General features: G+C 74.6%; 55 protein-coding genes and 1 other RNA gene (2 of these 56 running past the window's edge). 21 read left to right on the top strand and 35 right to left on the bottom strand.

Annotation, left to right across the window (positions count from 1 at the left end; all coding sequences use genetic code 11):
• Both SM573_RS20575 and SM573_RS20580 read right to left on the bottom strand, forming a co-directional pair.
• A protein-coding gene (locus tag SM573_RS20575; protein WP_474613063.1) for a bifunctional [glutamine synthetase] adenylyltransferase/[glutamine synthetase]-adenylyl-L-tyrosine phosphorylase crosses the window boundary here: on the bottom strand, positions 1–260 show its start. It extends 2,788 nt beyond the left edge of the window; 260 of the gene's 3,048 nt are visible here — the first part of the coding sequence; the start codon lies at positions 258–260; its stop codon lies off the left edge, out of view.
• Entirely contained in the window at positions 260–1,027 is a 768-nt protein-coding gene (locus SM573_RS20580; protein ID WP_474613062.1) for a type 1 glutamine amidotransferase, read from the bottom strand. The genes SM573_RS20575 and SM573_RS20580 overlap by 1 nt, the downstream gene beginning before the upstream one ends.
• 170 nt (positions 1,028–1,197) lie before the next feature.
• On the opposite strand from SM573_RS20580, the gene SM573_RS20585 reads away from it, so the two are divergent.
• Positions 1,198–2,073: a S66 peptidase family protein gene (locus tag SM573_RS20585; RefSeq protein WP_474613274.1), complete on the top strand. Its 876-nt coding sequence runs from the start codon at positions 1,198–1,200 to the stop codon at positions 2,071–2,073.
• Positions 2,074–2,079: 6 nt separating this feature from the next.
• Here the strand turns inward: SM573_RS20585 and SM573_RS20590 are convergent, their stop codons facing one another.
• Positions 2,080–2,967 (bottom strand): Vgb family protein, encoded by an 888-nt coding sequence (locus SM573_RS20590; RefSeq protein ID WP_474616825.1) that lies wholly within the window; start codon positions 2,965–2,967, stop codon positions 2,080–2,082.
• A gap of 217 nt (positions 2,968–3,184) precedes the next feature.
• Here SM573_RS20590 and SM573_RS20595 point away from each other — a divergent pair, with 217 nt between their 5' ends.
• Entirely contained in the window at positions 3,185–3,649 is a 465-nt protein-coding gene (locus SM573_RS20595; protein WP_474616826.1) for a hypothetical protein, read from the top strand.
• 68 nt (positions 3,650–3,717) lie between these two features.
• Here SM573_RS20595 and SM573_RS20600 read toward each other — a convergent pair whose 3' ends face one another.
• The 5 genes from SM573_RS20600 to glnA form a co-directional block, all read right to left on the bottom strand.
• Positions 3,718–4,095, bottom strand: a complete 378-nt coding sequence (locus SM573_RS20600) for a VOC family protein (protein WP_474613059.1) — start codon at positions 4,093–4,095, stop codon at positions 3,718–3,720.
• 46 nt (positions 4,096–4,141) lie between these two features.
• Entirely contained in the window at positions 4,142–7,492 is a 3,351-nt protein-coding gene (locus SM573_RS20605) for an NACHT domain-containing protein (RefSeq protein ID WP_474616827.1), read from the bottom strand.
• Between the two features lie 180 nt (positions 7,493–7,672).
• Positions 7,673–8,368 (bottom strand): helix-turn-helix transcriptional regulator, encoded by a 696-nt coding sequence (locus tag SM573_RS20610; protein WP_474613057.1) that lies wholly within the window; start codon positions 8,366–8,368, stop codon positions 7,673–7,675.
• A gap of 38 nt (positions 8,369–8,406) precedes the next feature.
• Entirely contained in the window at positions 8,407–8,832 is a 426-nt protein-coding gene (locus SM573_RS20615) for a DUF350 domain-containing protein (protein ID WP_474613273.1), read from the bottom strand.
• A 114-nt stretch (positions 8,833–8,946) separates the two neighbouring features.
• Positions 8,947–10,296 carry a type I glutamate--ammonia ligase gene (gene glnA / locus SM573_RS20620; RefSeq protein WP_474613056.1) on the bottom strand — a complete coding sequence of 450 codons (1,350 nt, stop codon included), beginning with the start codon at positions 10,294–10,296 and terminating at the stop codon, positions 8,947–8,949.
• A 201-nt stretch (positions 10,297–10,497) separates the two neighbouring features.
• Between glnA and SM573_RS20625 the strand changes: the two genes are divergently transcribed.
• Both SM573_RS20625 and panB read left to right on the top strand, forming a co-directional pair.
• On the top strand, positions 10,498–12,258 hold the full coding sequence (locus SM573_RS20625) for an NAD+ synthase (RefSeq protein ID WP_474613055.1): 1,761 nt from the start codon (positions 10,498–10,500) through the stop codon (positions 12,256–12,258).
• A 164-nt stretch (positions 12,259–12,422) separates the two neighbouring features.
• Positions 12,423–13,268, top strand: coding sequence for a 3-methyl-2-oxobutanoate hydroxymethyltransferase (gene panB / locus SM573_RS20630; RefSeq protein ID WP_474616828.1), 846 nt, complete (start codon positions 12,423–12,425; stop codon positions 13,266–13,268).
• A gap of 145 nt (positions 13,269–13,413) precedes the next feature.
• Here panB and npdG read toward each other — a convergent pair whose 3' ends face one another.
• From npdG to SM573_RS20650, 4 genes are all read right to left on the bottom strand, one after another.
• Positions 13,414–14,112, bottom strand: coding sequence for an NADPH-dependent F420 reductase (gene npdG, locus SM573_RS20635; RefSeq protein WP_474613053.1), 699 nt, complete (start codon positions 14,110–14,112; stop codon positions 13,414–13,416).
• A 79-nt stretch (positions 14,113–14,191) separates the two neighbouring features.
• Positions 14,192–15,622: an RNB domain-containing ribonuclease gene (locus SM573_RS20640; RefSeq protein WP_474616829.1), complete on the bottom strand. Its 1,431-nt coding sequence runs from the start codon at positions 15,620–15,622 to the stop codon at positions 14,192–14,194.
• A 350-nt stretch (positions 15,623–15,972) separates the two neighbouring features.
• Positions 15,973–16,746 carry a histone gene (locus SM573_RS20645; protein WP_474613051.1) on the bottom strand — a complete coding sequence of 258 codons (774 nt, stop codon included), beginning with the start codon at positions 16,744–16,746 and terminating at the stop codon, positions 15,973–15,975.
• A gap of 77 nt (positions 16,747–16,823) precedes the next feature.
• On the bottom strand, positions 16,824–17,027 hold the full coding sequence (locus SM573_RS20650; RefSeq protein ID WP_474613050.1) for a hypothetical protein: 204 nt from the start codon (positions 17,025–17,027) through the stop codon (positions 16,824–16,826).
• A gap of 217 nt (positions 17,028–17,244) precedes the next feature.
• Here SM573_RS20650 and SM573_RS20655 point away from each other — a divergent pair, with 217 nt between their 5' ends.
• On the top strand, positions 17,245–17,748 hold the full coding sequence (locus SM573_RS20655) for an NUDIX hydrolase (protein ID WP_474613049.1): 504 nt from the start codon (positions 17,245–17,247) through the stop codon (positions 17,746–17,748).
• Between the two features lie 73 nt (positions 17,749–17,821).
• Here SM573_RS20655 and SM573_RS20660 read toward each other — a convergent pair whose 3' ends face one another.
• The gene (locus tag SM573_RS20660) at positions 17,822–18,202 is read right to left on the bottom strand and encodes a VOC family protein (protein WP_474616830.1); all 381 of its coding nucleotides are present in this window, start codon (positions 18,200–18,202) and stop codon (positions 17,822–17,824) included.
• Positions 18,203–18,386: 184 nt separating this feature from the next.
• On the opposite strand from SM573_RS20660, the gene SM573_RS20665 reads away from it, so the two are divergent.
• Entirely contained in the window at positions 18,387–20,171 is a 1,785-nt protein-coding gene (locus SM573_RS20665; protein ID WP_474613047.1) for an alpha/beta hydrolase, read from the top strand.
• 114 nt (positions 20,172–20,285) lie between these two features.
• On the opposite strand, the gene SM573_RS20670 is transcribed toward SM573_RS20665, so the two are convergent.
• Entirely contained in the window at positions 20,286–20,795 is a 510-nt protein-coding gene (locus SM573_RS20670; RefSeq protein WP_474616831.1) for an FBP domain-containing protein, read from the bottom strand.
• Positions 20,796–20,853: 58 nt separating this feature from the next.
• On the opposite strand from SM573_RS20670, the gene SM573_RS20675 reads away from it, so the two are divergent.
• Positions 20,854–21,423 (top strand): TetR/AcrR family transcriptional regulator, encoded by a 570-nt coding sequence (locus SM573_RS20675; RefSeq protein ID WP_474616832.1) that lies wholly within the window; start codon positions 20,854–20,856, stop codon positions 21,421–21,423.
• Between the two features lie 35 nt (positions 21,424–21,458).
• Here the strand turns inward: SM573_RS20675 and SM573_RS20680 are convergent, their stop codons facing one another.
• Together SM573_RS20680 and rnpB are read right to left on the bottom strand one after the other, a co-directional pair.
• Complete coding sequence (locus SM573_RS20680) at positions 21,459–21,950, bottom strand: DUF1877 family protein (RefSeq protein WP_474613044.1); 492 nt, start codon at positions 21,948–21,950, stop codon at positions 21,459–21,461.
• 81 nt (positions 21,951–22,031) lie between these two features.
• Positions 22,032–22,442, bottom strand: an RNA gene (rnpB, locus tag SM573_RS20685) — RNase P RNA component class A.
• A 218-nt stretch (positions 22,443–22,660) separates the two neighbouring features.
• Here rnpB and SM573_RS20690 point away from each other — a divergent pair.
• Positions 22,661–23,422, top strand: a complete 762-nt coding sequence (locus tag SM573_RS20690) for a sulfite exporter TauE/SafE family protein (RefSeq protein WP_474616833.1) — start codon at positions 22,661–22,663, stop codon at positions 23,420–23,422.
• A gap of 6 nt (positions 23,423–23,428) precedes the next feature.
• Here SM573_RS20690 and SM573_RS20695 read toward each other — a convergent pair whose 3' ends face one another.
• Complete coding sequence (locus SM573_RS20695; RefSeq protein ID WP_474616834.1) at positions 23,429–24,067, bottom strand: TetR family transcriptional regulator; 639 nt, start codon at positions 24,065–24,067, stop codon at positions 23,429–23,431.
• A 144-nt stretch (positions 24,068–24,211) separates the two neighbouring features.
• Between SM573_RS20695 and SM573_RS20700 the strand changes: the two genes are divergently transcribed.
• Genes SM573_RS20700 through SM573_RS20720 form a run of 5 tightly spaced genes read left to right on the top strand, consistent with a single transcriptional unit; the run spans position 24,212 to position 28,517 of the window.
• A complete protein-coding gene (locus SM573_RS20700) occupies positions 24,212–24,835 on the top strand; it encodes a biotin transporter BioY (protein ID WP_474613041.1) in 624 nt (207 codons plus the stop codon).
• Entirely contained in the window at positions 24,832–26,085 is a 1,254-nt protein-coding gene (locus SM573_RS20705; RefSeq protein ID WP_474616835.1) for a class I adenylate-forming enzyme family protein, read from the top strand. Before SM573_RS20700 ends, SM573_RS20705 begins: the two co-directional genes overlap by 4 nt.
• Positions 26,078–27,241: a thiolase family protein gene (locus SM573_RS20710; RefSeq protein WP_474616836.1), complete on the top strand. Its 1,164-nt coding sequence runs from the start codon at positions 26,078–26,080 to the stop codon at positions 27,239–27,241. The genes SM573_RS20705 and SM573_RS20710 overlap by 8 nt, the downstream gene beginning before the upstream one ends.
• Positions 27,238–27,924: an energy-coupling factor ABC transporter ATP-binding protein gene (locus tag SM573_RS20715; protein ID WP_474613038.1), complete on the top strand. Its 687-nt coding sequence runs from the start codon at positions 27,238–27,240 to the stop codon at positions 27,922–27,924. Before SM573_RS20710 ends, SM573_RS20715 begins: the two co-directional genes overlap by 4 nt.
• 29 nt (positions 27,925–27,953) lie before the next feature.
• Entirely contained in the window at positions 27,954–28,517 is a 564-nt protein-coding gene (locus SM573_RS20720; RefSeq protein ID WP_474616907.1) for an energy-coupling factor transporter transmembrane component T family protein, read from the top strand.
• Between the two features lie 74 nt (positions 28,518–28,591).
• Here SM573_RS20720 and SM573_RS20725 read toward each other — a convergent pair whose 3' ends face one another.
• Positions 28,592–29,824: an MFS transporter gene (locus SM573_RS20725; protein WP_474616837.1), complete on the bottom strand. Its 1,233-nt coding sequence runs from the start codon at positions 29,822–29,824 to the stop codon at positions 28,592–28,594.
• A gap of 54 nt (positions 29,825–29,878) precedes the next feature.
• Between SM573_RS20725 and SM573_RS20730 the strand changes: the two genes are divergently transcribed.
• Positions 29,879–30,355: a MarR family winged helix-turn-helix transcriptional regulator gene (locus SM573_RS20730; RefSeq protein WP_474613036.1), complete on the top strand. Its 477-nt coding sequence runs from the start codon at positions 29,879–29,881 to the stop codon at positions 30,353–30,355.
• Positions 30,356–30,422: 67 nt separating this feature from the next.
• Here SM573_RS20730 and mctP read toward each other — a convergent pair whose 3' ends face one another.
• The 7 genes from mctP to SM573_RS20765 all read right to left on the bottom strand — a co-directional run bounded on the left by mctP (position 30,423) and on the right by SM573_RS20765 (position 37,303).
• Positions 30,423–32,072 (bottom strand): monocarboxylate uptake permease MctP, encoded by a 1,650-nt coding sequence (gene mctP, locus SM573_RS20735; protein WP_474616838.1) that lies wholly within the window; start codon positions 32,070–32,072, stop codon positions 30,423–30,425.
• Positions 32,072–32,314: a DUF3311 domain-containing protein gene (locus SM573_RS20740; RefSeq protein WP_474613034.1), complete on the bottom strand. Its 243-nt coding sequence runs from the start codon at positions 32,312–32,314 to the stop codon at positions 32,072–32,074. The genes mctP and SM573_RS20740 overlap by 1 nt, the downstream gene beginning before the upstream one ends.
• Before the next feature lie 209 nt (positions 32,315–32,523).
• Positions 32,524–33,744, bottom strand: coding sequence for a bifunctional RNase H/acid phosphatase (locus SM573_RS20745; protein WP_474616839.1), 1,221 nt, complete (start codon positions 33,742–33,744; stop codon positions 32,524–32,526).
• Positions 33,745–33,750: 6 nt separating this feature from the next.
• Positions 33,751–34,488: a zinc ribbon domain-containing protein gene (locus tag SM573_RS20750; RefSeq protein WP_474613032.1), complete on the bottom strand. Its 738-nt coding sequence runs from the start codon at positions 34,486–34,488 to the stop codon at positions 33,751–33,753.
• Entirely contained in the window at positions 34,485–35,351 is an 867-nt protein-coding gene (locus SM573_RS20755; RefSeq protein WP_474616840.1) for a Nif3-like dinuclear metal center hexameric protein, read from the bottom strand. The genes SM573_RS20750 and SM573_RS20755 overlap by 4 nt, the downstream gene beginning before the upstream one ends.
• Before the next feature lie 133 nt (positions 35,352–35,484).
• Complete coding sequence (locus SM573_RS20760) at positions 35,485–36,057, bottom strand: flavoprotein (RefSeq protein ID WP_474613030.1); 573 nt, start codon at positions 36,055–36,057, stop codon at positions 35,485–35,487.
• A 16-nt stretch (positions 36,058–36,073) separates the two neighbouring features.
• On the bottom strand, positions 36,074–37,303 hold the full coding sequence (locus SM573_RS20765) for a helix-turn-helix domain-containing protein (protein ID WP_474613029.1): 1,230 nt from the start codon (positions 37,301–37,303) through the stop codon (positions 36,074–36,076).
• Positions 37,304–37,546: 243 nt separating this feature from the next.
• Here SM573_RS20765 and SM573_RS20770 point away from each other — a divergent pair, with 243 nt between their 5' ends.
• Positions 37,547–38,218, top strand: a complete 672-nt coding sequence (locus SM573_RS20770; protein ID WP_474613271.1) for a bifunctional DNA primase/polymerase — start codon at positions 37,547–37,549, stop codon at positions 38,216–38,218.
• A gap of 420 nt (positions 38,219–38,638) precedes the next feature.
• Here the strand turns inward: SM573_RS20770 and SM573_RS20775 are convergent, their stop codons facing one another.
• The 5 genes from SM573_RS20775 to SM573_RS20795 are packed head-to-tail and all read right to left on the bottom strand — an operon-like array spanning position 38,639 to position 44,863.
• Entirely contained in the window at positions 38,639–39,361 is a 723-nt protein-coding gene (locus SM573_RS20775; RefSeq protein ID WP_474613270.1) for an FAD:protein FMN transferase, read from the bottom strand.
• Positions 39,362–39,405: 44 nt separating this feature from the next.
• Positions 39,406–39,984, bottom strand: a complete 579-nt coding sequence (locus tag SM573_RS20780) for an FMN-binding protein (protein WP_474613028.1) — start codon at positions 39,982–39,984, stop codon at positions 39,406–39,408.
• A 15-nt stretch (positions 39,985–39,999) separates the two neighbouring features.
• Complete coding sequence (locus SM573_RS20785) at positions 40,000–41,418, bottom strand: ferredoxin reductase family protein (protein ID WP_474613027.1); 1,419 nt, start codon at positions 41,416–41,418, stop codon at positions 40,000–40,002.
• Entirely contained in the window at positions 41,415–42,782 is a 1,368-nt protein-coding gene (locus SM573_RS20790) for a DUF1501 domain-containing protein (protein ID WP_474613026.1), read from the bottom strand. The genes SM573_RS20785 and SM573_RS20790 overlap by 4 nt, the downstream gene beginning before the upstream one ends.
• Before the next feature lie 20 nt (positions 42,783–42,802).
• Positions 42,803–44,863 carry a DUF1800 domain-containing protein gene (locus SM573_RS20795; RefSeq protein ID WP_474616841.1) on the bottom strand — a complete coding sequence of 687 codons (2,061 nt, stop codon included), beginning with the start codon at positions 44,861–44,863 and terminating at the stop codon, positions 42,803–42,805.
• A 545-nt stretch (positions 44,864–45,408) separates the two neighbouring features.
• Here SM573_RS20795 and SM573_RS20800 point away from each other — a divergent pair.
• Positions 45,409–45,666 (top strand): DUF3040 domain-containing protein, encoded by a 258-nt coding sequence (locus tag SM573_RS20800; RefSeq protein WP_120678484.1) that lies wholly within the window; start codon positions 45,409–45,411, stop codon positions 45,664–45,666.
• A 15-nt stretch (positions 45,667–45,681) separates the two neighbouring features.
• On the opposite strand, the gene SM573_RS20805 is transcribed toward SM573_RS20800, so the two are convergent.
• Together SM573_RS20805 and SM573_RS20810 are read right to left on the bottom strand one after the other, a co-directional pair.
• Positions 45,682–46,581 (bottom strand): SWIM zinc finger family protein, encoded by a 900-nt coding sequence (locus SM573_RS20805; protein WP_474613024.1) that lies wholly within the window; start codon positions 46,579–46,581, stop codon positions 45,682–45,684.
• Between the two features lie 52 nt (positions 46,582–46,633).
• On the bottom strand, positions 46,634–49,897 hold the full coding sequence (locus SM573_RS20810; protein WP_474616908.1) for an SNF2-related protein: 3,264 nt from the start codon (positions 49,895–49,897) through the stop codon (positions 46,634–46,636).
• 64 nt (positions 49,898–49,961) lie between these two features.
• Here SM573_RS20810 and SM573_RS20815 point away from each other — a divergent pair, with 64 nt between their 5' ends.
• Entirely contained in the window at positions 49,962–50,834 is an 873-nt protein-coding gene (locus SM573_RS20815; protein ID WP_474613023.1) for a carbohydrate kinase family protein, read from the top strand.
• Positions 50,835–50,850: 16 nt separating this feature from the next.
• Here SM573_RS20815 and SM573_RS20820 read toward each other — a convergent pair whose 3' ends face one another.
• The gene (locus tag SM573_RS20820) at positions 50,851–51,372 is read right to left on the bottom strand and encodes a DinB family protein (protein WP_474613022.1); all 522 of its coding nucleotides are present in this window, start codon (positions 51,370–51,372) and stop codon (positions 50,851–50,853) included.
• Between the two features lie 83 nt (positions 51,373–51,455).
• Between SM573_RS20820 and SM573_RS20825 the strand changes: the two genes are divergently transcribed.
• Positions 51,456–51,662: a hypothetical protein gene (locus tag SM573_RS20825; protein WP_474613021.1), complete on the top strand. Its 207-nt coding sequence runs from the start codon at positions 51,456–51,458 to the stop codon at positions 51,660–51,662.
• A 9-nt stretch (positions 51,663–51,671) separates the two neighbouring features.
• On the opposite strand, the gene SM573_RS20830 is transcribed toward SM573_RS20825, so the two are convergent.
• A complete protein-coding gene (locus SM573_RS20830) occupies positions 51,672–52,814 on the bottom strand; it encodes a polysaccharide pyruvyl transferase family protein (RefSeq protein WP_474613020.1) in 1,143 nt (380 codons plus the stop codon).
• A 198-nt stretch (positions 52,815–53,012) separates the two neighbouring features.
• Complete coding sequence (locus SM573_RS20835) at positions 53,013–53,693, bottom strand: TetR/AcrR family transcriptional regulator (RefSeq protein ID WP_474616842.1); 681 nt, start codon at positions 53,691–53,693, stop codon at positions 53,013–53,015.
• Between the two features lie 77 nt (positions 53,694–53,770).
• On the opposite strand from SM573_RS20835, the gene SM573_RS20840 reads away from it, so the two are divergent.
• The 3 genes from SM573_RS20840 to SM573_RS20850 form a co-directional block, all read left to right on the top strand.
• A complete protein-coding gene (locus tag SM573_RS20840; protein ID WP_474613018.1) occupies positions 53,771–54,352 on the top strand; it encodes a dihydrofolate reductase family protein in 582 nt (193 codons plus the stop codon).
• 79 nt (positions 54,353–54,431) lie between these two features.
• Positions 54,432–55,367, top strand: a complete 936-nt coding sequence (locus SM573_RS20845; protein WP_474616843.1) for a phosphotransferase — start codon at positions 54,432–54,434, stop codon at positions 55,365–55,367.
• Positions 55,368–55,495: 128 nt separating this feature from the next.
• Positions 55,496–55,756 carry the beginning of an SDR family oxidoreductase gene (locus SM573_RS20850; RefSeq protein WP_474616844.1) on the top strand. The gene runs 483 nt beyond the window's last position, so only the first 261 of its 744 coding nucleotides appear in the window; its start codon is at positions 55,496–55,498; its stop codon lies beyond the right edge, outside the window.

Genomic DNA, 55,756 nt, shown 5'->3' on the forward strand with positions numbered 1-55,756 from the left:
CGGGCGGTGTCACCGGCGGCGCGGCGCTCGCCCTCCACGAGGCGGTGCAGTTGCCGCAGCGCCAGATCGGGGTCGGCCGCCCGGGAGAGCGCGGCGAGCAGCTCGCCCGCCGCCTCGTCGACCGGCTCCTGGCCGTCGGGCCGCCACAGGCCGAGCCCCTCCGGGCCGAGCAGGTCGGCCGCCCGGGCGCCGCCGTCGCCCTGCGCGGTCCCGAAGCCGTACCGGGCGAGGCGGCCGGGGGCGCTGCTCGGCCGGCCCATCAGTGCCCGAGGAGCGGAAGGCCGGGGCGGATGCGGCTGTCGTCCAGCTCGCCGAGGGCCAGCGCCGCGAAGCGCGCCGCGAACGGCTGCCAGACCTCCTCGATGTCGGCCATCACCGCGGCGCAGGCGGCCACCACCAGCTCCGGGTCGTAACCCAGCTCGGCCAGCTCCGTCGAGTCGGTGGCCCAGTCGGCGATCATCGCGGTGTCGCACTCGATGTGGAACTGCAACCCCCAGGCCCGGTCGCCGAGCCGGAACGCCTGGTGCGGGTAGCGGGTCGAGGCGGCGAGCAGGGTCGCGCCGTGCGGCAGCTCGGTGATCTCGTCGGAGTGCCACTGGAGCACGTCCGGGATGAGCGGCACGTAGCGGAAGAGCGGGTCCTGCTCGGCGGCGTCCCGCCGGCCCACGACGGCGGGCCCGATCTCCGGCCCGGACGGGCTGCGCTCGACCTGGCCGGCGTGCGCGGCGGCGAGCAGCTGCGCGCCGAGGCAGATGGCCAGCGTCGGCACCCGGTGCCGCACGGCCTTGCGCAGCAGGCCCTCCAACGCGGGAAACCAGGGGGCGCCGGGCGCGCCGTCCGGCAGCGGGTACGCCTGCTGCGGCCCGCCGAGCACCACCAGGGCGACGTACCCCTCCAGGTCGGCGGGGAGCTCGTCGCCGGCGTACGGGCGCACCACCCAGAGGTCCAGGCCGGCCTCGGTCAGCCACTCCCCGAGCCGGCGCAGATCGTCGGACCGGTCGTTCTCGATCACCAACGCGGTTGCCACGACGTCGAGGCTATCGGGTGCCCCGCCGAACCCCGAACTCCCTCGCGGCCGCCGCGCTCCCGCTGGGACGGTGGCGGTCCGGCTCCGCCCGAGGCGGGATAGGCTCTGCCGCTGTGACCAGCGCCAGCACCGTCCTCCGCCCGCCCGTGCTGCGCCCCGGCGACACGGTGATGCTGGTCTCGCCGTCCGGCCCGACCCGGCCCGAGCGGGTGGCCCGGGGCATCGAGCTGCTGACCGGCTGGGGGCTGCGCCCGGTGGTGGCGCCGCACGCGTACGCCCGCGAGGGCTACCTGGCCGGCGCGGACGAGCTACGGGCGGCGGACCTCAACGCGGCGTTCGCCGACCCGCGGGTGCGCGGCGTGATCTGCACGCGCGGCGGCTACGGCGCGCAGCGGGTGGTGGACGCCGTCGACATGGCCGCCGTACGGCGGGACCCGAAGGTGGTGGCCGGCTTCTCCGACATCACCGCGTTGCAGCTCGCCCTGTGGCGCGGCGCGCGGCTGGCCGGCGTGCACGGTCCCGGCGCGGCGTGGACGGACGAGCGGACCCCGCTGCGCTCCGCCGAGTCGCTGCACGCGGCGCTGATGACCACCGAGCCGGTGACCGTGGCCGCGGCGCCGGAGGAGGAGACGTACGCCGTCCGCGTGCCCGGCCGCGCCACCGGTCCGCTGCTCGGCGGCAACCTCTGCCTGATCGCCGCGTCGGTGGGCACCCCGGACATGCCCGACCTGACCGGGGCGGTGCTGCTGATCGAGGACGTGCAGGAGCCGCCGTACAAGGTCGACCGGATGCTCACCCAGCTGCGCCGGTCCGGCGCGCTCGACGCCCTGGCGGGGGTCGCGGTGGGCCAGTTCACCGACTGCGCGGACGGCTGGCCGGTGACCGTCGCCGACGTGCTCGCCGAGCGCCTCGGCGATCTCGGCGTGCCGGTGCTCGGCGGCCTGCCGATCGGGCACGGCGTCGGTCAGCTCACCGTGCCGGTCGGCACCGACGCGACCCTCGACACCGCGTCGGGCACCCTGACCGTCGCCCCCGCCGTGCGCTGACGCGCCTCACGGGCGCGCCAGGTGGGCGACGCGGCCCGGTTCGAGGGCGGCCCAGACGCCGCCGTCGGGGGCCAGCGTGAGGCCGTGCGGTTCCGAGTGCGGCGTCGGCAGGTCGTACGACTCGATCCGGCCGTCGGCGTCGACGTGCCCGATCCGGTTGCCGCCCCACTCGGTGTACCAGGCGCCGCCGTCGGCGTCGCCGACGATCGCGTGCGGCCGGGCGGCCGGATCCGGCAGCGCGTACTCCCGGACCCGCCCGTCGGTGTCGATGCGGCCGACCTGGCCGGCGGCGATCTCCACGAACCAGAGCGGGCCGTCGGCGCTCGCGGTGATGCCGACCGGGCCGGCGTCGCGGGTCGGCAGCGGGTGGACGGTGACGGCGCCGTCGACGCCGACCCGGGCGATCGCGTTCGCCTGGTTGAGGGTGCACCAGACCGCCTCGTCGGGCCCGGCGGCCAGCATCGACGGGAACGCGCCGGTCACCGGCAGCGGTACGGTGTCCACCGCGCCGTCGGGGGTGACCCGGCCGACGGTGTCGGAGTTCATCCCGGCGAACCACAGCGCGCCGTCCGGCCCGGTGGTGATGCCGCAGGGCCCGGTGCCCGCCGGCAACGCCACCTCGCTCAGGTCGCCGTCGGTGCTGATGCGGCCGATCCGGTCGTCGCCGGAGCGGGTGAACCACAGCGCGCCGTCCGGCCCGGACGTGATGATCAGTGGGCGGCTGCCCGGTGCGTCCAGCGACCAGGTGCGGGCCTCGCCGTCCGCCCCGAGGCGGGCGATGCCGCCCGCGTGGACCAGCGTCAGCCAGAGCGCGCCGTCCGGGCCGGTGGTGATGCCGTACGGTCCGGCGCCCGGCTCGCCCACCGGGATCTCCCGGATCAGGGTGTCTCCCACGATGCTCGCTCCTCTCGTGCCGCGGTCGGCGCTCCGGGCGGGCGCGGGTGCCGCCCGGCCGACGGCCAACCCTGCCCGCGGTCCGGCACCGCCGCAACCCGTTTGTCCGGTCCGGGTGCGGGATTCCCAGCTGGCTGACAGCCTCGCCACGGGTCCCGCCAAGCCGGCCTGGTCACCGTCGGTGAGGTCATCGCACCACCGACGAGCTGGAGGATCCATGTCCCGCAGCATCAGAAGGAAGCACCTGCTGGCCGGTCTGGCCACGGCGGGCGTACTCGGCGTGGGGATCGCGGCGCCCACCATGGCGTTCGCCGCGGACAGCACTCCGACGCCGACCGCCGCCGCCACCGCCGACGGTGAGCAGCAGCAGAAGAAGGCCGACCGCCAGTCGGAGTTCGCCGAGCAGCTCGCCAAGGAGCTGGGCGTCTCCACCGACAAGGTGACTGCCGCCCTCGAGAAGCTGCGCGAGCAGCACAAGGCCGACCGCCCGCAGCGGCCGTCGGCCGAGGACCGGCAGGCGCGCCTGAAGGAGCGGCTGGACCAGGCGGTCAAGGACGGCAAGCTCACCCAGGAGCAGGCCGACGCGATCACGAAGGCGGTCGAGGCCGGCGTCTTTCCGGGGGGCCCGGAGGGCCGCGGCGGCCACCACGGTGGCTGGGGGCACGGCCGCCAGGGCGACTGACCCGGCGGCACGCCGGTGTGGCGGTGTCCCGGTGACCGGGACACCGCCACCTCGGCAGTCGGTGCGGGTCAGCCCGCCTGCGCGGGTGGCGTGAAGACGCCGAGGCGGTTGCCCGACGGGTCGACCAGGTGCGCGAGGGTGAGCCCGGTCGGCGTGGTGCGGGGCGGCACCAGCACCTTCCCGCCCGCGGCCTCGGCCCGCCGGCAGGTCTCCGCGACGTCCGCCACCTGGGCGTAGAAGATCGCGTAGCTCGGCGAGGTCCCGTCGGTGCCGCGGATCGCGCCGCCGATCCCCGCACCGGCACCCCCCTCGGTCGTCCGGTACGACGCTCCCCCGGTGCCCTCCTCCGTGAAGCTCCAGCCGAACAGCTCCCCGTAGAACCGCTGCGCCTCGTCGGGTCGCTCGGTGCCGATCTCGAACCAGGTGACGGCGTTGCTGACGGTCATGTGTGGCCTCCCGTTCCCCGCGCCGGCCGGTCGGCCGGCGCCGTGTTCAGGAGTCAGCCTCGACCACGTCCGCGACAGCGTCCTGTCGGCGTTTCCCGGGCTGTGTCACCACGTCGCGTGCCAGCGGGCCCAGCCGCCGCACCAGGTCGGGGTGCTGCCTTCCGTACCGGCCCTCGAAGGCCACCAGCAGCCCGGGGGTGAGGTAGGCGTCCGCCAGCCCCCGCTCGTGCAGGCGCACCAGCACGGTGGCGGTCACGTCGTCCAGGGCGACGTCGAGCTGGCCGCCGCGGTCGCGCATCAGCTGGTTGACGATCTGGGCGAGCCGCAGGTCCGTCGCCTCGTTCGCGCCCAGCGCCCGCTGCACGCAGCGCATCAGGGCGTACGTCGTCCCCGGCTCCTTGAGCAGCTCGACCTGGCAGGCGGACAGCACCTCGGCCACCAGCTCGGGCGACGCCGCGCGGTCGGCGGCCAGGCGGTCGAACAGCAACCGCAGGAACGCCGCCCGGTCCCACTCCGGCACCACCCCGGACACGGCCGCCACCAGCCGCACACAGCGCAGGTACACCTCGCGCCGTTCCCGCTGTGTCGCCGCCCGCAGGGGCAGGAGCCAGGCCTCCACCAACGCGCGAGCGGCCGAGGCGGAAGCCTCCTTCCCGGTGTGGAAGACCGCGAGCGCGCTCGCCAGCTTGTCGAACAGCGGCTCGACGCTGTGCACCACGACGCCGGCGTCCACATCGCAGGTCAGGTGGGCGTTGCGCCGCAGGCGGGCCAGGGCGTCGCCCGACAGGCCCCAGCCGCTCCCCGGGCGTCCGGCCGGGAGCCCCAGCAGCCACGGCACGTCGCTCTCGGGCGGCGCCCCGAGCCGGTAGTGCGTCCAGACCCGGATGTCCCGCGCGCCGCCCTCACCGAGTCGTTCCAGCGCCAGCAGGTCGCTGAGACTCTTCCACTCCTCCGGATCGAGTTGGGCACGCCAGAGCCCCACCTGCGCCCGCCACTCCACCACCGGGTCGGCCGCCTCGGGAAACAGCCGCCGCCCGGTCACCGTGCCACCCGCGGCCAGGACGAGCAGCAGCAGGTTCGCGCCGTACGCGGCGTACCGGGCGGGCACGCGCAGCCGCCGGGGGCGGTAGTCGTCGAACCGACGCGCCCCGGCGGCGTACGGGACCTCGCGGAACAGGCGCAGCAGCAGGTCGAACCAGGCGTCGCGCTGCGCGGCGGTCCGCCCGGCCAGCCACTCGCCGAGGAACGCGAGCACGGTGGACCGGGTACTCAGCACGGTGTACGACAGCAGCGCGTGCAGCAGGTCGTCGTCGACCGGGCCGCCGCCCCAGGACAGGCTGGCGGCCGCCTCACGGGCGACCAGGTCGTCCACCACCTGCACGGTGAGCCGGGCCACCAGGTACTCGCCGAACGTGGCGTGCAGGAACTCGTACGTCTCGCGCCGACGCTCGTCCGACGAGGCGCGGGACCGGTGGATGAAGAAGAACCGGCCGAGCACCACCTCGGCCGCCGCCAACGGCGTGCGCAGCTCCGACCGCTCGCGTGCCGGCGCCCCGGCCAGGGGCAGCGCCGCGAGGTCACCGTCCAGTTCGGAGGTGGTGACCCACTGGACGCCCCGGTTGAACATCGCGAACGCCACCACGGCGAGCCGGCGCAGCTCCTCCTCGACGGCCCGGTCCAGCTCCCGCTCGGGCAGGCCGTCGCGCTGCTTGACCACCTCGCGGCGGGCGAAGCGCCGCAACAGCCGCTCGTAGAGGTCACCGCGTCGCAGCTCCCCGGCCTCGCGCAGGTCACCGCCCTCGGCGTCGTAGAGCGCGAGCATCAACAGCAGCAGCGGCTGCTCGGCCAGCTCGCGGTGCGACAGCACGATCTCCCGGTCCAGCGGGCGCGCGCCGGGCGCCCGGAAGGCCGCCCGGTTGACCCGGTTCCAGGTCTGCACCCAGGCCCCGACCCGCGCCTCGTCGAAGGGCTCCAGCCGCACGGCGATGGTGCCCGGTGGCGGTTGGGCCCGGTCGGCGACGCTCGTGCGGCTGGTGACCAGCACGGCCACCGGGCGGCCCTGGTCGGCCTCGCGGTGCTGGAACGCGGCCACCCGCCGCAGGTAGTCGGTCTGGCTGACCCCGGTCGCCTGGAGCAGCTCGTCGAAGCCGTCGAGCAGGACGACCGGGAGCGCGTCCCCCGCCGACCGGGACAGCGTGGGCCAGTCGAGCCGCTCCCCCGTGTCGTTGCGGACCGCCTGCTCGATCTGGTCCTGGAGGTCACCGGCGGCGTAGACGTCGCGCAGCGTCACCCGGACCACGAGGAAGTCGGCCGCCGGCAGCTGCGCCGCGACGACCCGGGTCAGCACCGACTTGCCGGAGCCCGGCTGGCCGAGCACCAGCAGCGGCGCCCGGGTGGCGCCGGGCGAGGTGAGGTGGACGACGAGCGACTGCCACAGGTCGTCGCGGACCGGTCGGGCCGCCCACCAGCGCTCGTCGCTGGGCCGCGCGTCCGGGCCCAGCTCCGCGATCCGGCACAGCGGCGGCACGTACGCCTCGCCGAGGGTGGGCACGCTCAGCCCGGCCGGCACGTCGCCGGAGGAGATCACCGGCCGGCGCAGCTCGGCGGCGTACGCGGCGCCGAGGGCCACCCGCCGCGCGTCCGGCGCGCGGCCGGTGGAGAGGTCGCGCAGCGCGCGGTGCATCTCGGCCAGCCCGAGGGAGAGGCGGTGCACCTCCTGCCGGGTCGCCTCGTGCTCGTGCAGGTGCAGCCAGAGCGACACCTCGGGAAAGTCGGCGGCGAGCCGGGTCAGCAGGTCGCGGTGCCGGTCGGCGGCGGAGTGCGGGAGCCGGGCCAGCGCCTGCTCGGTCGCGCGCCACCGCCGGTCGTACAGCGTGTCGGCAATCGCCAGCCCGCGCAGGAACGAGAGGAACGCCGCCACCAGCATCTCGTAGAAGTCGACGAGAGCCGAGCGCAGCTCGGGGTAGGGCAGGTGCGGGCCGGGGACCGGCGCCGCCGTCGAGAACAGGGCGGCCGTGAGGTCGTCCGCCGGCCGGGCGCCGGCCAGCCCCAGCTGCTCGGACCGGCCGATCCTCAGGCCACCGGCGTCGAAGGGCAGCTCCAGCTCGCCCAGCTCCTCGAAGAACGCGGTCACCGCGATGACCGCGTGGGCCGCCTCCAGGCGCTGCGTCCGCCCGTAGCGGGAGAGCCCGGACCGGCTCTCGGCCGCCCCCCGCACCAGCTCGTGACCGAGCCGGACGAACTCCGCCCGGGCGTCGAAGATGCCGAGCAGCGCCGGCACCGGCACGGCGGCGACCAGCAGGGCCCCGGCGGTCAGCTTGTCGAACCAGTCGACGAGGCGGCTCTTCCCACCGCCGAGCAGGCGTACGGCGTCGGCGTAGCCGAGTGCGTCGGGCACGGCGCGCTCCCCTCGCGTCGGAGACTCCAGGATGCCGTGTGGACGGGCCGGGGCGCTGCCCCGACGCGACCGGGCCGGCGATCCTGTCCGCAGATCCCGCCCGATCGCACGGGCGGCCCCGGTCGCGCTCGCCGCATCGTCACGCCCCGGCCGCCGGCCCGGCGGACCCGGTCGTCGCGTTCAGACGAGGCTGAGCCGGTGGACCCGCTCCCGCGGGATGTCGAGGTCGTCGGCGGCCAGGTCCCGCTCGGGCACCCGCTCGGCCAACGGGGTCACGGCGTGGATTCGGTCGGTGCGGAAGGCGCGGACGCCGGCGCGCAGCCGGCACCACGCCAGCAGGTACCAGTGCCGGGGATTGCCGAGGTAGCCCAACGGCTCCACGTCGCGCAGCGAGTCGGCGCCGCCGCGGTCGGCGTAACGGATGCGCAGCACCCGCCCCGCGCGCACCGCGTCGGCGACGGCGGGTGGGACGGGTGTCACCGGCCCGTCGCCGATGAGGTGCACCCGGCCGGCGAGCCGGTGCGCCTCGGCGACGTCGGCGGGCGGCATGACGGCGACCAGCTTGCGCAGAGCCGCCGCGGCGGCCGTGGCGAACGGCGTGCCCCGCAGCCGGTGCAGGGCCACCGCCATCGCCACGGCCTCGCCGGGGGTCAGGTTGACCGGTGGCAGGGTGCGGGCGCGGTCGAGCACGTAGCCGCCCGCGCGGCCCGGCTCGGCCCAGATCGGCACGCCGGACTCCTGGAGCGCCCCGATGTCGCGCTCGATGGTGCGGCTGCTCACCTCGAAGCGGGCGGCGAGCCAGCGGGCGCTGCGCGGGCGCGGCGACACCGCCCGCAGCTCCTCCACCAGCGCGTAGAGGCGGTCGGTCCGGTTCACCCCGTCAGGCTACGGCGGGGGTACGACGCCGACGGGCCTCAGGCGATGCAGGCGCAGACGATCAGCGCGGCGCCGAAGTGGGTGGCGGCGCTGACCTTCGCGGCCGGGTGCGGCTCGTCCGCGCAGATGATCTCGCCGAGCCGCCCCGGGGTGAGCAGGTCCAGCACGAAGAACGCCAGCGCCATGATGGCCAGCCCGATCAGACCGAAGATCGCCGTGGAGGCCAACCCCTTCGCGAAGTCGCTGTAGCTGGTCAGGATCGCGGTGAACACGATGCCGGCGATGCCGAGCTGGTTGGCGGCGAGCAGCAGGGCCGCGTTGCCGTTGCGCCGCACCCAGATCAGCTCCCGCAGCCGACCCGGCGTCAGCAGGTCGACCAGCAGGAAACCGGCCGCCAGCAGGGCGACCCCGACGATCCCGAACACGACGCTCTGCCAGGCTCCGCTGAGCAGATCCTCCAGCACCGGCTGCCTCCCGACCTCCTGCGCCGGCGGGGGTGCCGGCACGGTGATCGAGACGATAGCGGGACGGCACCACCCCGGCAGCCCCGTGCGCCGCCGCGCTGGGCCGGGTGCGCCTCAGAGCGCCAGGTAGCGCTGCCGCTCGTACGGGGTGACCTCGCGGCGGTACTGCTCCCACTCGGCCCGCTTGTTGCGCAGGAAGAAGTCGAAGACGTGCTCGCCGAGCACCTCGGCGACCAGCTCCGACCCGGACATCACGTCGATCGCCTCGGCCAGGTTCTCGGGCAGCGCCTCGTACCCCATGGCCCGCCGCTCGGCGCTGGTCAGCGACCACACGTCGTCCTCGGCGCCCGGCGGCAGCTCGTAGCCCTCCTCGATCCCCTTGAGACCCGCGCCGAGCAGGACCGCGAAGGCCAGGTACGGGTTGGTCGCCGAGTCCAGCGAGCGGACCTCGACCCGGGCCGAGTTCGGCTTGCCGTACGCGGGCACCCGGACCAACGCGGAGCGGTTGAGGTGCCCCCAGCAGACGTACGCCGGGCTCTCGGTGATCCGGTCCGGCAGCGCGAGCGGGAAGAGCCGCTTGTACGAGTTGACCCACTGGTTGGTGACCGCCGTGTACTCGCGGGCGTGCACCAGCAGGCCGGCGATGAAGGACTTCGCGACCTTGGAGAGCTTCATCGGGTCGCCGGCGTCGTGGAACGCGTTGCGCTCCCCCTCGAACAGCGACAGGTGGGTGTGCATGCCGCTGCCCGGCTGGTCGGTGAAGGGCTTCGGCATGAAGGTGGCCTGCACACCTGTGGAGAGCGCCACCTCCTTCACCACGTGCCGGAAAGTCATGATGTTGTCGGCGGTGGTGAGCGCGTCGGCGTAGCGCAGGTCGATCTCCTGCTGGCCGGGCGCCACCTCGTGGTGGCTGAACTCCACCGAGATGCCGATGCGCTCCAGCGCCAGCACCGCCTGGCGCCGGAAATCGCGGGCGACCGCGTGGGTGGTGTGGTCGAAGTAACCGCCGGTGTCGACCGGGGTCGGCAGCGCGCCGTCCTGCGCGCCGTCCTCCAGCAGGTAGAACTCGATCTCGGGGTGGGTGTAGAAGGTGAAGCCCTTGTCGGCGGCCTTGGAGAGCGCCCGGCGCAGCACGTGCCGCGGGTCGGCCCAGGACGGGGTGCCGTCGGGGAGCAGGATGTCGCAGAACATCCGCGCGCTCTCGCCGCTGACCCCGCCCTCGAACGGGAACACCTGGAAGGTGGTGGGGTCGGGCATCGCCACCATGTCGGACTCGAACACCCGGGCGAAGCCCTCGATCGCCGAGCCGTCGAAGCCGATGCCCTCGTCGAACGCCGCCTCCAGCTCGGCGGGGGCGACCGAGACGCTCTTGAGCGTGCCGAGCACATCGGTGAACCACAGCCGGACAAACCGGATGTCCCGCTCTTCCAGCGTACGGAGGACGAACTCCTGCTGACGGTCCACTTCCACCCCTCGTGACACTCGTCTCCGCCACCGGCCCGGCCGGTGCGGCCTGACCGACCAGTCTCCACGCGCCTGGTTACGCCGACGTTACGCGACCCGGCCGTCCCCGTCCCGAGGTGTCCGCCGGCACCGGACCCGGGGGTCACCGGCCCGCCCCGTGCCCCACGTGTCGACGCCCACGGGCTGGGGCAAGATGAGTACATGCCCACCCTGCGTATCGCTCTGTGCCAGGTCAACCCGACCGTCGGCGACCTCACCGGCAACGCGCGACTGGTCCTCGACTGGACCCGGCGGGCCGCCGACGCCGGCGCCCAGCTCGTCGCGTTCCCGGAGATGATGCTGACCGGGTACCCGGTGGAGGACCTGGTGTTCCGCCGGTCCTTCGTGGCGGCGTCCCGCGCGGCGCTGGACCGGCTCGCCGCCGACCTCGCCGCCGACGGTCTGGGCGAACTGCCGGTGGTGGTCGGCTACCTGGACGCGGACGGGCCGCCGCAGGTCTCCTCGGACGCCGAGCCGGGCCGGGGCGCCCGCAACGCCGCCGCGCTGCTGCACCGAGGCGCCGTGGCGGCCACCTACTTCAAGCACCACCTGCCCAACTACGGCGTCTTCGACGAGGACCGCTACTTCGTGCCGGGCGACATGCTCACCGTGGTCCGCCTCGGCGGGGTGGACGTGGCGCTGACCATCTGCGAGGACCTGTGGCAGGCCGGCGGCCCGTTCGCCGCGGCCCGGCAGGCCGGGGTGGGCCTGGTGGTCAACATCAACGGCTCCCCGTACGAGCTGAACAAGGACGACATCCGGCTGCCGCTGGTCCGGCGCCGGGCCGCCGAGGCGGGCGCCGCCATCGCGTACGTCAACATGATCGGCGGCCAGGACGAGCTGGTCTTCGAGGGCGACTCGATGATCGTCTCCGCCGACGGCGAGCTGCTGACGCGCGCTCCGCAGTTCGTCGAGCACCTCCTGGTGCACGACCTGGAGCTGCCCGCGGCCGGCGAGCCGGTCGACGCGGGCACCCGCGTCGCCGACGGCCTGCGCGTGGTCCGCGCCACGGTCAGCGAGAGCCTGCCGGCCCCGGCCGGTGAGCGGGCGGTCGGCGGGATGATCGAGCCGGTCGCCGACGAGGCCGAGGTGTGGCAGGCGCTCGTGCTGGGCCTGCGGGACTACGTCAACAAGAACCGCTTCCCCTCGGTGGTGCTCGGTCTCTCCGGCGGCATCGACTCGGCCGTCGTGGCCGCGCTGGCCGTCGACGCGCTGGGGGCCGACCGGGTGGTCGGGGTCTCCCTGCCCAGCCGCCACTCCTCCGAGCACTCCCGCGAGGACGCGGCCGACCTGGCCAAGCGCACCGGGCTGGACTACCGGATCGAGCCGATCCAGCCGATGGTGGACACGTTCCTCGCCAACATGTCGCTCTCCGGCGTGGCGGTGGAGAACCTCCAGGCACGGGTCCGGGGGGTCATCCTCATGGCGCTGTCGAACCAGGAGGGCCACCTCGTGCTGACCACGGGCAACAAGAGCGAGCTGGCGGTCGGCTACTCGACCCTCTACGGCGACTCGGTCGGCGGGTTCAACCCCGTCAAGGACGTGTGGAAGACGCTGATCTGGCGGCTGGCCAAGTGGCGCAACGCCGACGCCGCCCGTCGGGGCGAGACCCCGCCGATCCCGGAGAACTCCATCGGCAAGCCGCCGAGCGCGGAGCTGAGCCCGGGCCAGCTGGACAGCGACACCCTGCCCGACTACGACGTGCTCGACCCGATCCTCATCGGCTACGTCGACGGCGACCTCGGCCGCGACGGGCTGGTCGAGGCCGGTCACGACCCCGCCGTGGTCGACCGGGTGCTGCGGATGGTGGATACCGCCGAGTACAAGCGGCGGCAGTCCGCCCCGGGCACGAAGATCTCGATGAAGGCGTTCGGCCGGGACCGGCGGCTGCCCGTCACCAACCGCTGGCGCGAGGACGGCTGACACCGGGCGCCTCTCTCCGCCGCCGATCGGGCCGGCCCGATCGGGGCCGGCCCCGGTCCGGGAGTGAGATCCTCCACTGCGCCCTGCCGCCGCCGGGCCGCCCGGTGCGACGATCGCGGCGGAACCCGGGGACCGCGTACGCGGCCTCGAGGAAGGAGAGAGTCATGGTGGAGTCCACCCCGACCGAGGTGACCGCCCTCTACGGCGGCCTGGCGACCCGGCGGGTCCGCACCCGCGACCTGATCGCCGCGAAGGAGCGCGGCGAGCGCTGGCCGATGCTCACGTCGTACGACCAGTACACCGCGTCGATCTTCGACCGGGCCGGGATCCCGGTGCTGCTGGTCGGCGACTCGGCGGCGAACAACGTCTTCGGCTACGAGACGACGATCCCGGTCACCGCCGAGGAGCTGCTTCCCCTGGTACGCGCGGTGGTCCGGGCCACCACCCAGGCGCTGATCGTCGGCGACCTGCCCTTCGGCTCGTACGAGGAGGGGCCGACCCAGGCGCTGCGCACCGCCGTGCGGTTCATGAAGGAGGGCGGCTGCCACGCGGTGAAGCTGGAGGGCGGCCGACGCTGCGCGGAGCAGATCGCCGCCATCACCGGCGCCGGCATCCCGGTGATGGCGCACATCGGCTTCACCCCGCAGAGCGAGCACGCCATCGGCGGCTACCGGGTGCAGGGTCGCGGCGACGCCGCCGAGGAGGTCGTCGCCGACGCGCGGGCCGTCGCCGAGGCGGGCGCGTTCGCCGTCGTCCTGGAGATGGTGCCCGGCGAGGTGGCCAAACGAATCACCAACGAGCTGAGCATCCCGACCGTGGGCATCGGCGCCGGCCCGGACACCGACGCGCAGGTGCTGGTCTGGCAGGACATGGCCGGGCTGCGCACCGGCAGGGCGCCCCGCTTCGTGAAGCGGTACGCGGACCTGGCCGGGGCCCTCACCGACGCGACCCGCCGCTTCGCCGACGAGGTGCGCGGCGGCGACTTCCCCGCGGCAGAGCACACCTTCTGACCCGCGCCCGTCGGATCCCGAGGTCCGCGGCGCCGGGCGGGACGCCGCGGACCTCGCGACCACGGCCGGCGGGCCGGGCATCCGACGGGTACTCGCTCCGGCGCGTCCCGCCGTGCGCGTGACCCGCCCCCGTGCAGGCGCGACGTCAGAGGTCGGTGACGCGGATGCCGGCGTGGGCCTTGTAACGCTTGTTGATGGCGATGAGGTTGGCCGTGAACGCCTCGATCTGGTGGGCGTTGCGCAGCCGGCCCGCGTAGATCCCCCGCATGCCGGGGATGCGGGCGGCGAGCGCGGCCACCACGCCCACGAGTTCACGGTCCTCGGTGCAAATCAGCACGTCCAGATCGATCCGGTCGATCTCCGGGTCGGCCAGCAGCGGCGCGCTGACGTGGTTGAAGGCCGCGCAGACCCGGGAGTCGGGCAGCAGGCCGGCCGCCTGCTGCACCGCGCTGCCCTCCTCGACGGTCAGGGCGTACGGGCCCTGCTTGTCGAAGCCCAGCGGATTGACGCAGTCGACGACGATCTTGCCGGCGAGAGGCTCGGCCAGCGCGGCGACGATGTCGGCGTGGCCGTCCCAGGGAACGGCGATGATCACGACGTCGCTGCGCCGCGCCGTCTCCTCGTTGTCCGCCCCGGTGACGCTCGTGCCCTCGGGCACGCCGGGCAGCGCGGCGATCTCGGCGGCCGACCGGGCGGCCCGCTCCGCCGACCGGGAACCGATCACCACGGTCTGGCCGGCGCGGGCGAAGCGGTAGGCGAGTCCCCGACCCTGGTCACCCGTGCCGCCGATGATGCCGACGGTCAGCCCGGACACGTCGGGCAGCGTGCTCGCGTCATATGCCATGCCGTCATCCTCGCAAATCCGGCGGGTCGGCAGCAGACGCGACCGCTGTGACAATCCCCGCTGGCGGGCCGCCCGCAGGTCAGGCGCGTTCGAAGAGCACGGTCCGGGCGGCCGGGTCGGCGGTGACCAGGCGGACCCGGACCCGTTCGCCGAGCGGCAGGTCGCCGAGGCAGCGGGCACGCACCGGCGGGGTGTCCAGGGCGACCGTGCCACCGGGCGGGCGGGGCCGGGAGTGGTTGGTCGGCGGGGCGTCGACGTCCAGCACGGCCGCGTCGAAGACCTCCCCCACCCGGTCGGCGAGCAGCACCGCCTCGGCGAGTTCCACCGCGCCGCGGGTGGCCGCGGAGGCCGTCCGGTCGGTCGTCGCCATCACCTCGGGCAGCCGGGGCAGCGCCGTGCGCACCCACTCCGGCACCGGGCGGCCCTCGTGCAGGGCCAGGCAGACCTCCGTGGCGTACCGGTCGGCCAGTCGTCGCAGCGGGGCGGTGACATGGGCGTACGCGGCCGCGACCCCGCCGTGCTCCGGGTGCGGCGGCACCTCGCCGTCGAAGGCGGTGTAGGCCGCGCCGCGCATCAGCTCGGCGGCCTGGTCGATGAAGGCCGCCGCCCGCGGCTGCGCCGGATCGAGGGCGGCGATCACCTCGCCGGGACCGCTCCCGTCCGGCCAGTGCACGCCGAGCGGCGCGGCGGCCGTCCGCAGCCGCGCCACGGCCTCGGGCTTGGGCGCCGGCATCGTACGCAGCAGACCGATCCGCCCGGCCAGCATGATGTCGGCCGCGGCCATCCCGGTGAGCAGGGAGATCTGCGCGTTGTGCTCCTCCATGGGCACCGGCCCGCGCAGCACGAGGCGCCACCCGTCGCCGTCGGCCTCGACGTCCTGCTCGGGCAGGGGGAGGTTGATGGCGCCCCGGCGCAGCCCTCGCGCGGTCAGCCGCGCGCCGATCTCGGGAAGCAGGGCGATCGGGTCGGGCAGCCGCCCGGCCTCGGCGTCGGCCTGGACGGTGGCGTAGTCGAGCTTCGCCCGGCTGCGCACGAGGGCGCGTTCCAGCGCGACGGCGACGGTGGCGCCCTCGGCGTCGAGGTCGACGGTCCAGACGACGGCGGCGCGGTCGACGTCGGGAAGCAGGCTCGCCGCGCCCTCGCTGAGGGTCTCCGGGTGCAGCGGCACGTTGCCGTCCGGCAGGTAGACGGTCTGCCCCCGGCGCCAGGTCTCCTCGTCGAGCGCGCCACCGGGCCGGACGTGGGAGGCCACGTCGGCGATCGCGTAGCGGACCCGGTAGCCGCCGCCGGGGCGGCGGCTGAGGTGCATGGCCTGGTCCAGGTCGCGCGAGGCGGCGGGATCCACGGTCACGAACGGGACGTCGGTGCGGTCCACGGCCGGCCGCGGCGGGTCCGCGGCGGCGGCGTCCGCCTCCCGTCGCGCGTCGGCCGGGAACTCCTCGGGCAGCTTCAACTCACGACGGAGCCCAGCGAAGTCGATGCGGGGCGCGAGGACGCGTCGGATGACCACGCGTCCATCCTGACAGCGCGGCCGTTGATCCGCCCGCCCGCGACCGGCCGGTCGCGCGGAACCGGCGACCTGCCCACCACCCGCCGTCGGCGCGCGCCGCCTCCCGACCTGCCCACCACCCGCCGTCGGCGCGGGCCGCCGGCCGACCTGCCCACCGCCCGCCGTCCGGACGGGCCGCCGGCCGGCGGAGGTCCACCGTCCGGGCGTCGTCTCGAGCGGACGGCGGGATGGGGACCCCGAGGCGGCGAGCGCCTCCTTCCGTGCCGGGCACGGAAGGAGGCGGTCGGGTTTCCGACGGTCGGGACCGGCTCAGCGCGGTGGCGTACCCCGGGATCCCGATGCTGGGACGGTCAGCGGGCGGACTTGCGGGCGGCGCTCGTGGCGCCACGCGCCGTGGTGGACCGGACGGTGGTTGGCGTCTTCCGCGCCGGCACCTTCGTGGCGGCCGTCTTCCGGGCGCTCGCGGTGGCGCCGGTCGTCGTCCGGGCGGGCGCCTTCTTCGCGGCGGTGGTGCGCGCGGCGGTGGGACGGGTCGTCGCGGTCGCCCGCTTGGCCGGAGCCTTCTTCGCCGGCGCCTTCTTGGCCGGGGCCTTCTTCGCGGCGGTGGGACGGGTCGTGGCGGTCGTCCGCTTGGCCGGGGCCTTCTTCGCCGGCGCCTTCTTCGCGGCGGTCTTCTTCGCCGCGCCGGTGGTCTTCTTCGCGGCCCCGGTGGCGGACTTCCTGGCCGTGGTCGTGGACTTGCGGGCCGCCGCCGTCGTCTTCTTCGCCGCCGCCGTGGTGGTGCGCTTGGCCGCCGCCGTGGTCTTCTTCGCGGCCCCCGTGGTCTTCTTGGCGGCCGTCGAGGCCTTCGCGGGCGCCTTCTTCGCGGTGGCGGTGGTCTTCCGGGCGGTGGTCGAGGCCTTGGTCGCGGTCTTCTTCGCGGGGGCCTTCGCGGCGGTGGTCTTCTTCGCGGGGGCGCGTCCCGCCCCGCCGGTCGCCTTCTTGGCCGGGGCCTTGGCGGCCGTGCCGCCGGCCCGACGGGCCGGCGTCGTCCGGCTCGCGGTCGTGTTCCGCTCCGCCGCAGCGGTCTTCTTCGCGGTGGTACGTTTCGTGGCCGGGCGGGTGGCCTTCGGTGTTACGGCCATCTCGGTTTCCCTCCTTGGGGCCGTGCTTCCGCCCTCGCGGAACACGGAGTACCTCGACGCGGGCCGTCCCGCGCCGTCTACCTGTCCTCCCCGGCCCAGCGGGCATCCTCGGCGTCCCACGCTTCGTTGCGCTCCTGCACCCGTTGCAGTGCGTTCTCCGCGTCGGCCGCCGAGGCGTACGGGCCGAGGACGTGCCTCGCCGGACACACGTCGGCGTCGGTCTCGACCCGGTGGTGTCGGGTGCACCAGTAGTAGTGCCCACCACGTCCGCTGTCGCTCATGAGATCACTGTGCATCGCGAACCGCCCGGCCGCCACCGGAACACCACAAGTCGCCGCTGGCATCCACAGTAGATCGGGTAGGGACGACGCGGGGCAGAATCCGGCAAAAAGGGCAGGCACTCCGTCGACCGGCGCGCTGGCGTGGGCCGGATCGGCCCCGGCGCGCACCGGGGGTGGCGGGTCGGGGCGGCACCCCGCGCGGCGTTAGGGTCGCCGGATGGGCGTACCGGACTACATCCTGCGGATGCGCGAGCACGTGGGCCACGACCTGCTCTGGCTGCCCAGCGTGAGCGCGGTGGTCCGCAACGACGCCGGGGAACTGCTGCTCGGCCAGCGCGCCGACGACGGCCGCTGGTCGGTGGTGAGCGGCGTCGTCGAGCCGGGCGAGCAGCCCGCCACGGCGGTGGTCCGGGAGGTGCGGGAGGAGACCGGCCTGGACGTCGAGCCGGTGCGGCTCGCCAGCGTCGTCTCCCACCCGCACACCTACCCCAACGGCGACCGGTGCGAGTACCTCAACCTCGGCTTCCACTGCCGGCTGCTCGGCGGTACGGCCCGGGTCAACGACGACGAGTCCGTGGCGGTGGAGTGGTTCCCGCCCGACCGGCTGCCGCCGCTCGACGCGCACGCCCGACTCGTGGTCGCGCGCGCGCTCGACGCCACGGATCGCGCGTACTACCTGCCGGCGGGGACGGTGTGGGACGACGGGGACGGGCCCGGCTGACCGCACCGACGCCCACCGACCCGGCTCTCCACCGTCGCCGCGCGGCCGGCGGAGCAGGCACGACGGATCGGCGTCACGGCCAGGTCTTCGCCTCGGCGTCGAAGACCTCCGGCGCCGACTCCACCGGCAGGACGCACAGCAGGTGGCCGCCGGGGGCGCGCAGGACGCGACACTCCTGCCACCGGGTCACGACGGTGGCGCCCAACCCGAGGAGGCGCGCGGTCTCGGCCTCGACGTCGTCGGTCTCGATGTCCAGGTGGAACCGCGGCTCGTCGTCGACCGCCTGCACGGCGAGGACCATCCCGTGCAGCGCGCCGTGCAGGTCGGTGAACTGTGGCTCCGGCGTGTACGGCTCGGCGCGGGCGCCGAGCGCCGCCGACCAGAAGGCCGCCGCCGCGTCCGCCTCGGACCGGGGCGCGTCGATCAGCAGGGCGTAGACACGGCTTCGATGCATCCGCGAAGGCTACCGGTCCGCCCGCCTCCGCACCGGGGTGCCGGACGGCACAAGCCGGCCCCCGCCGCCCTGGCGGAATTCCGCCATGTCCGGTCTTCGTCAGCGCGACGAGAAGGCAGCGAAACACATCTCCGTCAGGGTGAGGGCCGTATCGATCATCCTGACCACCGAGAGGACGAGCGGAATGCCTCACCCCTCGATCGGCTCGCGCCGTTCACCCCGTGCGCGCCGGGCGGCCGCCACACTCGCCGCGACCCTCACCGCGGCCGTCCTGGCCAGCGGCGCCGGCGCACCCGCGGCCTCCGCGGCGACGCCGACCGAGCCCGACACGGCGGCGCTGGCCGCTTCGCTCGCCGACCAGCGGCTGAGCTGGGAACCGTGCGGGCTCCCCGACGTCACCGCCGCGCAGGAGGCCCGGCTCGGCCTGGCCTGCGCGACGGTCACGGTGCCGCGGGACTGGCACGATCCCGGTGACGGCAGGACGATCCAGGTGCGGGTCAGTCGCACCGTCGCTGCCGGCACCGACCGCAAGGGGGTCCTGCTGGTCAACCCCGGCGGCCCGGGCGGCAGCGGTCTGTCGCTCGCGCCGTACGTGGCACTGTCCGCACCCGCCCTCGCCGAGCACTACGACGTGATCGGCTTCGACCCGCGCGGCGTCGGCCAGAGCACCCCGCTGCGGTGCACGGTGACCTACACCGACGAGGACGTCACCAACGACCAGATCACGCGGGCGAACGTGGCCGGCTGCCGCGGCACCGAGCTGACGGGGTACATCACCACCGAGCAGACCACGTACGACATGGACTTCGTCCGGGTGCTGCTCGGCGAGGAGAAGCTGAACTACCTCGGCTACTCGTACGGCACCTGGCTCGGCACCTGGTACGCGGCCACCTTTCCGAGCCGGACCGGCCGGATGGTGCTCGACTCCGTCGCCGCGGTCGGCTCGCCGACCCTCCAGGAGACCTGGGACCTGCAACCGTTCACCCGTGACCGGGCGTTCCAGGAGCAGCTCCTGCCGTACATGGCCCGCCACGACGACCTGTACGGCCGGGGCACCGACCCGATGGCGATCCGCGAGATGTTCGAGCGGGCCGGCGGCACCCGGATCGGCATGGGACCGTTCATGTTCGGCTTCTTCATCCTCGGCGCGTTGTACGACACCGCGAACTACCCCACCGCCGCGATGGCCGTGAACACGGTCATCGAGTACTACGAGGAGTGGAACGGCTGGACGCCGGAGCAGATCCTCGCGGCGGCCACCGAGAAGATGCTCGCCGCACCCGGCATCGACGCCGGCAACCGGGCGTACATCCTGCGGGCGCGGGCCGACGCCGAGGCGGCGCTGACGGCCCAGCGCGGGCGGGTGGCGCCAGCCCCGGGCACGGGCGAGTACACGTACGACATCGACTACGTCTTCGAGGTGATCCGCTGCCAGGACGGGCAGTGGAACGACAGCGTGGCCCACTGGAACGCGTTCAGCCGCCGCCTCACCCGGGACGCGCCGCTGGTCGCCCCGTTCCTGCAGAACCCGCCGGCGTGCGCGTACTGGCCGACGACCAACCGGATGCCGAAGCCGGACCGGAGGACCTTCCCGAAGGTGCTGATGCTCCAGAGCGAGCTCGACGTCGCCACGGCGTACGAGGGTGCGCTGGCCGCGTCGCGGAAGCTGCCCGGCGCCTCGATGATCAGCGTCGACAACGAGGGCAGCCACGGCGTCTTCCCGTACTACACCCCGTGCGTGGACGACCCGGTGTACGCGTACCTGCTCGACGGCCGGCTGCCCGGCGAGCAGTACACCGGCTGCCAGGCCGTGCCGCTGCCCGGCGAGACGACCGTCCACGAGGTGGGCGGCGCGTTGACCAGCAAGGGCACGGTGCGGACGCGCCTGATCAGCGACGACATGCGGGCGGCGAACCGGATGCTCAAGCGGATGCTGCGCACCGAGCCGGGCCCGTCGTACCCGGAGTGACCGGTCCTCGCCGGAAGGCCGGCCCGCCCGTCCGTCACTCGGTGACGGCGGCGGGCCGGCCCCTGCCGTACGACGATCGCCCGGCGGGTCGACGGGCGTGCCGGCCCGGATCACTCACCGCGCCGCCACGGACGCCGGGTGGCCGACGACCTTCTCCACAAACGCGGTGAGGTGGGTGGTAGTCCGCTCGACCTTCTCGGCGAGGGTGAGCGATTCCTCGATGCGCCGCCCGGCGTCCTTCTTCCCCCGCAGGTAGAGCGAGCAGGCCAGGTCGGAGCAGAGGTACGCCCCCACGGAGTTGCCCTGCCGCCCGTCCCGCCCGGCCTTGCGGGCGGTCATCAGGGAGACGCCGTCGCCGGTGTGGGTGGTGAGGCAGAACGAGCACATGCTGCGCTTGACCCGCTGGGTCTGGGGAGCCACCCGCAACGCCACCCCGACGAGCGCCGGGCCGGACTCGACGACGAGGTAGGCGCGCTCCTGGGCGGCCGGGTCGCGCCACCCGAGGAAGTCGAGGTCGGCCCAGGGGCGCTCGGCGAGATCCCGGGGCACCGCCAGGCGCTTCGCCTCGCCCTTCGTGCAGTTGACGAAGGAGGCACGGATGTCGGACTCGGTGAGAGGTACCATAGGCTCTAGCCTAGACCTATTAGGCAAACAATTTAACGGACTAGCTTTGGAGTGACGCATGACGCGTGCGGGCCTGACCGTCGAACGCCTCACCCGGGCGGCCGCCGAGCTGGCCGACGAGGTCGGCTTCGACAACGTCACGGTGTCGGCGCTCGCCCGCCGCTTCGGCGTCAAGGACGCCAGCCTCTACTCCCACGTCCGCAACGCCCACGACCTGCGGGTCAGGGTCGCGCTGCTCGCGCTCGCGGAACTCGCCGACCGGGTCGGCGTCGCGCTCGCCGGCCGCGCCGGCAAGGACGCGCTGAACGCCTTCGCCAACGCCTACCGGGACTACGCGAGGCAGCACCCCGGCAGGTACGCCGCCATGCAGATCGACCTCGACCCGGAGACGGCGGCCGCGAGCGCCGGCCCCCGGCACGCCGAGATGACCCGGGCGATCCTGCGCGGCTACCGGCTGGCCGAGCCCGACCAGACCGACGCCGTACGCATGATGCACAGCACCTTCCACGGCTACGTGAGCCTGGAGCGCAGCGGCGGCTTCCGCCACACCCCACGCTCGACGGACGACTCGTGGGCGCGCACCCTCGACGCCCTCGACGCCCTCCTGCGAAACTGGCCGGCGCGCTGAACCGGGGCGCAGCGCCCCCGGCCCTCACGCACCGGTCACTGATCGGCGACGAAGACGCTGGACCAGCCGGCCCGCGCCGCCCGTTGGTAGAACCCGGTGATCTTCCGCAAGTGGTACGTCAAGTAGTCGAGGCCGCCCTGGTCGATCACCGCGCCGTACTCGTTCGCATCGAGCGTCCAGTACCGCGCGATGAACGGCTCCGGGTCGAGGTCGGTGAGGGCGGCGGCGACGTCACGAACTTCGGCCGCCGTGTTGAAGCTGACGACGTAGCCGTCGCCCTGATGCATCGGTAGGCCGCCGAGGACGACGGCGTTGAGCGGGTAGCTGCCGTCTTCGCCGCCGAGCTTGCCCTCGGTGAGGCAGCGGTGGATGCCGTCCCACGCCTTGTCGACGTCGCAGTGATCCGGCGCGTCGGTCATCTCGAGTTCCTGGATGACTTCGATGAGCCGATCGTCGTTGCCGCCATGGGTCAGCAGCAGCGCGGTGCAGGGCTCGTCGAGCGCGAGGAAGTACCCACGGCAGGCCATGGCGGGACGCTACAAGGGTGCGCCCGGCCGGCCGTCCACGGGCCGACAACCGTGGCGCGCAGCGGTTCGACCTGGGGGCGACGGACGAGTCGACCTGTACGCCGGATTCTGTGCGCGGCGCGTGCCCGAAGGCGCGCCGGCGGCGGCCATCCATCTCGGCCTACCGTTGCCGGCAGGCTCCAGCGGCCTACCCGCAGACATCGGACGGGCCGCCCTCAAGCGTCTGCGCGGACCGTCGCCTCGCGGTGACGATCCTTTCTTGGCCTTGCTCCGGGTGGGGTTTACCGAGCCACCCCGGTCACCCGGGGTGCTGGTGGGCTCTTACCCCACCGTTTCACCCTTACCGTCCCCGTTGGGGTCGGCGGTCTGTTTTCTGTGGCACTGTCCCGCGGGTCACCCCGGGTTGCCGTTAGCAACCACCCTGCCCTGTGGAGTCCGGACGTTCCTCGGCGACGGGCCGGAGCCCGTCGACGCGACCGCCCGGTCGACTCGTCCGTCGCGCTCTCATCCTAACGACGCCGACCGGCCGTCTATTGCCGGCCCGCCCGCGCAAGATCGCACTAGTTCCGGGAAAGAGTGCCCTCCGATGGGGCAGGTGGCCACACGTTCCCTGAAGTAGTGGCCACCAGACCTGCACGCGCGGCCATCGGACGTGGCCGGGCAGACCGTCGCGGGCCGGGCGTCGGTGCGGGTACTAGCCTCTGGGGACCATGGATCTCTCCCACGCCGCGCTGCTGCTCGCCGCCGGTCTCGCCGCGGGCACGGTCAACGCGGTGGCCGGCGGGGGTTCACTGATCACCTTTCCGGCGTTGATCGCGGTCGGGCTGCCCCCGGTGCCGGCCAACGTCAGCAACTCGGTGTCGGTCTTTCCGGGGTACGTGGCGAGCGTGGCGGGGAGTCGCGTGGACCTGCCGCGCCCGCGGGCCCTGGCCCTGCTGCTGCCCACCGCCGTGCTCGGCACCGTCGCCGGGGCACTGGTGCTCCTCGCCACCCCGGCCCGCGCCTTCGAGGTGGTCGTCCCGTTCCTGGTGCTCGGCGCGACGGCGGTGCTGGCGTTCCAGGACCCGCTGCGCCGGCTGGTGGGCCATCCGCGCGACCTGACGCCGCGCCGCCGTACGGTCAGCGTGCAGGCCATGGTCGCGCTCGGCTCGGTGTACGGCGGCTACTTCGGCGCGGCGCTCGGGGTGATGCTGGTCGCCGGTCTGGCCCTGGTGCTGGACACCACCCTGGCCCGGGTCAGTGCCGTCAAGAACCTGATCTCCGCGGTGGTGGGGCTCACGACGCTGGTCGTGTTCGCCCTGTTCGGGCCGGTGAACTGGGCGGCCGTGGCGGTGGTCGCCCCGGCGACGCTGGTCGGCGGGTACGTGGGCGCCCGCCTGGTGCGCCGCCTGCCCGCGGTGGTGCTGAAGACGATGATCGTGGTCTTCGGCACGGTCATCGGGCTGTACCTGCTCTGGCGTGCCCTCGGCTGACCGGTGTCACGGCCGGCGTGACGGCCCGGTCCCCGCGTCGGCGCGGTGCCGTTCGAGCCCGCCGAGGAGGAGCGTGATCCCGAAATCGAACGCGCCGGGCCGGCCGGCCGGGTCGGTCGGGTCCTCCCGGTCGAGGGTGTGCCCGTGGGCGACGGCGCCGAGGCTGTCGGCCTGGATGCGCTGCTGCTCGTGGAACGCGTGGCCGACGATGAAGTGGACCATGGTGGCGGCGGCGAGCGCAGTGGTCTCCTCGTCGAACCCGCCGGCGCCGATCGCGGCGGCGAGGCGGCGGTGCAGCTCCTCCGCGCCGAGGCCGAGCGCGAGGGTGCTGGAGACGACCTCGGCGCCGTCCTTGAAGGCGAGGAGCGCGTCGCGCAGCGCGGCGGCCTCGGCCCGCACGCGGTACCGCCAGTCGCGTCCGGTGGCGTCGACGGTGCGGGCGCCCGCGAGGATCCGGTCGGAGACCGCGGCGAGGAGCGCCTGCTTGTTGGGGAAGTGCCAGTAGAGCCCGCTCGGCTGGATGCCCAGCGTCGCCGCGAGGTGGCGCATCGTGAGATCGGGCAGTCCCTGCTGGTCCAGGATGCCCAGGGCCGCCGCGACGACGTCCTCACGCGTGTTCCGGGCGGCGTTTTCCGGTCTCGACATCCCGTCAGTATAGTGAACGCCGTTCAGGAGAACGGTGTTCAGGAGGACGTCGTTCCCTGGTCGTTCGCACGTCCGTGATCGCCCGTCGCCCGACGAGCGGCGAGGCGGCGTCCCGCGTACCCGCGGGCAGGGAGGGAGCCGGTCGTGGCTGGAGTTCGCAGGTTCGACACCCGGGACCTCACGAGGATCGTGGTCTTCGCCGCGATCCTGGCGGTCCTGGGGATCCCCGGCGCGATCTCGGTGTTCGGCGGAGCCGTGCCGATCACGGCGCAGACGCTCGGCGTCATGCTCGCCGGTGCGATCCTCGGCCGCTGGCGGGGCGCCGCCGCGGTCACCCTCTTCCTCGCGCTCGTCCTGGTAGGACTGCCGCTGCTCTCCGGCGGTCGCGGCGGCGCGGGTGTCTTCGTCGGCCCCTCGGCCGGCTTCCTCGTCGGCTGGATCGTCGGAGCCTTCGTGGTGGGTGCCGTCGCGCGCTCCGGGAACCGGCCGCCCACCTGGTGGCGCACCGCGTTGGCCTGCTTCGTCGGGGGCGCGCTCGTGGTCTACGCGGTCGGCATCCCGGTCCAGTCGCTCGTCACCCGGCTGCCCCTCGCGGAGACCGCGCTGACCAGCACCGCCTTCCTCCCCGGCGACCTGGTGAAGGTGGTGGTCGCCACGACCGTCGCGATGGCGCTCTGGCGCGCGTACCCCCGGGCGTTCGGCGCCACGACGGCGGCCGTGCCCGGGCCGCGGGCCGCCCGGTCGCAGACCGACGCGAGCGTACGGTGACCGGCGAGCGGCCCGCCGTCGTCTGCGGTGGGGTGGTGCTCACCGAGGCGCAGGTGCGGGAGCGGATCGCCGCCGCCAGAGCGGCGGGCGTCGACGTGCCGGGCCGGGTGGTCCCGATCCTCGACCCGGACCGCGTGCACGCGCTCGTGACGGCCCTCGCGGTGCGGGCGGCGGGCGGGGTGCCGCTCATCGGCGACGACCGCTGGAACGGCGGGTACTGGGACGGGCTGCGCGCCACGGTCGAGGCGGCCGACCCGGTGCCGGGCGTGGCCTGGGCGACGTTCAGCTCGGGCAGCACGGGAACGCCTCGGGTGATCGTCCGGACACACGAGTCCTGGGCCGCGTCGTATTCGGGCGTCGAGCGGCTCCTCGGCCTCACCGCCGACGACGTCGTCTACCTCCCCTCGCCGCTGGTCTCGTCGGTGACGATGTTCTCCGCCGTCCACGCCCGCGCGATCGGCGCCACCGTCCTCCTGCCCCGGACGCACACCGTCTCCGACGCGGACCTGGCGCACGCCACCGTGCTGCACGGCACGCCGTACGCCCTGCGCGGTGTGCTGGAGCGCATCGAAGCGGGCACGCCGCACCGGCTCCGCGCCGCCCTGGTCGGCGGCGCCCGACTCGACCCGGACCTGCGGAGCAGGGCCCGGGCCGCCGGCATCCGGCTGGTCTCCTACTACGGCGCGGCCGAGCTGTCCTTCGTGGCCGTGGACCCCGACGGCCACGGGCTGCGCCCCTTCGACGGGGTCGAGACGCGGATCGACGACGGCGTGCTCTGGGTCCGCTCCCCCTACTTCGCCGACGGCTACCTCGGCGCGGCCGCCGGACCGTTCCGCCGCGACAACGACGGTTGGGGCACGGTGGGCGACCTGGTGAGCGGCGAGGGGGACGAGCCGCTGCGGTTCCGCGGCCGCAAGGACGGCGCCATCCTCACCGCCGCGGCCACCGTCATCCCGGAGGACGTCGAGGCGGCGCTGCAACGGATCGACGGCATCCGCGACGCGGTCGTCTTCGGCCTGCCCAACGCGCGGGCCGGCGCCCTCGTGGCGGCGGTCGTCGAGACCGGCCCCGGCCGCCGGCCGCCGTCGGCCCGCGAGCTGCGCCGGCAGGCGGCCACGCTGCTCTCCGGCACGCACCTGCCCCGCCGCTGGTTCTGGACGGAGCGGCTGCCCCGTACGGCCACCGGCAAGCCCGCCCGCGAGCGGATCCGGCACGACGCGATCGAGGGGACGGTGGCCCGCGTTGTCTGAGCACGGTCGCCACCTCCCGGTCGTCGTCGCGGCGCGACGCACCCCGATCACCCCGAAGGGCACGCAGCTCGCCCACGTCACCGTGGAGCGACTCGCGGCTCCCGTCGTGCGCGCCTGCGTCGACGACGCCGCGCGGGCCACGGGCGCGCCCCCGCGGGTCGGTGACGTCGTCCTCGGCAACTGCATGGGGCCCGGTGGCAACACGGCCCGGCTGTCGGCGCTGGCGGCGGGGCTCGGTGTCACGGTGCCGGGGATGACGATCGACCGGCAGTGCGGCAGCGGACTGGCCGCGATCGTCACGGCCGCCGACGCGATCCGGGCCGGCGACGACCGCGCCCGCGTCGCGGGTGGCGCCGAGAGCGCGTCGACCGCGCCGACCCGCCTCGCCGACGGTGTCGCGTACACCAAGGCGCCCTTCGCCCCGGCCGGCTTCGCCGATCCCGACATGGTGCGTGCCGCCCAGGACCTCGCGGTGCTCGACGGCGTCGACCGCGACCGCCAGGACCGGTACGCCGCGCGCAGCCACCGGCTCGCCGCCGAGACCCGGGCGCGGGGCGGCTTCGACGACGAGCTGGTGCCGCTCGGCGGCGTCGTCCGGGACAGCGGCCCACGCCCACGGATCCCCACCATGCTCGACCGGTTCCCCGCGCTCTTCCCCGACGCCGCCGACGGCGGCACCGTGACGGCCGGCAACTCCTGCCGCGACAGTGACGGCGCGGCGGCCGTGGCGCTCGTGCCGGCCGCCGCCCGGGGCGGCGCACCGGGGCTGGCTCTCGTCGCGAGCGCCACGGTGGGCTGCGACCCGGCGCTGCCCGGGCTCGGCCCCGTTCCGGCGGTCGAAGCCCTGCTGCGCGACGCGGGGCTCGGCCTCGCCGACCTCGCGGCCATCGAGATCGTGGAGGCGTTCGCCGCCCAGACGCTGGCCGTGCTGACCCGCCTCGGGCTCGCCACCGCCGACGTCGTCGACCCGCGCGTCTGCGCGGACGGCGGGGCGCTCGCGCTCGGGCACCCGTGGGGGGCGAGCGGCGCGGTCAGCGTGGTGCGGCTCTTCTCCCGGCTCGTGCGGGCGGGCGCGCCGGCCGGGACGCTGGGCCTCGCCACGGCCGCCGTCGGCGGCGGGATCGGCGTGGCCGCCCTGTTCGAGGTGGTCCGGTGAGCACCACCATCCACTTCGCGGACGTCACGGTCGCGTTCTCCGGGCGGCCGGTGCTGCGCGACCTCGCCCTCGACCTCGACGAGCGCCGGATCGGCGTGATCGGCTCCAACGGCTCCGGCAAGTCCACCTTCGCCCGGCTGCTCAACGGCCTCGTCACCCCCACCGCCGGCGAGGTGCGGGTGCACGGCATCGACCCGGCCCGCGAGCCGAAGCTGCTGCGGAGACGCGTGGGCTTCGTGTTCAGCAACCCCGACGCGCAGATCATCATGCCGACCGTGGCCGAGGACGTGGCGTTCTCGCTGCGCCGCCGAGGTCTATCCCGCACGGAGATCCAGGAGCGGGTGGACGCGGCGCTCGACCGCTTCGGGCTCACCCAGCTCGCCGACGCCCCGGCCCAGACCCTCTCCGGCGGGCAGAAGCAGCTCCTCGCGCTGTGCGCGGTGCTCATCGGCGAGCCCGGCCTCGTCGTCGCGGACGAGCCGACCGCGTACCTCGACGCCTCGAACAGCAGACGCATCGCGGGGTTCCTGCTCGACGAGATGCCGCAGCAGCTCGTCCTCGTCACCCACGACCTCCGGCTGGCGGCGCGGTGCGACACCGTCCTCCGCTTCGAGGCCGGCCGGCTCGTGGACCGGGGTGACCCGGCGTCCGTGATCGCCCGGTACGAGGAGGAGCTGACCTGATCGCCCTGTACCGGCCCGGCCGCAGTTTCCTGCACCGGCTGCCCGCCGGCCCGAAGCTGGTCACCGTGATGGCTGTCGCGCTGGCGATCTCGCTCGCCCCGGCGAGCGCCTGGCTCCTCGCCGGGACCGTGGCGCTCGTGACCGGCTGCTACCTGCTCCTCGCGGCGGGCCTGCGCGAGCTGGGCCGCCAGCTGTACTACCTGCGCTGGCTCGTCCTCGTCATGCTCGTGCCGCAGGCCGTGTTCCTGTCGCCGGCCACCGCGGCGGTCAACGTCGTGCGGGTCGTCGCGGTCGTCCTCTTCGCCACCCTCGTCACGCTCACGACCCGCACCGAGGACCTCATCGACGCCATCGAGCGCGCCCTCGGGCCCCTGCGGCGGTTCCGCGTCGACCCGGGCCGGATCGCCCTCATGCTCTCGATGACGATCACCACCGTGCCGGTCATCGCGGGTTTCGCCGCCCAGGTCCGCGAGGCGCAACGCGCGCGCGGGGTGCCCGTGCAGCCGCTGGCCTTCGTCGTACCGATGCTCGTCATGGCGTTGAAACACTCCGACGACCTCGCCGACGCCCTCACCGCCCGCGGCGTCGACTGAGCCGCGCCAGCCGGGCAGAGGGTGCCGCCCCGCCGCGGGGCGCGACGGGGCGGCACGGGATGGGGGACGGTGGTTCAGTACGCCTCGCCGACCGGCTCCTCCGGTGCGCCCTCGGCGCCGGCCGCGGCCCGGTTCCACCGGGACCAGAACACCCGCTCGCCGTAGCCGCCGGCCATCACGTGCGCGGTGGCCAGGTAGACCAGCACGCCGACGGCGAGCACCCCGAAGCCGACCCAGAACGGCAGCGCCAGCGAGTGCTCGGCGAGCTTGCCGGAGATGATCGGCGCGGGTGCGGCGGCACCCCAGCGGACCAGGTTGAATGCGCCGGTGGCGAGCCGGCGGTCCCGGGAGCCGAGACCGAGGGCGAGGTCGGTGAGGTTGGCGTTGGCGAGGCCCATGAAGAGCCCGGCGAGGACCAGTACCACGAGCGCCTCGGCGGTGCCGGTCGAGGTCGCGAAGAGCACCATGCAGACCAGCAGCCCCGCGACGGCGACACCGACGGTCTGCACCGCACCGATCCGGTGGGCCAACCGGTGGCCGATCACCAGGATGCCGGCGGCCAGGCCGAGGCCCCAGCCGGTGAAGGCCAGCCCCAGGGGCACGACGTCGAGGCCCAGGAACAGCGGCGTGTAGCCGAGCACCACGAAGAAGACGAAGTTGTACGCGGCGGTCACCACGCACAGCGCGACGAACGCGGGACGCCGGTAGGTGGCGAGGATCTGCCCGACGCGGACGGGTGCCTGCCGGTTGGCCGGCTCGCGCAGCTTGCCGGCGGCGACCGCGAGGGCGAGCACCATGAACACGCCGCAGACGAAGAACGGCAGCCGCCAGCTGACCTGGCCGAGCAGGCCGCCGAGCAGCGGGCCGACCGCGAAGCCGAGGCCGAGGGCGGTCTCGAAGAGCCCGACCACCCACTCCCGGTCGACGGCCAGGTTGACCAGCACCACCATGGCGGTGGCGAAGAACATCGCGTTGCCCAGGCCCCAGACTCCGCGCAGCACGCTCAACTGGACGATGTTGTCGCTGAACGAGGCGAGGATGGCGGCAAGCCCGACGACGGACACGCCGGTGATCAATACGGGCTTGAAGCCGAACCGGCCGCTGGCGAGGGTGGCCGGGATCATGCCCACGGCCATGACCGCGATGTACGCCGTGAAGAGCAGCTCGACCTGCCAGGCGGTGACGCCGATCGCCTCGCCGATGGCCGGCAGGATCGGGTCCACCACGGCGATGCCGGCGATGGCGAGGAAGGCCACCAGTGTGGTGGCGTAGATGGCACTGCGGTTCGGTTCGGAACGCCGATCCACTCCGACTCCCCAGATAGCTGTATCTTACAGTTAATTCCCCTGTATCATACAACTATGAGCGCGCACCCCACCCCGGACGCCGGCGCCGAGGCGACCGCCCTCGGCCGCATCGAGACCGAGGTCGCCATGCTGATGCGGCTCGGCGAGGCCACCCGGCGCCGCACCGGCACCGCGGAGCACCGGGTGCTCGACCGGGCGGCGTACGTCATCCTGCGGCACCTGGCCGACGCCGGCCCGCAGAACGTCTCGGCGCTCGCCACCCGGCTCGGCCTCGACGGCTCCACCGTGACCCGCCAGGTGTCGGCGCTCCAGCGTGACGGCCTCATCCTGCGGGAGCCCGACCCACGTGACGGCCGGGGCATGGTCGTCTCCCCCACCCCGGCCGGGTTACAGCGGATGGCCGCCGTGCAGGCCGCCCGCACCCGCCTCTACGGCGAGATGCTGGCCGACTGGACGCCGGAGGACCGGGACACCCTCGCCGAGATGCTGCACCGGCTCAACGCGGCCCTCGACCGCCGTCACCGCCAGTGACCTGAGCAGGCCTCCGGCACGGTGCGGCCCCCGGACCACCGTCCGGGGGCCGCACCGTCCGCGACGCTCAGGCCACCGGCTCGGGGGCCGCGTCGGCGTCCCGGGTGGCGCCCGGGGTCACCCGCGGGTCACCCTCGTCGGCGAAGTAGTCGTCCGGCTGGGTGCCGTCGACGCCGTCGCGCACCCTGGCCGCCCGCAGGACGAGCGTGACCAGGGCCGCGACCAGCAGGTTCACCAGCACGGCCACGATGCCCACGTAGATGGTGCGCTGGGTGTCGAAGCCGAACTTCTCCAGCGGGAAGGCGGAGCCCGCGAAGTGCTTCCGCGTCGGGCTGGAGATCTGGTAGAGCATCCACATGCCGAGCCCCATGCCGGCCACCCAGCCCGCGACCAGCGCGCCCCGGTGGAACCAGCGGGTGTAGAGACCCAGGGCCACCGCCGGCAGCGTCTGGAGGATGATCACGCCGCCGATCAGCTGGAGGTCGATGGAGAACTGCGGGTCGAGGAAGACGATGCAGGCCACCGCGCCGACCTTCACCACCAGCGAGGTGATCTTCGAGACGTTCGCCTCCTGGGCGGGCGTGGCGTCCCGCTTCAGGTACTCCTTGTAGATGTTGCGGGTGAACAGGTTGGCCGCCGCGATCGACATGATCGCCGCCGGCACCAGCGCGCCGATGCCGATGGCCGCGTACGCCACCCCGGCGAACCAGTCCGGGAACTGCTGGTCGAAGAGCAGCGGCACGACCGTGTTGCTGTCCACCGTGCCCTCCGACGCCCCGGGCAGCGGCTTCACGTCGGCCGCGATGGCCATGTAGCCGAGCAGCGCGATGAGCCCGAGCAGCAGGCTGTACGCCGGCAACGCGGACATGTTCCGCTTGATCACGTCCCGGTTCCGGCTGGCGAGCACGCCGGTGAGGCTGTGCGGGTAGAGGAAGAGCGCCAGCGCCGAGCCGAACGCCAGGGTCACGTACTGGAGCTGGTTGTTGGCGTTGAGCAGGATGCCGTCACCCGGGTTCGGCGAGGCGTCGAACTTCGCGTCGGCGGCGTCGAAGATGTCGCCCCACCCGCCGAGCTTGTACGGCAGCCACAGGACCGCCACCAGGATCACGACGTAGATCAGCGTGTCCTTCACGAACGCGATGAGCGCCGGCGCCCGCAGCCCGGACTGGTAGGTGTAGGCGGCCAGGATGGCGAACGCCACGATGATCGGCAGGTGCCGGGCGATCGTGCTCTCGCCGGTCACGCCCATGGCCTTGAGCACCGCCTCGATGCCGACCAGTTGGAGGGCGATGTACGGCATCGTGGCGACGATGCCCGTGATCGCGATGAGCAGCGCCAGCACCGGCGAGTCGAACCGGCTGCGGACGAAGTCGGCCGGCGTCACGAAGCCGTGCCGGTGCGACACCGACCAGAGCCGGACCAGCACCAGGAACACCAGCGGGTAGATCACGATGGTGTACGGCACGGCGAAGAAGCCCATGGCGCCCGCGCCGAAGACGAGCGCCGGCACCGCCACGAAGGTGTACGCCGTGTAGAGGTCACCGCCGACCAGGAACCAGGTGATCCAGCCGCCGAAGCTGCGCCCGCCCAGCCCCCACTCGTCCAGGTGCGCCATGTCCTTCGGCGCCCGCCACCGGGCGGCCACGAAGCCCATCGCGCTGACCAGCAGGAACAGCAGGGTGAAGATGATGATCTCGGTGAGGTGGTCGCGCCACATCAGCGGTCACCCCGCCTCTTCGTGAGCTGGTAGACCAGGGTCGTGGTGGTCACGCCCAGGACGATGTAGGCGAGCTGGAGCCAGTAGAAGCGGGGGAAGCCGAACAGGCGGGGCGAGTCTCCGTTGAAGAAGGCCGGGATGAGCGGCACCACGATCGGGACGAAGAGCAACCAGTTCCAGGGGCTTTTGTCCTTCGCCCTGGCCGGCACCGTCGGCGGCGCCTCCGGTTCGGGTGCAGCCATGTCACACACCTCCGGGATGTCTTGATGCGCGTTGTGACGGCCGGAGGCTACGGCTGTGTGAGCGCCGTCACGCTCCCCGCTCGGAGGGTGCTGCGCCGAACGGCCGACGCGCTGCGCCGAACGGCGGGCGCCGGCGGCTCATCGGTCGACCGGGGAGGGCGGGGGCACCACGACGTCCACTGTGGCGTCAGCCACACGTTCGGGGTGGCTCAGGAGATCGCGGCGAGGTGCGCGGTGTCGTTGACCGAGCGGACGGCGACGCCGCCGTCGGGCCACAGGTCCACCACCGAGATGCCGGCGGCGTCGAGGTAGAGCCGGTGGAGGAAGGCGTCGTCGGCGGCGAGCGCGTCGCGCAGCATCAGCTTGATCGGCGAGACGTGCGAGACGACCACCACGGTCTCCCGGGGGTACGCCTCGCAGAGCGCGGCGACGGCCCGCCGGGCGCGCTCGGCGACCTGGACGAACGACTCGCCCTGCGGCGGCGCGACGGCCGTCGAGGCGAGCCAGGCGTCCAACTCCCCCGGCCACCCCGCCCGCACCTCGGCGAAGGTGCGCCCCTCCCAGGCGCCGAAGTCGCACTCGATGAGGTCGTCGCTCGGGCGCACCGGCACCCCGCCGAGCGCCTCGGCGATCGCCGCCGCGGTGGCCGTGCACCGGGACAGCGGTGAGCTGACCACGGCCGCCGCACCCGGCGCCAGCGCGGCCACCCGGGTGCCGGTGGCCCGGGCCTGCGCCCGCCCCCGGGCCGACAGCGACACGTCGCCGCGACCGGAGTAGCGGCCCTGCTCGGTGTACTCGGTCTCGCCGTGCCGGACGAGCAGCAGGCGGGTCGCGGTGAGGCTGGGCCGGGGTTCCCACGAGGCGGGAGCGGTGGTCGCGTCGCCGCCCGTGGCCCTGGCCGTGGCGGCGCGGTCGGCCACCTCGCGGGCCCGCTCCCGGTCCGCCGCGTCGTCGCCGGCCACCTCGCGGGGCGGCTCGACGATCCGCGGCGCGTCGACCACCGGCCGGGCCGGCGTGCCGGCCGCCGCGTCCATCGCGGCGTTGGCCAGGGCGTCGGCGTGCCGGTTGCGGTCGCGGGGGACCCAGCTGAACCGGACCTCGTCGAAACGGGCGACCAGCGCGGCGGCCTGCGCGGCGAGCGGGCGCAGCCCCGGGTTCTTGATCTGCCAGCGGCCGCACATCTGCTCGACCACCAGCTTCGAGTCCATCCGGGCGTCGACCTCGGTGGCGCCCAGCTCCGCGGCGGCCTCCAGCCCGGCGATCAGGCCGCGGTACTCGGCCACGTTGTTGGTGGCCACCCCGATCGACTCGGACCGCTCGGCGAGCACCTCGCCGGTCCGCGGATCGCGGACCACCGCGCCGTAGCCGGCCGGACCGGGATTGCCCCGGGACCCGCCGTCGGCCTCGATGAGGACCAGCCGGGACGCCATCACCGCCTACAGACCCGACTCGTTGGTACGCACCATGATCCGCCGGCACTCCTCGCAGCGGACCACGTCGTCCGGGTCGGCCTTGCGGATGCGGGCCAGGTCGGCGCCGGAGAGCTCCAGGCGGCAGCCGCCGCAGCGGCCGGCGGTGAGCAGCGCCGCGCCGAGCCCGGTGTCCTCACGGATCCGGTCGTAGAGCGTGACCAGGTCGGCCGGGAGGTCGGCGGCGAGCGGCTGGCGCGCCGCCCGCTTGAACTCCTCTTCCTTGGCGATCTCGGCGAGGCTGTCGTCGCGGCGCTGCTCGGTGACCGCCCGCCTCTCCCGGGTCTCGGTCAGCCGCTGCTCCACGCCGTCGAGGACGCCCTGGGCGGTCTCCCGCTGCTCCATCAGCTCCAGCTCGGCGTCCTCCAGGTCACCCTGGCGGCGGTTCAGCGACGCCAGCTCGTGCTGGAGGGCCTCCAGCTCCCGGGCCGGGCCGCTGCCGGCCGCGAGCCGGGCCTCGTCCTTCTCCTTGCGGGCGCGGACCTGGTCGATGTCCTTCTCCAGCCGGGCGATGTCCCGGTCCAGGTCGTCGACCGCCACCTGGGCGCGGACCCGCTCGTCCTCCAGGGCGGACAGCTCCCGCGCCAGCGCCTCCAGCTCGGCCCGCTCGGGCAGCGCACGGCGGCGGTGGGCGAGCTGGGCGAGGGCGGTGTCGATCGCCTGGAGGTCGAGCAGGCGGCGCTGGACCTTCGGGTCAGCCTTCACGGTCGGGGCTCCTTGTCGTCCACAGCGGGTGCGCAAGCGTGCACGGTCCACGGGTCGGTGTCCAGGTCGGACACCAGCGTCTCGACGCCCGTCGCCTCCCGCAGGAGCGCGGCCAGGTCGTCCAGCCAGGGTCGTTCGGTCGCCCAGTGGGCGGCGTCGAGCAGGGCGGGCCCATCGGCGGCGAGGTGCTCGCCGGCCGGGTGGTGCCGCAGGTCGGAGGTGAGGTAGGCGTCCACCCCGGCGGCCGTCGCGTCGCCGAGGAAGGCGTCGCCGGAGCCGCCGCTGACAGCGAGCGTACGCACCATCCGCCCCGGGTCGCCCGCGGCGCGTACGCCCCAGGAGGTGACGGGGAGCACGGCGGCGGCGTGCCGGGTGAGCTCGGCGAGCGTCATCGGGCGGGGCAGCTCCCCGACCCGGCCGATGCCCCGGCCCGGCCCGTACGCGGGCGAACCGGGCGCGGGTGGGTGCAGTGGGCGCAGGTTGGTGAGCCCGAACCGGGCGGCCAGCGCGTCGGAGACCCCGGGCGCGGCGACGTCGGCGTTGGTGTGCGCCACGTAGAGCGCCACCCCGGCCCGGATCAGCTGGTGGACGATCCGGCCCTTGTACGTGGTCGGGGCGACCGACGACACCCCGCGCAGCAGCAGCGGGTGGTGGGCGACGATCATGTCGACGCCGGCGTCGAGCGCCTCGGCGACGGTCTCGGGGACCACGTCGACCGCGCAGAGCACCCGCCGCACCGGGGCGGACGGCTCACCGAGCACCAGACCGACCCGGTCCCACTCCTCGGCCCAGACCGGCGGATAGCGCCGCTCCAGCTCGGCGACCACCTCGGTCACCGTCGGCCCTGATCCGGTTGTGCTCACGGCGGGCCAGCTTACCGGCGCGAACTGTGTGCGGTGGCCTCCCCCGCCGGTCCGGGCCGGTCGGCCGTCCGGCGGGCCACGAACGGGCCCGCCGGACGGTGGGTGCCACCACCGGACCCACCCGGCCGGAGGCTCAGACCACCGGGCAGAGCCGCGCGCGCAGCGCGGTGAGGCCGGCTCCCCACGGGAAGGCGTGCAGGTGCCGCTCACCGGTGCCGGGCGCGTGGAGCGGGAAGACGTGGTCGCCGAAGAGCACTGTCACGCCCCACTCGTCGAGGCGGGCGAGGCCGGCCCGGAACGCCGGGTGCGCCGCCATCGCCGCGTTGGTGAACGGCACGGCCACGATCGGTGTGCCGAGCCCCTGCGCCTCCACCAGCAGCCCGAGGGCGAGGGTGTCGGTGATGCCGGCCGCCCACTTGTTGACCGTGTTCACCGTGGCCGGGCAGACGATCATCGCGTTCGCCGGTGGCAGCAGGTCCGGGTCGCCCGGCTGCTTGTAGTGGGTCCGCACCGGGTGGCCGGTCTGCCGGGCCAGGGCCGGACGGTCGACGAACTTCGCCCCGTCGGGTGTGGTGATGACGCAGACGTCCCAGCCGTCCTGCTGGGCGAGGTCGACCAGGCGGCCGACGTGGCGGGCCAGCGGCGAGCCGCAGGCGATGACGTACAGCACCTCGCGGTGCCCGTTGACGGAACGCGGCCCCGACATCAGGCCGGCTCCGCGCTCATACTCCTACTCCCATGTGCTCAGCCAACTCCGCAATCGGAGAAGGCGGCGCACCACGTGTGCGACGGAGGATGTCGGACATCACCTCGTGCGCGATCGGCCGGCAGCGGATCTCCGACGGCGCGAGCCGGTCGCCGAGGAGCAGCATCTCGCCGGCGTTGGCCACGTCGCCCATCTGGGCGTAGCCGCGGGCGATGTCGAGCAGGTGGTGCGCCCGCCGCTCGGGCAGCAGCGCGTTGAACGCCGGCTCCTGGATGCGCAGCTGGTGCACCTCGACCGCCCGGCCACCGTCGCCCAGCTCGACGGCCGCTGCGGCCCGGTGCAGTTCGAGGTTGGTCGGGCCGAACGAGGTCCAGTAGTGGTTGTGGTCGCCGCCGAGCAGCGTGGCCGCCTCCGCGGCGCCGTTGATCAGGTCGTCGACCGTGGCCGAGTCACCGATGCGGGCGGCGGCCATCGCGCCCTGGAGCAGCAGCATGCCGTAGACGCTGAGCCGGGCCGGGGAGGTGTCGTTGCCGCCGCCGGGCGCGAGGCGGTTGGCGATGGTGACGTTCAGCTCCAGCGCCGGGCGGGGCCGGCCCATGGCGACCAGGGCGTTGCAGACCCGGGTGGTGGCGATGCCGGCGAGCAGCTGGTCGTCGGCCCGCTGGGCGACCGCCATCGACCGGTCGGCGGCCAGCCAGGCGAGGTCGCACTCACCGAGCTTGCGCAGCACCGAGGAGGCGATCTGGTAGACCTGCCCGAGCAGGTGCGCGGCCTCGCGGGCGTCGTCGCCGCCGTAGCCGGCGTCGGCCGCCTGGGCGTCGCGCAGCAGCTTCGGCAACGCGCGCGTGAGCATCCCGTAGCGGCCGTACTGGTAGGTGAGCCAGGCGTGGTTGACGGCCTTGCGCATGTCGGCCAGCGGCGGAGGGTAGGGCGCCGCGTCGAAGTAGGCGCTCATCGAGTCGTACCGTTCGAGGGCCGCCCGGATCTCCTCGACCTCGACCTGGTCGATGCAGTTGAGCGCGTCGGTACGCCGCTCCGGGTCCTTGCCGAGCAGCAGCTGCACGTCGACCTGGAGGATGTCGGCGATCTCGTAGAGGACGGAGAACTTGTCCAGCCGGCGGACGCCGCGCTCCACCTTGTCCACCCAGCTCTTCGACTTGCCGAGCCGGTCGGCGAAGACCTGCTGCGACATCTTGCGCCGCCCCCGCCAGTAGGCGACCCGGCGACCTATGGGTAGCTCCTCCATCTCCCATCCCTCCCCTGTGTGGCGTGGATCGCCGGTGGTGCCGGGCGGCGGCCGGTGCACGGCTTCCGCGGTCTTCAGATTTTCGCTGGTCGCACAGCCTGTGCGTCAGCCGTACAGCCAGTCCTCGTAGTTTTCGTGCAAGTTGCATCAGCCGTTCGTCAACTCAACGATCGCGGGTTACGGCAGTGACGGCGCTCGACGTAACAACCGAAGCCGTCGGGCCGACGAGGGGAGATGGCAGGGATGTGGGGGAACGTCGGCCCGCGGGTCGCGCAACTGTCGCCTCTGGAACGCGTCCGGCTGCGCCGGGTCGCGGTGCGCTACGCGGCGCACGGCTGGGAGGTGACGCCCGGGGCGTGCCTGGCCCGCAGCCGCTTCGTCTGCGGACGCCCCGGCTGCCCCACGGTCGGCTGCCACCCCGCCCTGGAGAACTGGGAGCACGCGGCCAGCGCCGACCCGGCCCGGGTGGCGACGTGGTGGCGCACCCGGCCGCACGGCGTGCTGCTGCCCACCGGGCGCGCGTTCGACGTGCTGGAGGTCCCCGCCCACCTGGGTCGGCGCGTGCTGGAGGCGCTCCAGACCCATCCGGCCGGCGCCGGCGTACGCGGGCCGGTGCTGGTGACGCCGACCGGCCGGTGGATGTTCCTCGTCCGCCCCGGCGACCCGCTCCGGCCGGAGCTGGAGCACTGCTTCCACGTGGTGCGCCACGGACCCGGCTCGTGGATCCCGGCGCCGCCCACCCGGCTGCCCGAGGGCCCCGTCCGCTGGGCGGTCGCCCCCGAGCAGGCCCAGTGGCAGCTGCCCGACTCCTACCTGGTGCAGAACACCCTGATCGACGTCCTCCGGGCGACCGGGATCACGCTCAGCGCGGACCTGTTCCCCGGTCACCTCCCCCTCCCGCGCCGCGGCATGTGACCGCTTCGGCGCCGCGGCGACGACATCGGGGACCGGGCCCGGGCGACAGCGCCCCCGGGCGTCGGGTAACCCTGCGGCCTCCGGCGCGGCCGGGCGCACCCGGCAGCGGGCGGGAAACGGCAGCGTCGCCGGGGTGCCTGTCCTCGTTGAGCAGGGCGACGGTGCGGAACCGCGCCGGGAACGGGGGAAGTGAATGCCCACGGACCACACCACGCCGTACCCCGGCGGTGCCGAGCCGCCGTACCGCAACCGCCCACGACGTCGCTGGGCCGGCACCCGTCCCGCCGGCTCCCGCCCCGGCCGCCCCCGGCCGATGGGCTCCCGCCCCGCCAACACCCACCGCCCCGTTCGCTGATGCCCGCCGCCGCCCGTCCCGACCGGCACGTCGCACCGGCCGGCCGCCGCGACCACGGGAGACCGTCATCCGGCCAGCGGCAACGCGGTGGAGCGCAGCAGACGGCCGTCGTCGGTGACGATCGCGTGGGTGTGGCCGGCGAGCCGGTCGAGCCAGCCGATGCCCCCCGTTCCCATGGCCACCGCGGCGGTGGCGTACGCGTCGGCCACCCCCAGGTCGGAGCCGACCACGGTCACCGAGCGCAGGCCCCGGGCCGGTTCCCCGCGCCGGGGGTCCCGCACATGGTGGCCGCGCTCGTAGACACCCGAGGTGGCCACCGCGAGGTCGGTGCCGGTGAGCACGAGGCAGGTGGCGTCGGCGTCCCACGGGTGCCGCACCCCGATCCGCCACGGCCGCCCCGACGCCGACCGGCCCCGCGCCCGCACGTCCCCGCCGGCGTTCACGCAGTGGTTGACCGCCCCGGCGGCGCGCAGCCGGTCGGAGGCGACCTGGGCCGCCCACCCCTTGACGTAGCCGGACGGGTCGAGGCCGCCGGTGGCGTACGCGTCGAAGTAGCCGTCGGTCACGCCCCACAGCTCGGCGCAGGTGACCAGCACCGCCCGGAAGTCGGCGGACGCCTCGGAGAGCAGCAGCTCGCCCCGGTCGAAGCGGCGCACCTCGCTGTCCTCCCGGTACGTGCTGAACCGCGCGTCGACCTCGCGCATCCAGTCGAAGACCTCGTCGGCGAGATCGTGCAGGGTGGCGGCGGGCAGGTCGTCGGCGAGGTCGAGGCTGATCGCCGTACCCATGACGTGTTCGACCCGGCGCAGCCCGGGCCGGGTGAGCGACGCCCTCACGCCTGCTCGATGGCGGCCCGCAGCGACCGCCGGTACGACTCGCTGGTCTCGGTGGCGCCGGAGACCGTGTCCAGGTCGGCGCTCTGCTTCCGGACCACCTCTCCCGACGTGCCGTTGTAGGCGCGCCGCACGTCGTCGCTGTGTCGCTCCGTCTCCCCCGGCCCGCCGGGCAGCTCCACGGTGAGCGCCTCGACGATCCGGTCGCCGGAGACGACGATCTGCACCTGCACGTTGCCGTACTCGTTCTCCACGACCGGCCCGGTCACCCGCCGGGTGCTCGGCTGCTGCGGCGCGCGGGGCGTCGACCGGGAGGCGGGCGCCTTCGTGGTGGGGCGCGCGGCGGGCGACCGGGTGGCGCCGCGGCCGGGGCGGGGCGAGGAGGTGGTGCCGCCGGTCGGTGACGGGGCGGCGACCGGGCCCTCGGTCGGGGCGGGGCCGGCGCTCGGCGTGGGGCTCACCGGCTGCCCGGCGGGCAGCTCCTGGGCGACCTGGCTGGTGCCGGGCGGGCCCTTGAGCACCACGAGCGCGGTGGTGCCGGCCGCCAGGCCGGTGATCGCGAGGAACGCGCGACGCATGTGGACCGTCCCAACCTACAGCTCGAAGGTGGCCAGGTGGATCTGGCGGCGGGGCACCCCGGCGCGGCGCAGCGCCCGCAGCGACTGCGCGACCAGGCCGGGCGGCCCGCACAGGTAGACGTCCCGCCGGGTCAGGTCGGGCACCAGGTGGCGCAGCCCGTCCGCGCTGAGCACCTGGCGCGGCCCCGGGTCGTCGCGGGAACCGACCACGTACCAGATGTCGGTGCCCCGGGCCTGCGCGAGCCAGTCGAGTTCCCGGCCGAGCAGGACGTCCGCCGGTGTGCGGGCGCGGTAGATCAGCGCGGCGCCGGGCGGAAGCTCCTCCAGCATGGCGCGGACCGGGGTGATGCCGCTGCCGCCCGCGATCAGCAGCGCCCGGTCCCGGACGCGGTGCGCCGCGGTGAAGGTGCCGGACGGCCCCTGCGCCCAGACGCGGGTGCCCGGGTCGAGGTCGCGCAGGTCGGCCGTGTGCCGCCCGACCACCTTGACGGTGAGCCGCAGCCAGCGGCCGTTCGCCGCGGCGGAGACGGAGAACGGGTGCGACTGCCACCAGCAACCGCGGGTGAGGAAGCGCCAGCGGAAGTACTGGCCGCCGAGCATCTCCAACCGGTCCAGCCGCTCCCCGGTCAGGTAGATCGAGATGGTGTCGGCGCTCTCCGCGACCACGTCGGCGACGCGCAACCGGTGCCGGAGGTTGAACCGCAGCGGTGCGAGGATCCGGCCCCAGCAGAGCGCGACGAGCACCAGCACGTACATGGCGATCCAGCCGGTGCGGACCGGGCCGGGCCGGAAGAGCTGCGCGCCGTTGCCGAACTGGTGGCCGAAGCCGAGCAGCAGCACGAGGTAGCTGGAGCGGTGCAGCAGGTGCCACAGCTCGTAGGGCAGCGCGGTGCGGATCGCCCGGACGCTGCTGAACCCGACCAGCACCATCAGGCCCGTGGCGAGGAACGCCTGGAGCATGTCCTGGTAGTCGCGCAGCAGCACACCGGCCTCGGTGAGCACCGAGTGGTCACGCAGCCCGGCGTAGCCGAACAGGATCAGCGACAGGTGCGCGAGCACCGCGACGAGTAGGGTGGCGCCGAGGTCGCGGTGCCACCGGCCGAGCCGCTCGCCGCCGACCCACCGTTCCAGCACCGGCAGCCGGCTCATCATCAGCACCTGCACCAGCAGGAGGTAGCCGGCGACCAGGCCGGTGATCCGGCCGGCCGCGGTGAGCGTCGCCGCGGTGGAGCGCAGCGAGCCCGGGGGTGTGTCCAGCCACCAGGGCAGCACGCTGGCGACCAGGCCGGCCACGAACAGCGCGGCGAGCAGCCGCGGCCCGCCGGGCCCGCGCCGCGCCGGCACCGTCGGTGGTACGGCGGCGGCCGGCCGGCCGCCGCGCCGGGACGGTGACCCGGTGCGGTGGCCGGCGGGCCGGGTGTCCTGGTAGGTCACGCGTACAGCTTCATCGGGGTGAACTTCCGCCGCGGGAATACCTTGTTGACCTGCGCCTCGGTGAGGCCGAAGCGTCCCTGCGCGACGGCGCCGTAGACGTTGAACATGTTGTTGTACTCGGGCACGTCGCCGGAGTCGAGGTCGTCCAGCCCGTTCCAGGCGCCGAGCAGCGGGCCGGCCAGCTTCCTGCCGGAGAGCAGGGTGATCACCCCGCCGTGGCCGTGGTCGGTGCCGCCGCTGTTGGAGGCCACCCGACGGCCGAACTCGCTGGAGACCATGACGGTGACGTCGGCGGCCAGCGGCCCGAGGTCGGTGAAGAACGCGGCCATCGCGGCGGCCAGCTCACCGAGCCGCCGGTGAAGCTGGCCACCGGCGCGGGTGCCCTGGTTCTCGTGGGTGTCGTAGCCGCCCATGCCGACGGTCGCGACCCGGACGTTGGCCCCGCCCTTGATCAGCTGGGCGAGCTGCTGGAACGCCCGGCCGACGCCCTCGTACCTGACCCCCTCGGCCGGCTCGTACGGCTTCGCGGCGAGCTTCTGCGCCGTGGCCAGCGCGCCGAGCCCGGACTGCACGGCCTCCTCGACGGGGTGGTTGATCCCGGTGAAGAGTCCCCGGATCGCCTTCTCGGTGGCGGCCCGGTAGCGCTCGTCCCCGTTGAGCCGCAGCGAGCCGACGCTGTTCAGGGCGAGCGCGCCGTTGGTGCCGACCAGCGACCGGGGCAGCGTGCTGCCCACGCCGACGCTGCGGAACGCGGTGCCCTTGCCGAGCGCGTCGACCAGGCTGTCCAGCCAGCCCCGGCCGCCGGTCTCGTTGGGCAGGCCGCCGAGGTTGCAGGCGTCCGCGGCCTGGAAGTGGCTGCGGGAGAGCCGCTCGTCGGAGACCCCGGGGACGAAGCCGAGCTGGCCGGACTTCAGCCACGGCTCCAGCGGTGTGAACGCGCTGGTCAGCTTGAACCCCCGCCCGAGCGCCAGCGAGTCGTCGCCGAGCAGCAGGTCGGGGCGGGCCTTGGCGAGCACCGGGTCGTCGGCCGGCGCCACCAGGCTCAGCCCGTCGAGGCCGCCGTAGAGGAAGACGTGGACGAGGGTGCCGGTCTTCGTGGCGGCGAAGGACGCCGAGGTGGTGACGAACTGGGCGGTGGCCAGGGCGGTGGCGGTGGCGGCCGCGCCGGCCACGAAGGTCCGCCGGGTGACGCCGCGCCCGTCCTGCTGGGCCTCCTCCAGCTCCTCCAGCCGGCGGTAGCGGTCGGCCTCGGCGGCGTTCTCGGCGGCCACGATGTCGGCCTCCGCCCGCAGCAGCGCCTCGGCCGGGTTGTCGGCCAGCCGGCGCAGGTCGGGGCATTCGGGGTGCAGGGGAAAGGTGTTCACGGTCTTCTCCATCGGGTGCCTCACCGGAGGTGGTGCTGGGGGGATGCGAGGATCGCCCGCGCGACGGCGGTGATGGCCCCGTTGAACGTCGCGTCGACCGTGGCGGAGGCCGGCACGCCGGCCACGCCGAGGATCAGCGCCTTCTCGCGTGCGCTCAGCTTCTGGTGCACCAGCCGCTTGGCGAGCGCGTCGACGTACGCGCCGGCGGTGGCCGGCGGCTTCGCCACCAGGCGCTCCGGCTTGACGTACGTGAACTCGGTGCGCTGCCCGGCGACGAGGTCGGCGGCCTCGTTCCAGCCGTTGACCATGGCTCCGGCCGAGGTCCAGGCCACGTAGACGTCCGGGTAGCCGTCCGGGGTGGGTTGCCCCATCGGGTACTGGCCCAGCTCGCGCATCTTGTCGGTGATCTGCCGCAGGCCCCGCGCGAACGGGGTGCGCCGGCTGTCGCCTCCGTCGCGCGTCGCCGCGGGCTCGGGCGAGACGCCGAGGGTGCGGTACGTGGCGACGAGGTACTCCATCGGCCGGCGCACCTTCTGGCCCACCGCGGCCCAGAACTCCGAGGAGCTGAACAGGGTCAGGAGCACCGGCTTGATCCGGCCGTCGTTGGCGCGGTACGTCTTGGCCAGCCGGTCCACGAGGGACTTCGGCGGGGTGTCCGAGACGAACCGGGTGGCGAGGCTCTGCGCCACGTACTTCGCCGTCGAGGGGTGCAGCGCGATGTGGGTGAGGTACGCGTCGATCGCCGCGTCGGCCTTCTTCGGGTCCTTCGAGTCGTTGGCGTGGGTGAAGCCGAGGATCTTCACCTTGCCGACGTAGTGGCGGTCGGCGCGGAAGACGTACTTTCCGTCCTCGACGCCACGGCCGGTCTGGAGCAGGGCCGCCTGCCGGACGTCCTTCTCGGTGTAGCCACCGTCGACCCCCACCGAGTAGAGCTCCAGGTTCTCCCGGGCCAGGTTCTCGTTGACGGCGTCGGCGCGGGACTCGTTCTGGTTGAGGTAGAGCAGCAGCGCCGGGTGCTTGTTCGCGGCGAGCAGCATCTCGGGGTAGCTGCCGAGGGCGTGCGCGCGCACCACGTCCCGGTCGAAGGAGGCCCGGTAGACCTCGCCGCCGTCGAACTCCGCGGCGACGTGCAGGAAGTCGTTCCAGAAGTCGACCATCACCTCGAACAGCTGCCGCTTCGACCAGATCTGCCGGGCGACCGTGGCGTCCACGAGTTCCCGCTCCGGCTGGGCGCCGCGCTCGTTGAGCTGGTCCCGCTGGTCGCGCAGCTGCTGCACGGACAGCTTGAGGGTGGGCAGCTCGGCGAGTCTCAGCTCGCCCCGGCTCGGCTCGATCTGGTCCGGTTGCAGTTGCTCGCGGATCCAGCCGTCGATGCCCAACCGCTTGATGTCGGCGACCACCTGTGGTGTGGGGCCGAAGGTGGCCCGCCGGGCCAGGTGCAGCACCGGGTCCTTGGCGAGGACCGTCTTCACGGTCACCTTGGTCTCGGCCGCCGCGGCGGCGGGCCCGGAGAAGGACCGGCCACCGGCCGGGGAGTTCTTCTTCAGCGCCGCACCGGCGCGGGAGCCCATGTAGCTCTCGTTCTGCTCGGTGTAGGTGCGTACGGTGCTCGGCTGCTGCCCGCTCGGGCGGGTGGCGGTGCCGTCGGTCACCGTGGTGGCGGTCGCGTCGGCGGCCACTCCGTCGCCGAAGAGGCCGCGCACCTGCGGGCTCGCCGCGAGCGCGGCGCCGCCGGCGACGACCGCCGCCCCACCCAGCGCCACCAGCGCGCGCCGGCGGCCCACCCGGCCGGTCGAGTCGTCGTCATCGTCCAGATCGGGCAGTCCGGCGGCGCGGGCGGGGACCGGCCGGCCGAGCCCCTCGGGCCCGACCCAGCGAGGGCCGCGCGCCACCGGCCCGGACGAGCCGACGGACGGGTACGGGGAGAGCGGGTCGTGTCCGCCGGGGCCGGGCAGGGTCGAGTCGTACCCGTACGACGCGGCCGCGGCCGCGTCGCGGTAGCCGTCCGGGGTGGGGCGCGGGCGGGTGTCCCGGGCGCGGTCGTCGCGCGGTCGCCGTGGTGGCACGTTCTGGTCGGCCATGTACCAATCCCGATTTCTCTTCGAGGCGGCGGCACGACTGCGATCGGGCAGAAGCGCAGGTGCGCGGCGTGCCTGCGGGGGTTGCACGGGAAGGTAGCCAAGGGGCCGGGGGCCGACAAGACGCGCCGAAAGCGGTCGTGGGAGCACTTAAGACAGCCCTTCGGCGGGCCGTCCGCGGCCCGACCGGTCGTCCCCCCGGGTGCGGCCCGTCCGAGCAGGGCCTACGCGCCCCGCCTCGACGTCGATGTGACGTTTCGGCCGGCGCGGACGCTTTTGGGCCCCGGCGACGGCCACAGCGAAACTTAAGGCGCGGATAACCGCGCGCTGAGGTGGCCCGGGCGGGGCACACGCGGGGTGGTTTCGGCGGGACCACGTGCCTGCGGCAGGTGTGCGGCCGGGCGGGGGCTGGGTCTTCCACGAACCCGGCGGGGACAGCCGTCATTCCGGCCACGGGACGGGGAATAGGACCAGCGGCTGGCGGCGTGAGCCGCCATCGCAACGGGTATGCCGCCGAACCGCTGAACGCGTGAGGGGAAGGCACCGCCATGCTCAGCAAAGAGGATCAGCGCAGGTTCGAACAGATCACCCGGCAGCTCCGCGAGAGCGACCCGGCGTTCTTCGCCCGGCTGGACAACCGGGCACGCGGCCGCCGTGGCCGTTACCTCCTGCTGTTGACCATCGTGCTGTGGGCCGCACTGCCGGCGATGACCGTGCTCGCCGGCCGGATGGCCGGCGCCATCTGCGCCGTGGTACTCGTCGCCAACGCGGTGCTCATGTGGCGCTTCCGCCGCCGCTGGCTATGACCGCGCGGCCCGGCGTCAGCCGCCGAACGCCCGGTAGGCCCGGCGGAGTCGTTCCAGCAGGCCGGGCCCACCGATCGCGGGGGCCGGCGGTCCCAGCTGCCGCAGCAGCAGGTCCGGCCCGGTCGCCAGGGTGGGCGGCCGGTCGGGCAGTGGCACCGGAGCCGACCAGAACCGGTCGGTGGCCTCGGCCAGCGGCGCCGGCGGCAACGTGGCCAGCGCCCGGGCGGCCCCGGCGGGTGGTACGTCCACCGGCTCCGCGACGACAGGCGCGTCGTCCGGTTCGGACGGTGGCGGCGTCGCGGCCCCGGTGACGGCGGCCCGCAGGGCGCGGAGCCGGTCGAGCAGCTCGTCCCGACCGCGCCCGCGCCAGTGCAGCAGCTCGAACGGGTCCGCGTCGAACGCCTCGGCGAGCAGGTAGAACGTGGCCGCCAGGTGCTTGCACGGCACGGCGAAGTCGGGGCAGCTGCACCGCTGGGTCAGTTCGTCGACGCCGGCCGGGAAGAGCGGCGCACCGGCCGCGGCGAAGAGCTCCTCCAGCTCGGCCGGCAGGTCACCGGCGAGCAGCCGGGCGCTGAAGAACGCCTGGGCGGCCAGCTCCGCCTCGATCCGGTCCCAGAGCTCCGGCGGGAACGCGGACAGTCCTATGTGGACGTCGTACGGGCGGGGTCGGGAGCCCTGCACCACGGCGGTCACCGCACCGGGGGCGATGTCGAGGCGGACGACCTGACCGGCCCGCGCGTACGACCGGCCACGGGTGAGCCGGGTGCCGAGGGCGAACGACTCCAGCACCTCCAGGAAGCGCCGTGACCACCACGACCGGCCGATGGCGCCCCGGGTGCTGCGCGCCCGCAACCCGCCCTCGACCCGGCGGGGGCGTCCGTAGTCGGCGAAGCGGCCGTTCGCGGTCTCGCTCACGCCCCCACCCCGCTGCGCCCCGCCGTGCCACGCGGGCCGCCGCCGTGCCCGCTCACTCGACCACCGCCCCGGTCTCCAGCGCGAACAGCTCCCGCAGCTGCGCGGTCGACAGCTCGGTCACCCACTGCTCCCCGGTGCCCACGACGCTGGCCGCGAGGCTGCGCTTGTCGGCGATCAGGGCGGCCACCTTCTCCTCCACGGTGCCGGCGCAGACGAACTTGCGGACCTGCACCCGGCGGCGCTGGCCGATGCGGAACGCCCGGTCGGTCGCCTGGTCCTCGACGGCCGGGTTCCACCAGCGATCCACGTGCACCACGTGGTTCGCCGCGGTCAGGGTGAGCCCCGTGCCGCCGGCCTTCAGCGACAGCACGAAGATCGGCGGGCCGTCCGGCGACTGGAACCGGGTGACCATCGCGTCCCGGTCCGCCTTGCCGACACCGCCGTGCAGGAAGAGCACCTCCCGCCCGAAGCGCGCGGAGAGGTGGCCGCGCAGCATGCCGCCGAACTCCGCGTACTGGCTGAAGAGCAGCGCCTTCTCCCCCGCCGCGAGCACCTCCTCCAGGATCTCCTCCAGCCGGGCGAGCTTGCCGGAGCGGCCGTCGAGCGGCGAGCCGTCACGCAGCAGCTGGGCGGGGTGGTTGCAGACCTGCTTGAGCCGGGTCATGGTGGCCAGCACCAACCCGCGCCGCTCGATGCCCTCACTCGACTCGATCTTCGCGAGCATGTCGTCGACCACCGCCCGGTAGAGCGAGGCCTGCTCGGCGGTGAGGTTGCAGACCACCTCCATCTCCAGCTTCTCCGGCAGGTCGGAGATGATCGAGGAGTCGGTCTTCAGCCGGCGCAGCACGAACGGGCCGGTGATCCGGCGCAGCCGTTCCGCCGCCTCGGTGTCGCCGTGCCGCTCGATCGGCTCGGCGTAGCGCTTCTTGAAGGTCCCCGCCGGGCCGAGCAGCCCGGGGTTGACGAACTGCATGATCGACCACAGGTCGGCGAGGCGGTTCTCCACCGGCGTACCGGTGACGGCCACCCGCTGCCGGGCCGGCAACGCACGGACCGCCTCGGCCTGCCGGGTGGCGGCGTTCTTGATGGCCTGCGCCTCGTCCACCACCACCCGGTGCCAGTCGATGCCGGCCAGCTCCCGGGCGTCGCGGGCCGCCACCGAGTAGGTGGTGAGGACCAGGTCCGCGCCGTGGACGGCGGCGACGAAACCCTCGCCCCGCGCCCGCTCGGCACCGTGATGCACGTGTACGCGCAGCTCCGGCGTGAACCGCGCCGCCTCCCGCTGCCAGTTGCCGACCAGCGACATGGGACAGACCAGCAGGGTCGGCCCGGCGTCCGGCGGGTCCCCGGCGAGCAGGGCCAGCAGCTGCACCGTCTTGCCCAGCCCCATGTCGTCGGCGAGCACGCCGCCCAGACCGAGCGACTGGAGGAAGGCCAGCCAGGCGAGCCCACGCCGCTGGTACGGGCGCAGCGTGCCGCGGAACGTCGCGGGCGGGTCCAGCGGGGTGAGCCGCCGCTCCACCGCACCGGCGAGCAGGTCGCCGAGCGCGCCGTCGGCGGTCACCTCCAGCACGGGCAGCGCCGCGCCGTCGTCGCCGGCGGTGAGGCCCAGGCGCAGCAGGTCGGCCACCGTCAGCTCGCCGGACGACCGGAGCAGGCGCAGCCCGGCGGCCAGCCGCTTCGGGTCCAGCTCGACCCAGCGACCCCGCAGCCGGACCAGCGGGCTCTTCAGTGCGGCAAGGGCCGCCAGCTCGTCGGCGGTGAGCGGCTGGTCGCCGAGGGCCACCTCCCACCGGTAGTCCACGAGGGCGTCCAACCCGACCCCGCCCCCGGTGGTGGCCACGGTGCCCGGAGCGCTCCGGCCGCGGGCCCGCAGTCGGGCGCCGAGCCGGGCCGAGGGGCGCTGCCACCAGGAGGGCAGCAGCACGCCGAACCCGGCGGCGTGCAGCACCGGCGCGCCCTCCCGCAGGAACCGGTGCGCGCCCTCCACGTCCAGCTCGAGCACCTCGGGCACGGCGGTGCGCAGCGCCGGGTCCAGGTCGGGCCAGAGCCGGCTGGCCCGACCCAGCTCGGCCAGGAGCGTCTCCTGCGGGTTCCCCGTCCGGCCGGCCAGCGCTCCCACCGCCGCCGGGTCCCGCCAGACCTGGCCCGCGTCGACGTGCAGGCTCGGCTCGTCGGCCGCCTGCAACCCGAACTCCAGCCGCCAACGGCCGCCGACGGCGGCCTCGCCCGGGCCGACGGCGGCCCTTCGGGGATCGACGCCACCGGCGGCACCGTCCGCCCCGGTGGGACGGCCGGTGCCGGCGGCGGGGACGGTCACCAGGACCGGTTCGGTGATCTCGTCGGCGGGCGGCTCGACCAGCCGGAAGCTGGCTCGGACGGCGCCACCGGCCGCGTCGCGCTGCCAGGCGTCCAGCTCGGCGCGGAGGGTGGCCAGCGCGGCCGGATCGGCGGTGAAGTCCCGGCGGGGCCCGGCGAGGGCCGCCAGCCAGGCCGGCACCGGCCCGCCGGGGCGTGCGCCGCGGGCCAGCGCGGTCTCCGCGAGCGCGACCCGGGCGGCGGCGTCGGTCAGCTCGTCCAGGGCGTCGGCCACCAGCGCGGCCACGGCCCGGTCGGGCTCGGCGGCGCGGGTGGCCGGCGGGAGGGCGAGGGCGAGGGACCGCGCCCAGCCCGCGTCGGCGCCGGTGAGCAGCGGCCGCCAGACCGCCCGGGCGGAGTGCGCGTCGCGCGTTCCGGCGCCGTGAGCGGCGACCGCCGGCGCCGCGGCGGGTGGATCGCCGGGGCCGGTGCCGGCCGCCGCCGCGCCGCTCCGCCCGTCGGCCGCGAGGGCGGCGGGCAGGTCGGCGACGCCCGGCAGGACCCGGCCGCGGGCGACCAGGTCGGCGGCGAAGTCGGCCAGCTCGGCGAGGTGGCGCAGCGTCGCCCCCGGCACGGCCGGTAGGTCGTGCAGGAGGCGCAGCAGCGGGAGGGCGGCGTCCGGGGCGTACCGCAGGACGGGGACCCGCCACCGCGCGAGGGTGACCCGCCCGCGCGGCGGGTCCGCGACAGCGGTCCGGATCAGCTCCGGCGAGTCGAGGGGTACGCCGCCCCGGGTCGGCAGGGTGAGCAGCGCGGTGCCGGGCGCGGTCGGCTCGGCGACCTCGGCGAGCACGGTGGCCAGCGCCGGGTGGTCGGCGGCGAACGGGTGCGGTCGTTCCCGGGGCGGCCGCCCCGGCCGGCGGGCCGCCTCGCTCGGTAGCGCGCTCTCCTCGCCCCAGACGGCGAGCGCGGGGCCGCCGGTCGCACCGGACAGCCACAGCCCGTGGATGACCAGCACCTGCTCCCCCTCGTCGACGCCCGCGCCCAGGATAGGACGCCGGGCACGGGTTACCGTCGTCGCCATGTTCGACCTGCTCGTGGTCGGCGGGCTCGGGGTGGACGTCCGGGTCCGGGTGCCCGCGCTTCCCCTGCCGGCCGCCGACTCCCTCACCGTCGACCCCGTCGAGTTCCGGATCGGCAACACCGGTGCCGGGGTCGCGTTGGCCGCTCACGCGCTCGGCCTCCGGGTGGCCGTGGTCGACGTGCTCGGCGCCGACCCGGCCGGGGACGTCGTGCGGGCGGCGCTGGCCCGCGCCGGGGTGCACGCGGTGCTGCGGGACGACCCGGGCGGCACCCGCCGCTCGGTGAGCCTGGTCGACCCGGGTGGGCGGCGAATGTCGCTCTACGATCCGCGCCCCTGGCAGGGGCCGCCGCCGCTGGCCGCTCCCGAGCTGGCCGCGCTGGTCGGGACGGCGGCACACGTCCACCTGTCGATCATGGATTGGACGCTCGGCCTGCTGCCCACCCTGCGGGCCGGCCTCGCTGCGGGTGCGGTGGTCAGCACGGACCTGCACGACTGGGACGGCGACAACGACTACCACCGGCCGTTCGCCGCGGTCGCCGACCTGGTCTTCGTCAGCGGGGTGCGGCTCGGCGACCGGTCGGCGGCGCTCGCCGCCGCGCTGGCGCCGCGGACCGTCGTGGTGACCCACGGCGCGGACGGCGCGGAGCTGCACGCGAACGGGCACGGACCGGTGCCGGTGCCCGCCGCCGAGCCGCCGGCCGCCGTGGTGGACACCAACGGCGCCGGGGACGCGTTCGCCGCGGGCCTGATCGCCGCCCGGCTGCGCGGCGCCCCGCCCGCCGACGCGGCCGCGTACGCGGCCCGGGTGGCCGCCGCCGCCTGCACCCGGGACGGCATGGAGTATCCGGCCGGGCTGCTGCCCGCCCCGTGAGCCGGGCGGGTGGCGGTCACACCGCGCCGGTGCGCCCGTCGGTCAGCTCGCGCAGGATGTCGGCGTGGCCGGCGTGCCGCGCGGTCTCCTCGATCATGTGCACGAGGATCCAGCGCAGCGAGACCTCGCCGAGCTGGGGGTGGGGCACCACGTGGTCGAGGTCCAGACCGGCCGCGACCGCCCGGGACCGCGCGCACGCCCGCTCGTAGTCGGCGGCGAGACGCGCGACGGTGTCCTCGGCGGTCAGCGTGAAGCTGAGGGCCGCGTCCTCCTCGCCGGTGAGGTAGACGTCGCCGGGCTCCGGTGCCAGCAGGCACGGGAACCAGTTGCGCTCGACCATCGTGAGGTGCTTGACGAGGCCGGCGAGGGTGGTCGCCGACGGCACCAGCCGGCGGCCCGCGTCGGCGTCGGAGAGCCCGCGCAGCTTGCGCAGCACCACGTCGCGGTGGAAGTCGAGGAAGGATTCGAGCACGGCCCGTTCGTCGCCGGTGCGCGCCAGCACCGGGCCGAGCGTCGGGTCAATCGCGATCTCGCCCATTCCGGGACCTTAGCCGGACCGGTCGTCGGACCGCAGCCCCGCTATCCGCTGCGCGACCCCGCTCGGGCAGGCAGGATGGGCCCATGGCCGCAACGGTAGAGATCCCCCTCGTGGACGGCCCGGCCGACGGGCAGCACGTCACCGTCGAGCTGGACAGCAACGGCCGCCCGCCGCTGACCCACCACCACCTCGGCCCCGAGGGGTTGGTCGCGGCGCAGATCTACGAGCTGGAGTCCGCCGGGGACGACGCCCGCGGCTGGCGCTACTGCTGGCGGGGCTCGGCCGTCTGACCCGGCCCGTCACACCCGGCTGAGGTTGCGGGTGCGCAGGCTGTCCAGCACTGCGCGGGTGACCTGCGAGGTGCCCCGGGCCTCGTCGCAGACCTGCGCGACCCGGCGCGCGGTGGCCTCCGCCCGCTGCTCCCGCTCGTCCCAGAGCCGGTCGACCTCGGCGAGCAACGGGCCCTCCACCTCCCGCTCCACCCCGCGCAGCGCCGGCACCCCGAGCCGCTGGGCCAGGTCGAAGACCTTGCCGGCGTACGGCAGCGGGAGGAACGGCGTACCGACCATCGCCGCGAAGATCAGGAAGTGCAGCCGCATCCCGACGGCCAGGTCGAAGTGGCGCATCAGCCCGAGCACCTGCTGGGGCGAGTACTTGCCGTGCAGGATCCGGCCCCGCTCGGCGGCGATCATGTGGGACAGCACGCCGTGGGAGTGCCGGATGTCGTCGCGCTCCATGGGCACGAAGAGGACGTACGCGTCGATCCGGTGCACCAGGAAGTCACCGATCTGGGCGAGCAGCCGGTGATAGCCGTCCACGTCCAACCGCTCGGCGGCCCGGCCGGGCTCCCGCACGCTCATCCCGACCAGCCGTTTACCGGCCGGCACGCCCTCCTCCCGCAGCAGCTCACCGGGGAAGTCCTCGGGCTCCAGCAGGAACGCCGGGTCGGCGGTGACCGTGATCGGGTTGACCAGTCCGGCCTCCTCCAGCACCATGCGGGACTCCTGGTCCCGGACGGTCACCTGGGTGGCGCCGGCCAGCGTCTCCCGGACCATGCCGGTGTCCACGCCGTCGCTGAGCGGCCCCACCCCGACCGCGTACGTGATCAGCGGTAGGCCCCGCTCCTGGGCGACCCGGACCACCCGCAGGTAGCGGCGCGCCTCCTTGTCGTAGAGGATGCCGCCGCCACCGAGGATCAGCAGGTCGAGCTGGGCGAGCACCAGCGCGGAGTCGGTGCGGCTCACGCCCTCCCAGGGCACCGCCTCGACGTCCGGATGGGCCACCCGGGTGTGCTCCGGGTTCCGGGAGAAGACGATGATGCGCGCGTTCGGCTCCTGCGCCCGCAGGTCGGCCAGCAGGCCCGTGAGGATCGCCTCGTCACCGAGGTTCCGGCCGCCGTACGAGCCGAGCACACCGATGGTCAGTCCGGCGCCATGCCTCATCCGTCGCTCCTCCCCGGGTGCGTCCGCGCGGGTTTCCCGTTGGGTCGGTGAACACTCCTGCGCCCCGGCTCAGGCCGGGCGGCGGCTCCGCCGGGCGCTCGGCCGCCGGCTCGGCGCCGACCCGCGGGGCCGGGCCCTCGACGGCCGGGTCGAGCCGGACCCGGATCCCGGCTCGGGCACATCGCGCCCAGTTCGCCCTTACCGGGCCGGCTCACCCGCCGCGTCCGCGGTGTCCCCGGATGTCCCGCCCGGACGCGTCACGGGGGCACCGGCCTCCCCGACGGGATCGGTCCGGCCGGCCGGGTGGGGCGCGTCGGCGACGAGGCGGGAGACGAACGCGGACACCACCTCGTCGACGTCGACGTCGGCGCCGATCGAGGTGGTCAGCAGGTCGAGCAGGAGCCCGTCCACGGCGTAGTGCAGCAGTGCCACCTCGAACGCGCCGCCCGGGAGCCCGGCGGCGACGTGGAACGCGACGTCGGCGCGGTAGCCGCGGCGCAGCGTGCCGCCGAGGATCCGGGCCAGGTCGGGGCGGCGCACCGCCTCCAGCCGCAGTTCGATCAACGCGCGGGTCAGCTCCGGCTGCCGGGTGGTGCGTTCGACCACGTAGCGGACGTAGTCGGTCATCAGGTCCAGCGAGGGCTCCCGGGCACCGAGTGCGGCGAGGACGTCCTCGTCCGGCGCGAACCGCTCCATGATCCGCTCCCCGAGGGCGCCGAGCAGGGCGTCCCGGGAGCGGAAGTAGTTCGAGGCGGTACCCACCGGCACTCCCGCCTCTGCGTCGACGGCGCGATGGGTCAGCCCGCGCGCGCCCTTCGCGGCGAGCACCCGCAGACCCGCGTCGGCCAGGACCGCGCGCCGTTCCGGGTTCCGTGCCACGCGGTACACCCTAGCGGAACCACGACAGCTGTTGTAGTGTCTCCGTTCACGACATCCGTAGTGATTGGGAGTTCCGGTTGCGCAAGCTCGTGTACTACGTCGCCAGCACCCTCGACGGCTTCATCGCCGCTCCCGACGGGTCCTACGACTTCCTCCGCCTGGAGGCCGACCTGGCGGCGCACCTCGCGGCCACCTACCCGCAGACCTTCCCCACGTTCACCCATCCGCAGTTCGGCATCGAGCGGCCCACCGGGCGCTTCGACGCCCTCGTGATGGGCCGGGGCACCTACGAGCCGGCGTTGCGGATCGGAATCACCAGCCCGTACGCCCACCTCCAGCAGTACGTCTTCTCCCGGTCCCTGCCGCCGGCCACCGAGCCGGAGGTGCAGATCGTCGACCGCGACCCCGTCGAGTTCGTGCGGGAGCTGAAGCGCCGGGACGGCAAGGACATCTGGCTGGCCGGCGGCGGGCAACTCGCCGGGCAGCTCCTGCCCGAGGTCGACGAGCTGATCGTCAAGCTCAACCCGGTCGTCGCCGGAAGCGGCATCCCCCTCGCCACCCGGCAGTTCGACCCGCGTCGCTTCACCCTGGTCGAGACGCGACCGGTCGAGAGTGGAACCGTCGTGCTGCGGTACGAGCGGCAGGACGACGCCGGCTGACGGCGCGGGGCGGGGCGGGCGCGGCGGATGGCGAGGTAATGGCGTTGCCGGCCGCGCCCGGGTCGCGCACCGTGGACGGATGACACAGGCGACCAGGGGGCGGCTCGGCTGGGCCGAGCTGCCCGAGCACGTCCGGGCGGCGGTCGAGGGGATCGTCGGCGACCGGGTCGTCGAGGCGCGCTCGCAGTCCGGCGGCTACTCGCCCGGCTCCGCCGACCGGGTGCTGACCGCCGCCGGGCGGCGCGCGTTCGTGAAGGCGGTCAGCCCCGCGCAGAACCCGGACAGCCCTCGACTGCACCGGGCCGAGGCGCGCGTCTCGGCCGCGCTGCCGGCGTCCGCACCGGCACCCCGCCTGCTCGGCTGCCACGACGACGGTGACTGGGTGGCGCTGGTCTTCACCGACGTGGACGGGCGGCACCCGGCCACCCCGTGGCGACCCGACGAGCTGGCCGCCGTGCTGTCGGCGCTGGAGACGATGGCGGTGACGCTCACCCCCAACCCGGTGCCGCACGCGCCGACCGCCGCCGAGCGGCTCGCGTACGACTTCGCCGGCTGGCACCGGATCGCCGCCGACCCGCCGCCCGGGCTCGACCCGTGGGTGGCGGCGCACCTGGACGAGCTGCGGGACGCCGCGGACCGGGGCGTCGCGGGGCTGGTCGGCGACACGCTGTGCCACGTGGACATCCGGGCCGACAACCTGCTGGTCGGCCGCGACGGCGCGGTGACCGTGGTCGACTGGCCGTGGGCGTGCCGCGGCCCGGCCTGGCTGGACACGGCGCTGCTGCTGGTCAACGTACGGCTGCACGGCGGGCACGACACCGAGGCGCTGCTGCGCCGGCTCTCGCTCACCGCCGACGTCGACCCGGACGTGCTCACCGGGACGTACGCGGGCATGGCGGGCTTCTTCGCCGACGCGGCACGGCGCCCGGCACCGGCCGGCATCCCGACGGTGCGCGCGTTCCAGCGGGCACAGGCCGACGCCCTGCTCCCCTGGCTGGCCGCCTGCCTGGCCTGAGCGGGGCGACGAGCCGCGGGCTCGGCCCCCGAGCTTCGCCCCGGCGGTAATCGGACCTCGCGCTGGGCCGGGAACGACGGGTCCGATCACCGCCAGACCGACGTCGGCCACGCTTCCATGATCGGTGCATGGCAACGACACTCAACGGAAAGGTCGCCCTGGTCACCGGCGGCGCCCGGGGCATCGGGGCGGGCATCGCGCTACGCCTGGCGCAGGACGGCGCCGACGTCGCGCTCACCTACCAGCAGAGCGCGGACCGGGCGGCGGCGGTGGTCCGGCAGATCGAGGCGCTGGGCCGGCGGGCGCTGGCCCTCCCGGCCGACAGCGCCGACCCGGAGGCGGTCCGGGGCGCGGTCGACCGGACGGCCGCCGAGCTGGGCCGGCTCGAC

Source organism: Micromonospora xinjiangensis (genome assembly GCF_056150165.1).

What these genes read in the sequence shown, in the direction of transcription:
- SM573_RS20585 (WP_474613274.1), top strand. Translation starts at nt 1,198, where the DNA reads ATGCTGGTCTCGCCGTCCGGCCCGACCCGGCCCGAGCGGGTGGCCCGG.
- SM573_RS20595 (WP_474616826.1), top strand. Translation starts at nt 3,185, where the DNA reads ATGTCCCGCAGCATCAGAAGGAAGCACCTGCTGGCCGGTCTGGCCACG.
- SM573_RS20600 (WP_474613059.1), bottom strand. Translation starts at nt 4,095, where the DNA reads ATGACCGTCAGCAACGCCGTCACCTGGTTCGAGATCGGCACCGAGCGA.
- SM573_RS20625 (WP_474613055.1), top strand. Translation starts at nt 10,498, where the DNA reads ATGCCCACCCTGCGTATCGCTCTGTGCCAGGTCAACCCGACCGTCGGC.
- panB (WP_474616828.1), top strand. Translation starts at nt 12,423, where the DNA reads ATGGTGGAGTCCACCCCGACCGAGGTGACCGCCCTCTACGGCGGCCTG.
- npdG (WP_474613053.1), bottom strand. Translation starts at nt 14,112, where the DNA reads ATGGCATATGACGCGAGCACGCTGCCCGACGTGTCCGGGCTGACCGTC.
- SM573_RS20645 (WP_474613051.1), bottom strand. Translation starts at nt 16,746, where the DNA reads ATGGCCGTAACACCGAAGGCCACCCGCCCGGCCACGAAACGTACCACC.
- SM573_RS20650 (WP_474613050.1), bottom strand. Translation starts at nt 17,027, where the DNA reads ATGAGCGACAGCGGACGTGGTGGGCACTACTACTGGTGCACCCGACAC.
- SM573_RS20655 (WP_474613049.1), top strand. Translation starts at nt 17,245, where the DNA reads ATGGGCGTACCGGACTACATCCTGCGGATGCGCGAGCACGTGGGCCAC.
- SM573_RS20660 (WP_474616830.1), bottom strand. Translation starts at nt 18,202, where the DNA reads ATGCATCGAAGCCGTGTCTACGCCCTGCTGATCGACGCGCCCCGGTCC.
- SM573_RS20665 (WP_474613047.1), top strand. Translation starts at nt 18,387, where the DNA reads ATGCCTCACCCCTCGATCGGCTCGCGCCGTTCACCCCGTGCGCGCCGG.
- SM573_RS20670 (WP_474616831.1), bottom strand. Translation starts at nt 20,795, where the DNA reads ATGGTACCTCTCACCGAGTCCGACATCCGTGCCTCCTTCGTCAACTGC.
- SM573_RS20675 (WP_474616832.1), top strand. Translation starts at nt 20,854, where the DNA reads ATGACGCGTGCGGGCCTGACCGTCGAACGCCTCACCCGGGCGGCCGCC.
- SM573_RS20680 (WP_474613044.1), bottom strand. Translation starts at nt 21,950, where the DNA reads ATGGCCTGCCGTGGGTACTTCCTCGCGCTCGACGAGCCCTGCACCGCG.
- SM573_RS20690 (WP_474616833.1), top strand. Translation starts at nt 22,661, where the DNA reads ATGGATCTCTCCCACGCCGCGCTGCTGCTCGCCGCCGGTCTCGCCGCG.
- SM573_RS20695 (WP_474616834.1), bottom strand. Translation starts at nt 24,067, where the DNA reads ATGTCGAGACCGGAAAACGCCGCCCGGAACACGCGTGAGGACGTCGTC.
- SM573_RS20730 (WP_474613036.1), top strand. Translation starts at nt 29,879, where the DNA reads ATGAGCGCGCACCCCACCCCGGACGCCGGCGCCGAGGCGACCGCCCTC.
- mctP (WP_474616838.1), bottom strand. Translation starts at nt 32,072, where the DNA reads ATGTGGCGCGACCACCTCACCGAGATCATCATCTTCACCCTGCTGTTC.
- SM573_RS20740 (WP_474613034.1), bottom strand. Translation starts at nt 32,314, where the DNA reads ATGGCTGCACCCGAACCGGAGGCGCCGCCGACGGTGCCGGCCAGGGCG.
- SM573_RS20745 (WP_474616839.1), bottom strand. Translation starts at nt 33,744, where the DNA reads ATGGCGTCCCGGCTGGTCCTCATCGAGGCCGACGGCGGGTCCCGGGGC.
- SM573_RS20760 (WP_474613030.1), bottom strand. Translation starts at nt 36,057, where the DNA reads ATGTCGGGGCCGCGTTCCGTCAACGGGCACCGCGAGGTGCTGTACGTC.
- SM573_RS20765 (WP_474613029.1), bottom strand. Translation starts at nt 37,303, where the DNA reads ATGGAGGAGCTACCCATAGGTCGCCGGGTCGCCTACTGGCGGGGGCGG.
- SM573_RS20770 (WP_474613271.1), top strand. Translation starts at nt 37,547, where the DNA reads ATGTGGGGGAACGTCGGCCCGCGGGTCGCGCAACTGTCGCCTCTGGAA.
- SM573_RS20775 (WP_474613270.1), bottom strand. Translation starts at nt 39,361, where the DNA reads ATGGGTACGGCGATCAGCCTCGACCTCGCCGACGACCTGCCCGCCGCC.
- SM573_RS20780 (WP_474613028.1), bottom strand. Translation starts at nt 39,984, where the DNA reads ATGCGTCGCGCGTTCCTCGCGATCACCGGCCTGGCGGCCGGCACCACC.
- SM573_RS20795 (WP_474616841.1), bottom strand. Translation starts at nt 44,863, where the DNA reads ATGGCCGACCAGAACGTGCCACCACGGCGACCGCGCGACGACCGCGCC.
- SM573_RS20800 (WP_120678484.1), top strand. Translation starts at nt 45,409, where the DNA reads ATGCTCAGCAAAGAGGATCAGCGCAGGTTCGAACAGATCACCCGGCAG.
- SM573_RS20815 (WP_474613023.1), top strand. Translation starts at nt 49,962, where the DNA reads ATGTTCGACCTGCTCGTGGTCGGCGGGCTCGGGGTGGACGTCCGGGTC.
- SM573_RS20820 (WP_474613022.1), bottom strand. Translation starts at nt 51,372, where the DNA reads ATGGGCGAGATCGCGATTGACCCGACGCTCGGCCCGGTGCTGGCGCGC.
- SM573_RS20825 (WP_474613021.1), top strand. Translation starts at nt 51,456, where the DNA reads ATGGCCGCAACGGTAGAGATCCCCCTCGTGGACGGCCCGGCCGACGGG.
- SM573_RS20830 (WP_474613020.1), bottom strand. Translation starts at nt 52,814, where the DNA reads ATGAGGCATGGCGCCGGACTGACCATCGGTGTGCTCGGCTCGTACGGC.
- SM573_RS20845 (WP_474616843.1), top strand. Translation starts at nt 54,432, where the DNA reads ATGACACAGGCGACCAGGGGGCGGCTCGGCTGGGCCGAGCTGCCCGAG.